Origin of the sequence: Fibrella aquatica, from assembly GCF_041321135.1 — a bacterium.
GTDB lineage: Bacteria > Bacteroidota > Bacteroidia > Cytophagales > Spirosomataceae > Fibrella > Fibrella aquatica.
In genome coordinates this window covers 1-42,094 of record NZ_JBGGWF010000020.1, presented here as the reverse complement: position 1 = coordinate 42,094, position 42,094 = coordinate 1, and the positions used below count along the sequence as shown (strand labels likewise).

Genomic DNA, 42,094 nt, shown 5'->3' with positions numbered 1-42,094 from the left:
TTATACCGGCGTTTTAACGAGCTGGTTCCGTTATACCGGTTGGTTATACCGGCGTTTTAACGAGCTGGTTCCGTTATACCGGTTGGTTATACCGGCGTTTTAACGAGCTGGTTCCGTTATACCAGCGTTGTACTACCGTTAAACCGGCGCACTTGTGTACACGGGGTAAGTCTGCCGAATCGTACCGGGCGGCCTGTGCCCGCCCTGGCGAACCAGTATGACTTGACAGATAGATCCAACCAGGCCTTTGTTGTTGCGCCGCTATCCATCGTCCGCTCATCAGTCTGATCGATGCATGCCTGGTGGTGGCGATTATTAGCCCGATTAAGCGGCTGTTGAGCGGATAGTATCACCGGAAATGGTCAAAAACTAGGCCATGCGTGGTTATTTCCTGGCCTGTAGACCGACTTAGAAGGGACTTAGAACAGACTTAGGGCTGACTTAGGACTGACTTAGAAAGACTTAGAACGGACTTAGGGCAGACTTAGAAAAAATTAGACCGGACTTAGAAGGGACTTAGAGCCCACTTAGACCGGACTTAGGCGGCGCTTAACCCTCACTCAGCCGGAAACGCCTGGGTGAAGCAGTACTCACCGGTAGGCAGCTCGCCCGGGCACCTCAGCTACAGGCGGGCTACCCTAGCTGGTCTGACCAACTCCCTGCCCTATCAGCTTGACCTTACGCTTCTCCCAGGGGCACGGCCCAAAATATCACCGAGCTGGCTACCTGGGCCATCCGGTTTAATCCCGCCATCAGGGGGGCTGCCCCCCCCAGTCCGCTTTTGTTGGGCGGCCAGATGGCCGGGTGGGTTTGTTTGGTCGGCTGGCGTTGTATCTTGTCGCTCTGTTACCCCCGGTATCCCCTTGATTTATACCAGCAGAAACACTATCCAATGAGCGCACGCCTGGTAGTGGGCCTCTTATACGGGGTCCTCACCGCTCTGATCCAGCTCTCGCTCAGACCTGCCTGGGGAAACCAGGGTCCACTAGCGGCTGCGCTGCTGGGGAGCCTGCCTAACTTCTTGGCTGTCCTGGGACTGGTCCTTACCGGGCTGGCCCTTAGAAAACCAGCGCAGGGACCTGTGTCCACCATTCTGGCGGTGATGGCCGGGGTAATCGCCCATGAGGTCTTTACGGGTTCGACTCCTTCGAGCTCCTTTGGTGGCCGCTTTGACTACAATGATATAATCGCCTCCGGGCTGGGGGGGGATCATGGCTTATCTGATCGACCCAAGCCTGAAGGGCCCCGGCCGCCAGGATGTTTGACACATCAGCTACCAGGCCGCTTGCCAGCGTCAATCCGGGCGCGGCTGTTACCCCCGGGTCATTGCCTGCTGTGGCCAGTCCGTCTGGCCAAAGGCTGCCGCCGGAGCGGAACCCAGGCGGCGGCTCCGCTGTAGAAGGAATAGTATGAGAAAACAACTGAAGCGCCACTACCGGCTTGCGCGCTACGTGATATATCGGGAGACGCACTTTGAGCCACTCGATCATCTGTGGACCTTTGTGGGCACCTTTATCGCCATTGGCTCCATTGGCCTCTTCCAGCAGGCTGGTTTTACCCAACAGGACGGCGTTTTTCTGATTGGCTCCCTGGGAGCCTCCTGTGTGCTGGTCTTTGGGGCACCCCACAGCCCCCTGGCTCAGCCCCGTAACCTGATCGGTGGTCATCTGCTGGCGGCCGTCATTGGGGTGGCCCTCCACAAGTGGCTGCCCGATCAGCTGTGGCTGGCCTCCGCACTGGCCGTTTCCACCAGTATCATCGGTATGCAGATGACCAAGACCCTACATCCCCCCGCTGGCGCTACGGCCCTGATTGCTAACATTGGGTCTGAGCGGATTATCGGGCTGGGTTTTCTCTACGTGTTCACGCCGGTGCTGCTGGGGGTGCTCGTTTTATTTGTAACCGCACTGGTGGTCAATAATTTGCCATCCGGGCGCTCCTATCCCGCCCGCCCCCTGGCCGCTCGCCTCCTGCTTCGAAGGCGGCTCAAGCGCCCCTGAAGGCTACAGCTGCCCGTTTTAAGCCCGCCAGGGCTGGGATTGAGCGGCCCGGCTAAAAAAATAAAGAGCGCGCCATCTGAAAAAGTCCCCCCAGGAGCATGCCCAGGCCCAGGAGCCTAACCAGAAAGCCGATGATCATCCTGGTTTGATAGCGATTAAAGGAGGAGTACTGGCTGACCCCGTTGAACTTCATGCGCGCGCGTTTGTCGCTTTGGATCAGGTTGTCAATCACTAGTCCGAGCGCAAACAGGGAGATACCACGGAGCATAAGCAAGGGGGAGTAGTCGATTCGATCTGGCCACAAGTATAGCTGATCCAGGGGGCAAGGCGTTTGTTTTAACCAAGAGTTAATACCCCCCTGGCTCCTGCTACCCTGCGCGCAGAGGTGATAGGGAGCCGCTCGGGCTGGAGGGGCTCTTCTTTTTTTAGGGACCACAGCGCGCCGGGGCCGCTGATTGGCACCTGGGGGCAGCTGCATGGGGCCCTATCTGGGTACTGCCGGGGAGGGGACAGCCAGGACGGAATTACCGCTTAGTTAATATCCGATTTATCCTACCGGATTTACCTACTTATCGCCAATCTTGGCAGGCATATTGCCCCGTTTATCGTTTTCCGGGTTCTGTTCCAACCCGTTTTTGTCAGTTATCAATTGCGGCGCGGCCACTGTTTGCTGCGCTGCATGAATCCCTTAACCAATCCTAATACCCTTTACAATCATGGATGAATATTTAGGTACCATCAAAGCTTTTGGTTTTGGTTTTGTCCCCAGAGGCTGGGCTTTGTGTGACGGGTCGCTACTGGCCATCGCTCAAAATCAGGCGTTGTTTTCCCTGCTGGGCACCACCTACGGGGGCAATGGCCAGACCACGTTTGCCCTGCCCGATCTGCGGGGACGCACGCTGGTGGGCCTGGGCCAGGGGCCGGGCTTATCAAACTACACCCAGGGGCAACGAGGCGGCGCTGAATCGGTGATGCTCACCGCCAACCAGCTGCCCGCCCACACCCATTCCCTCGCCCTGAACGCTTTTCAGGAGGCGGGCAACGTGGCCTCGCCTACCGGCGCTTCGCCCGCTACTTCGGGCTCACTCGACCCCGAGTACCGCACCCAGGGTACCCCCACCACCATGGCCGCTCAGCAGACGGGCCAGGCGGGCGGTAGCCAGCCCCACGAGAACCGCCAGCCTTATATGGCGATCAACTACTGTATCGCCATAACGGGCCTTTTCCCCTCCAGGAACTAAGGCGTCCTCTCATGGCCAACGACCAGCTTATCAACCGGATACGCACGTTTCTGACCCACATTGGCATTCCCACCCGCCCGCAGGCCCTGCCCGAACCGACCTTTCTGCCGGGCCTGCTGATCCAGGACGGGGTGCTGCTGTTTGATCCCGCCCGGCTGGCCTATCCCGGTGATATGCTCCACGAGGCGGGCCACATCGCCGTGAGTCAGCCCGCCGAGCGGGCAGGGCTCCGGGGCAATATTACCGAGCATCAGCCCCACAAGGACGGGGAAGAGCTGGCCGTGCTGCTGTGGAGCTACGCCGCGTGTCTGCACCTGGAGATGGATCTACGCCTGGTCTTTCACCCGGCGGGCTACAACGGTCAGAGTGAGTGGCTCATCGAGCAGTTTAGCGGGGGAAACTACATCGGTCTGCCGCTGCTGGAATGGATGGGCCTGGCCGGGACGCCCCAGCAGGCCGGGACCGGTTTTCCCCTGATGAGTCGGTGGCTGCGGGCCTAAAGGCTAATTAGCCCGGTGGCGCTCCTGGCATGCCTTTTTGCTACCGCTTAGTCAATATCCAAGATAATCTATAGGTATACCCTACTTTTGTTTACTTTTTTAAGATTTGTTTAACCTTGTTTGGTTTATCTCTTTCTGCCTATACCAACACTCTACTGACTTGATTATGAATCGACGTCTATTTGCCAGAAAGCTCGCGGCGGGGGTCTCCCTGCTGGGGTTTCCCTCCTCGCTGCTAGCCCATTCGGTCACCACGCCTACTGGGCTCCTGAGCCGGGCAGGTTCATTTCAAAACGCGACTGGCTGGATCCAAAACGGCTCACTGGGCGCGCTTCAGCAGGTGTCACTCTCGCACGTGTACAGCCCCGAACGGACTTCTCCAGCGACCCTGAAGGCCCTGCTTGACCAGGATCTGGCTACCCTCAGTGAGCTGCTGGGCCTGGAGAAGCCCCTGACTTGCGCCGGACTACCAGAACTGTCGCCGTCTGAATTCGGCACCTATTGGGCCCCTCTGGACCAGGGCGGGGTACGCATCAGCTGGCAGGGCCTGGCTCGGATTAACCAGCCGGTGAGCAGCCCGGTAAGCCGCTTATCGCTGCTGGGCAGCCGGGGCCTGGTGCAGACCAGTCCGGGCGGGAAGGGATACACCCTGATTGAGTTGTCTACGCTGCCTGCCCGGCAGGTAAGGTCAGCCGCGCCTCCCGGCCACTGCATCCAGGAGACTTCCTGAGCCTTTAACGCCTGGCCGGATGCTTACCGATGCGCTACCCAGGCCCTGTCCGCCTCAATGGCCGGCCACTTTGGGCCATGCTCTCTTTGGGCACGCCCGCGCCTGAGGAGCAGGATCATCCTGACTTTGGAGCGCAAACCGGGCATTCAGTTTTGTTCGCTTTACCTCTCAACCAATTTTTTTAACTATATCTCCCCCTTACAATCATGGATGAATATTTAGGTACCATCAAAGCTTTTGGTTTTGGCTTTGCCCCCAGAGGCTGGGCCATGTGCCAGGGCCAACTGCTGTCTATCGCTCAGAATTCAGCGTTGTTTGCCCTGCTGGGCACCACCTACGGAGGAGACGGCCAGACCACGTTTGGTTTGCCCGATCTGCGGGGACGCACGCTGGTGGGCCTGGGCCAGGGGCCAGGCTTATCAAACTACAGCCAGGGGCAGCTAGGCGGCACTGAATCGGTGACGCTCACCGCCAACCAGCTGCCCGCCCACACCCATCCCCTTGCCCTGAACGCTTTTCAGGAGGCGGGCAACGTGGCCTCGCCCACCGGCGCTTCGCCCGCTACTTCGGGCTCACTCGACCCCGAGTACCGCACCCAGGGTACCCCCACCACCATGGCCGCTCAGCAGACGGGCCAGGCGGGCGGCAGCCAGCCCCACGAGAACCGCCAGCCTTACCTGGCGATCAATTACTGCATTTGCCTGGATGGACTTTTCCCCTCGCGTAATTAATCACCCTGTCAAGCTGATTCACCCTTATTGGTTCAAGATTTACTCTCCTTGCGTTATGACTCTCCTTTCTACCAAACCCGGCGGGCGATGTGCCCCGCCGGTCGCCGCCGGGCAAAAAGCCCGCTGGGTAATTGGGCTACTGATAGCCTTCCTGATCAGCTGGACCAGCCAGGTCAGCGCCCAGACCCCTCCCGCCTCCCTGACCATTACCGGGGCCTGTTTGAACAGCACCTACACGCTGGCCAAAGTGGAAGACAATTTCGAGTCGACCGGAAGGCCCGCTTACCTGGGAAGCGGGGACGTCACCATCAATAACACCTTGTATTCAGGTACGACCCTTTCGCTCTACTACGTGTCCGATGCCTCGACCTGGGTGCTGGCCTTTGACGGGCAACCCTACCAGTCAAACGCCTCCACCGCCTCGCTGCCACCGGCCACGGGCTGGCAGGCCGTCCAGGGCGAAGGAACGCAGGGAACCTGCCAGGGAAGCGCGCCCTTCAGGGTGGTCTACGAGACAACCGTCACCAGCATTACCCGCGCGGGCAGCCCCACCAATGCGGCCAGCGTCAACTACACCGTCACGTTTGCTGACGAAGTGAGTGGTCTGAGTGCCAGCAATTTTACCCTGGTCACCAGCGGCTCCCTTTCCGGGGCCACTCTCAGTAGCGTGTCGGGTTCGGGTAAGACCTATAACGTGAGCGTTAACACCGGCAGCGGCAGCGGAAGCCTGCAACTGGTGCTGGCCAACGCCCAGAACCTCTCGCCCAGCGTCAGTAACCTGCCTTTCCCGGGCGCAACCTACGTTATCGACCGGACTCCACCGGCCATCAGCAGCGTGGCCGTGCCAGCCAATGGCACCTACCGCGCCGGGCAGAACCTGGATTTCACGGTTAATTTCTCGGAGAACGTCACCGTGACGGGTACGCCCCAGCTGGGCCTGACTATCGGTACGACCATTCGCCAGGCCAGCTACGTATCGGGCAATGGCAGTACGGCGCTCACCTTCCGCTACAGCGTGCAGGCGGGCGATGAGGATACCGACGGCATCGCGCTGGCTTCAGCCCTGAGCGGTGGGACGATTCGCGATGCAGTGGGCAATGATGCTACGCGGACGCTGATCAACGTACCGGTGACTACCGGCATCCTGGTGGACGCAGTGGCCCCCACCGTGGTGTCCAGCGTTCGTCAGAGTCCTGCCGACGCCACCACCAATGCCACCGCCCTGACCTTCCGGGTAGTCTTCAGTGAACCCGTCAGCGGGGTGACCCTCAGCAGCTTCCTGGTGACGACAAGCGGCGTGACGGGCAACATCGCCAGTGTCGTTAGTAGCAACGCTACCACCTACGATGTCACGGTAAGCGGGGTAGCTGGCAACGGTACTATCCGGCTTGATGTTAAAAGTAGCGACTCGGGCATTACCGACCCGGCGGGCAATCCCCTGAGCGGAGGCTTCACCGGGGGCCAGACCTACACCATCGACCAGACTCGCCCCAGCGTGGTGATCTCCACTTCCCCCGCCATCAGCGGTGGCTTTCTCTCCGGGGCCTACCCCGTGGCCGTCACCGTGAGCTTCTCGGAGAACGTAACGGGCTTTGTGGCTGGTGACCTGAGCATCACCAATGGCCAGGTGAGTAACTTCACCGGCAGCGGCAGCACCTACACGTTTGATCTGCTGCCCACCGCCAAAGGGCAGACCTCGATTAGCGTACTAGCCAACGTGGCCCAGGATGCGGCCAATAACGGCAACAGCGCCGCCTCGCCCCTGAGCTTCTTCTACCTGCCACCGGTCACCATCACCGGCCTGGCAGCTACGCCCGCTGCTGCCTGCGCCTCTACTCCGGTAACCCTGACGGCTACCCTGGGTGCGTTGACTGATACCTATTCGTTCACGCTGACGGGGGGCGGTCAGACCCTCACCGGCAGCACGCCTAACGCCTTTAGTCAGACGCTGACGGCAATTGGTTCGGGCACTGTGAACTTCAGCCTGCGGGTGTTCAACGGATATACCTACGCCGATGCCAGCACCAGCGTCACCGTAAGCCCTCAGCCCACGGTGAGCCTGGGCAGTAACGGCCCCATCACCTGCACCCAGCCCACCGTCACCCTGAGGGCCACCGCCGATGCCCAGGGGCAGGCGTTGACTTATCGATTTGGCCCCGACGCCTCGCAGGTGGGCGGCTCCTCGGGTAACACCGCCACCGTCAGCCGGGCGGGCGAGTATTCCGTCACGGTAACCAGCGCGGGGGGCTGTACGGCCACCGCTCAGACCACAGTCGGCAACAGCGCCACTCTGGCCACGCCTACGCTGCTGACTCAGGGTGGCCAATCGTCGGTCACCGTTGATCTTAACGCCCCTGCGGTTACGCTGCTGGTGGGGGGCTGCTCGGGCACGGCCAGCTGGACGGGTTCCAACGGCAGTTCGGGCACCGGCTCGACCATCGTGGTGCCAACCAGCCAGCCGGGCCGGTTTGTCTATCGGGCTACCTGCCAGCTAGGCAGTTGCGTGAGCGATCCGGCTTCGGCGACGGTGATCGTGGGCGGACGGCTAACCGTTTTGCACCGGGACGTCGATAATTACGTCACCAACAATGCCATCCAGCCCCTGATTGTGCTGCAAAACCAGGGAGCAGGCAGCCTGCCCCTGTCGGGACTGACGCTGCGCTACTACCTGACCGTGGAAGGCGCTGCCGCCCTGAGTAACCTCTCGATCAGCTATGCCCAGGCGGGCAACCAGAACGTGCGCCTGCGCTACGTGCCGCTTGTGCCTGCCCAGGCGGGGGCCGCAGGCTACGTGGAATATAGCTTTACCGAGGCGGCGGGCTCGCTGGCTCCAGGGGCCAGCTCAGGGCCCATTCAGGCTTATTTTGCCAAGAGCGACTACTCGGGCCTTAACGAAGGGGACGATTACTCCTACGCTACCGTGCGGGATCGATTGGTGGCCAACCTGCGCATCACGGCTTACTACAACGGGGTGCTGATTGCGGGCCAGGAACCGGGCGGCGTCTTTACCCCCATCAAAGTCCTGCGCGCCCTGACCGAGAGCAAGAACGGCCCCTCGGCTACCCAGATCAATACCTTCCTGGAGATTCGTAACGAAGGGAACGTAGCGGTGAATTACAGTGATCTGAGCGCCCGCTACTACTTTACCTCCGACGGAGCAGAGCGCCTGCAGGTCGACATCGACGAGGGTAGGGTGAGCGCCCAGCTGGTGGCCCTGAACCCAGCCGTAGGGGGGGCCAACTACTACCTGGAGCTCCGCTTCACCCAAACGGGCCAACTGGCCCCCGGTGCCAGCACGGGCCGGATCCGTTACCGCATCAGCAAGCCCAATGGTGGCCGCTTCAACCAGACCAACGACTACTCCTACCAGGAGCAGCCCGCCGAGTCGAGTTCCAATAACCGGGTAACCGTTTATGACGCTGGCGAACGGGTGTGGGGCAACGAGCCGACGGGTTCAGCCCGTCTGGCCTCAGCGGAGCCCACCCCGGAGCTTGAGGTGACGCTGCTGGGTAATCCCGTGCGGGGCGATGTGGTGTCGGTCCAGATCAAGGGAGGTGGCCCTGAGCCGCTTCGACTGCAACTGGTCAGCGCCCAGGGCCGGGTCATTACCCAGCGGCAGGTGGCCAGTCCGCAGGCCGTCGAGCAGCATGAGCTGTCGATTGCGGGGCAGGGACCGGGTGTGCTTCTCCTACAGGTTAGTACGCCTACCCAGAGCCGGACCATCCGGGTGCTGAAGGCCGAGTAACGAATCAGTTATTGATCTTTTTTTAAAAAGCCGCGCTCCGTCAAGGGGCGCGGCTTTTTAAAAACCGTTTTCCTGCCCCGCAGTAGCCATTATGTCTAAACGTACTACGTCATGAGTCAGTCAGTACCCGATTTGGTGGCATCGACCGCTACCAGCCAGTTAGGTATTCTTCATTTGAAACGTTACTGGGCCAAAAAAATGGCCATTCGACACGGTCAGCTGGCCAGTGATGCTTTTGAGGAGGAGGAACGCCTGGACATGGCCCTGCTCAATGCGCTGGGCCTGGGGCTTGAACCAACCATTCAATACCTGTTTCTGCACAGTCCGACTTTTGACGACTTTGAGGCCTGGATCCGGGTCTTCACCGGGGGGGTACTCCATGATCAGAAGGTGGCTGCCTTTAACGCCCGGTTGCTGGGCACCTCCCGCACCGAAGCTATCCAGCCAGCCTCAGCCCTGACGCTGTCCAGCGATGATCTCCTTCACTGGGATACGTATGGTTACGTTATTATCAGGGAGGCGATTCTCCGGCCAGACTGCGCGGAGACCATCGGGCTAATCTGCGATTTTTTGGGCATCGACCGGTATGACCCCCAGACGTGGTATACGCCCCATGCGGCCAGGCAGGGCATTATGGTGCAGCTCTTTACTCACCCGCTACTGACCCGAAACCGGGAATCGCCCCGTATCCGGACAGCCTATGAGCAGCTATGGGGCCGGACCGACTTGTGGGTTACCCATGACCGGGTCGGCTTCCATCCCCCTCAGACAGAAAGCTGGCCTTTTCCCGGTCCCCGGCTGCACTGGGACGTGCGGCTGGACCGGCCCGTGTCCTTTGGGTTGCAGGGCCTGCTCTACCTCTCGGACACCGAGGCTAATCAGGGTGCCTTTACCCTGGTGCCTGGGTTTCAGCATCAACTGACTAACTGGCTGGCTCACCTTCCGCCCGGGGCGGACCCGCATGGAGAAGACCTGCCCGCGCTGGGTGCCGTTCCCCTGGCGGGCAATGCGGGTGACTTCATTCTCTGGCACCATGCCCTGCCCCACGGCAGCAGCCCGAACCTGGCCCCTGCGCCCCGCTTTGTCCAGTACATTAATTACGCTCCCTAACGGGGGGCGGATCCTCCTTAAAGCCGTTCTACCAATGAATCCGCTCGACAGACTTCATCTCATCACGGGTAAACTACTTGATTCGGCACCAGATGCCTATGGCGATCTGTGGACGCTTACCCGTCAATTGTACGATTTACTTTTTGAACTGACAGCCCTTGACCCGGACCAGGACAGTAATCGACAGAGCGATCAATTCCTAACTACTGGACGCGCCGTTGGGCTGACCTGGGCGGCCATGTGCATCCATGACCTTATGCGAACCAAAAAGTTTATGGATGGTCTCTACAAAGCTGTGCTGGATAAGCAAAAAGCAGCGCCTGGAGCGCCTGTTCATGTTCTTTACGCGGGTACGGGCCCCTTCGCCACCCTGATCCTCCCGCTGCTGGCTCGCTTTACCAGTCAGCAGGTTCAATTTACGTTTCTGGAGGTGAACCCCGAGAGTTTCCACTGTTTGACGGAACTAGTGGCCCTGCTTGGCATAGGCCCCTACGTGCGTCACTTCCACTTGACCGATGCCACAACCTGGCAGGCGGCAACAGACGAACCCGTGGCTATTTTGGTGACCGAAACGATGCAGCGGGCCCTGAAGAATGAGCCTCAGGTAGCCATTTGTTTAAGCCTTTTGCCTCAATTGTCGCCCGAGACCATCCTTATTCCTGAGGAAATCAGCCTAAAGCTCGGACTTGTGTCTTATCAGCTGTCTGATCAGCTGACGCCGGCTGTGATCAGGCCGCTGGCGGAGGTGTTCAGCTTAACTAAAAGCACTGTGCTGGGCAATGCAGCAGCTTACAGAAAAATAGGCATTCCTTACTATTTTCCAGAGACTACGTTCATCGTTCCCCCTCAACTGGTTGATGATTCCTCCCAGTTTACTCTCCTTACCGACATCGTTATTTATCAAGACGTAGTGCTTGGGTACAATGAAAGCGGCCTCACAACGGCTCATCCCCTAAAGCTGGCTACTGAAGATGTACCCGCCAGCCTAACCTTTCGGTACCAGGTGGATAAGACGCCTGGCCTTGAACTTATGACTACTTTAGAGCAAAGAGGCCATAACTAACTTCGCTTAAGCTTTTTTTCTGCTATTGTCAGGGAGCCTTTATCGTTAACTGTTCTCTCGGAAAGCCCCTGACTACAGGGGCTCCCTGGCCAGCTTGCTCAGGCCATATCACCCGCCAGCTAATAGCGGCAAAAGGGAGGTTGAAAAGCGTGATTTTACTCTCGGCAAAGCCCCGTTGCAAGGCCCCGCCAGCGAGCGTGTTTTCCAGACAAACCAGGTCAGCGCTGGATCTTACACTTTTTCGCCCCAAAAATGGGTCAACTAGCTCATAATAAGCTAACTAAGTCGGAATGTTTTGTAAATCAGGGTCCAAATCACGGAGAGGACCCCGCCACGCACTACCGGTGCCATGCAATTGCACCCCCCTTTCCCGGCGATATATGACAGAGTGGTTACATCGCAGGGTAGCCGTTCCCTCACTGCTTGAGTGGTGACCGGCCAGCTAGCGGGGCCAGTATGGCCTCGGGGCTACCGCCGGGCTGCTGTAGCCAGGATCGGGATGATCCGCTGAGCATACTATACGGATGAGCCCCCAATGTCACCAGCGTCCCGAAACCGGGTTACTGCAACGATAGCGGTTCATGGGGGGGGTAAACAGCTGCCTAACCTGGGCCAGGCGGCTTGCTTTAGGGCCATCGCGCGGCCCAAATCAGGGGTAAAATCAGGGCTAACTGACCAGGAAAAAGGCGAGCCACACCCAGTCTGCATAGTTTTATTGCGTTAAAAACACTTAAGTAACTGACTATCAATAAACTAAATCAAAATAGTTGCTCGCTCACCGGCCAAATCTCAGACATGACCCCGCCACGCACTACCCCTCAAGTGCAATTGCACTTGCGTTTTCCGGTGATATATGACAGGGTGGTTACATCGCGGGCTGGCGCTTCCCTCACTGCCCCAATGGTAACCGGCGTTTAAGCGAGTGTGTGGAGCCCTTGTGGGGCCAGTCAGGCGGCCGGTGCCACAAGGGCCTTTTGTCACCCGTAGCCCGAAGCGTGGTTACTGCAATAGGGCCCCTCCAGGTAGGACTAGCGAGCCTGCTAGCTTGCTCTTCCTAGCTAAGGCTGAAGGGGCTCAGGCAGGCCGGTCCAGGCGCTGGGCACTCATGGCGGCAAAGGGCTTGCCCCGCCGGGTGCGAAAGCCCATGGCGTTGAGCTTGTCGGCAATAGCCTGGTAGGGTAGCCCCTCCCGCCTATAGAGCCGGATCAGCTCGGCGGCCTGCACGTTGGCAGGGTGGGTCCGGGCATTCTGTTGGTGGACGACCCTACCCAGCTCACTGATGGCGGGCGTCAGGTTGGGGGTACCCAGTTTGTACCCCTGGGCTTTCTTGGCCGCCAGGGCCGCCCGGGTGCGCTCCCCGATCAGCTCGCGCTCATGCTGGGCCAGGACGGCCATGATGCCTACGGTGAGCGTGTTGGCGTCGGGGATATCGCAGGCCACAAAGTCCACTTCACTGTTGCGCAGCGAGAAGATAAAGTGCACGTTGCGGCTGAGCCGGTCGAGCTTGGCAATTAGCAGCCGCGCCCCCTGCTGCTTGGCGGCAGCGATGGCCCTCTCCAGCTGGGGCCGGTCGGCGCGCTTGCCCGACTCGATCTCCACAAATTCGGGCAGCAGCTCATCATCGGGTTTGACAAAGCGAGTGACGATCTCGCGCTGAGCGGAGAGGCCCAGACCTGACTTGCCCTGGCTGGCGGTGGAGACGCGGTAGTAAGGGACGTACTTCATGGGTGGCAGTAGCTGGCTTTTCCCCTCCCCTATTGGTGATGGCTATACCAGGCCAGGTCGGGATTTAAGGTGTTCCACGGCAAAGGTAGGGCAAAAAAGGGGAGCTATAACATAGTAAGAACGCTCGTTCTTACTATGTTAAATAAGCCATCTCATGCATAGCGGTTATTTGGGCGACGGCTGGTAGTGACGTATACTTTAGGGATACCCTAATTATCAATTAAGGTGGCCGAAGGCAGCTAACCTTAAAAATTATCTATTTTAAGGTTAGCTGCCTTCGGCCACCTTATCTTTGTTGCCGCTCCCGGAAGCTAACCTTAAAACGAGCCGTAATCAATGCCTGCCCCGCCGCCCTACCCCATTAACCCTAACCGGAATCTGCCCTGGAACGCCCTGCCCGATCTACCCCTTGATCCGGGCCTGTTTCGAACCGTAGAGGTGTTTGAGCAACTAGCCAGCGCCAAGCAGGCTCTGGGGCGTTTGCAGGGTCGCAGCGTGGCCATTCCTAACCAGGGTCTGCTGGTTAACTCCATCAGCCTCCAGGAAGCCAAGGCCTCCAGCGCCATCGAGAACATCTTTACCACCGACGACGAGCTCTACCGGGCCTTTAGTGAGGAGCACACCGAAGGGGCCAGTGAGTCGACCAAGGAGGTGCTTCGTTACCGGGAGGCTCTGTGGCGCGGCCATGCGCTGCTGAAGCAGCAAGAGAACATGACTGTAGACTATTGCCTGACTGTATTTCGGGAGATCAAGCAAACCACCGAAGGCCTGCGGCCCCCCTTTTCCCAGGTATACATCCGGCAGGGCGGCTCGGGGCCTAATGCTGGCAAGCCCGTCTACACCCCGCCCCGGGGTGAGGGTATCCTGGAGGCCAAACTGGCAAATCTGTTTGCCTACTTAAACGACGACCAGGCCTATCCAGCTGATCCCCTAATCAAGATGGCCATTGGCCATTTTCAATTCGAGGCGATTCACCCCTTTCGTGACGGTAATGGCCGCACCGGCCGGGTGATGAATATTCACTACCTGACCCAGAAGGGGCTGTTGGACTACCCCATTCTGTATTTGAGTCGCTACATCCTCCAGCATAAAGAGAGCTACTACAGCGCCCTGGCGGGCGTCTCCCAGCGGGGCGACTGGTCTACCTGGCTGCGCTACATGCTGCGGGCCGTGGAGGTGATGGCTGATTTGACCTACGAGAAGATCAACCGGATTCTATCGGCCCGGGACGCCATGCTGGCCGTTATCCAGGCCCAGGAAGGCATTCGGCGGCCCGATCAGCTGACCCAGAAAATTTTTATGCAGCCCGTTACGCGGGTGCGCCATTTGACCCAGGACCGCACCTACGCCGAGAACACGGCCCGGGACTATCTCAATAAGCTGGCCAGTCTAGATATCCTGGAGAAAACCACCGTGGGCGGTAATCACTACTACCTTAACCGCGAGTTATACAGCATTTTAGCCGAATAAAAAAGTTAGCAAAATGCTAAAACTAGTGCTAAAAAAGGCACCAGACAATTACTAATTTTAGCACTAGTTTTAGCAGAAATCTGGTGCTAAAATTAGTGCTCTTTCCGATGCCTAAATGCGTGTTGTTTCTGTGCTGAATTTAGCAGTACTTGCAGCCGCGATAAACAACACCGAAATGATCTATGTGTTAAGTGGCATAAAAGGCGGATCAGGCCGCAGTACCATCAGTGAGCATTTGACCGTCTGGCTGGCCAAAGACGGAGCGGACGTCCTGCTGGTGGATGCCGACGAGCAGGGGACCGTCAGTGATTTTACCGCCTGGCGGGAACACACCCTGGCGGGTCAGGTAGGCTATACGCTGGTCCAGTTGATTGGCGCTAATCTGCGCAAGCAGGTAGAGACGATGAAACCCAAATACGACCATATCGTCATCGATACCGGTGGCCGGGATACCACCTCTCAGCGCGCCGCGCTGATTGTGGCCGATGTGGCCCTGATACCCATTCAGCCGCGTAGTCATGACGTGTGGACGCTGGCCAAACTGACCGATATGCTGGGGGAGATTCAGGCCAGCCGCCTGGATCCACTGCGAGTTTACTCCTTTCTTAACCGGGCGGATATCACCTCCAGCGACAACCGGGATACGGCCGAGGCGCTGGCCAGCATGGCCGATCTTGGCTTTGTGCCTTACGCCATCAGGAACCGGAAAGCCTATCCCAACGCCGGAGCCAAGGGGCTGGCCGTCTCTGAGATGGAAACGCCCGACAAAAAAGCGATGGCCGAAATCGATGCACTCTTTACTCACATCACTCATGGCAGTCTCATTAGCACCACCGCCGCGTAAGCAGCCCAGCGAGGCTCAGATCGAGGCCGTTATCAACAAGGGAGGAAAACCTACGGTAGACGATACCAGTAGTGATGAGGCACCCAAGCACATCAATACCCGCTTGACCAAAGGCATTATCAGCCGAATCGATGCCCTGCGCGCCGAGCGGCCCCGCAAACCGGGCAGCCCCAAGCTGGGCATATCGACGCATGACTGGATTGTGGAGGCGGTACTGGAAAAACTGGAGCGGGATTCAGCATCGAAAAAAGCACCAAAACCAGCACCAAAATAAGTGCTGGTTTTACTTATCCTCCGAGGGGGGATTCTTCTTTTTGTAGTTAAAGACGCTCTGGGCCACGTAGGCCTCGGGATCCTTGTCCGCAAAGCCGTAATCCGCGTATAGATCAGCCCGCAAGAAGGCCTTCAAATTCTCCCCGTTCTGAAGAATGGCCTTTTTCTGCTGGTGCGTAAAGGAGGGATAGTACTGGCTTAGCTTGCCCCCGGCGTAGGCAATAATGGCGGCAATGTCCAGCTGCATCAGCTCGTCGAGCCGCTGCTTCATTTCCGTTTTCTTGGATTCTTTCTCCAGCTCCTCAGGGGGGATCTTGGTTTGAATGTAAAACTCGATACCCACCACGGCCCGGCCCTGCATGACCGGCTCATAAGTCACCGTCAGGTTGGTGTGCTCGTTGATCTGCCGCAGGGCGAGCTCAATCACCCGGGTGCGAAAGGCGGAGTAGTTGTTATAGGATTTCTCCTTGGCTCCAATCAGCTGGCGCAGCTCGGTGAGGCCAATGCGCCAGATACCGGTATGTCTGAACCGGGCCAGACTGGTAAAGAGCAGCTGGGCATACTCACTGCTCAAAATTAGGGCATCCTCGTAGCCGTACTGCACGTAACCGCTGCCCAGGTAGAGAAAGACCGGAATGACGGCGTGGTACATCGTCAGTTCGATAATGCCTTTCTTGGGCCAGTACTCGGCCATAGGAAAGACGACTACGTTAGTGTGCTTGGCGTTCTCATCCTCCCAGTTGATGGTTCGTTTCTGAATCAGGTCCAGTACCTTCTTGATGGAGGAGTTGGGATGCCCCTTGATCACCTCGGAATAGTGAAACCTGAACTTGAGCTCCTCGTAGGGCTTGATCTTCATCTTCTCGATGGCCTGAATGTTGCGAATCTCGCGCAGCACCAGCCAGTAGAGGCGGCGTTCAAAGAAGCCAAATTCGGTGGTAGAGGTCAACAGCTTGAGCGGCTCCCGGATCAGGATGGTCTTGTTGTTGGGCGTCCTGAGCACAATGGCCTCGGGATTGACCTCCACGGGCGGAGCAATGGTCGTACTCTCAAAGACCAGCGATAACTGGCTGCTGGCAAGCTGAAGCGACTTATTGGCGCTCGATGATGGCTGGCTTTTCATACCCTAACAAATAATAGCAGGGGCAAGGTATTGCTTTTTTTATCCCTAACAAACCTATAGCCATCTGTTAGGGATAAAAAGCTGATAGATAGCTTATTGTGTTGACGTGATTGTTATTATTTGGTAAATATGCCAGGACCAGTGCCCCATTTCGACTATTATCTGTTAGGGTAAGTCGCTGCTGCTGGTGGCCAGCCGACCGCAAAGCAGGCTTCACAGGGCCGCTTAGGATACGCGGGCTGACTTCGAAGGGCTACGCCCAAGACTCACCAGCTCTTTTCTGCTGGCGCACAGACCCTCTTTTCGACTATCATCTGTGAGGGTCGCGACTATCATCTGTGAGGGATACGACTATTATTTGTTAGGGTCAGGACTATCATCTGTTAGGCTACGACTATCATCTGTTAGGCTACGACTATTATATGTTAGGCTACGACTATCATCTGTTAGGGTCAGCTGACTTATCCACATCGCAATTTGCTGATGGACAAGACGTTAAGTGCTTTCGAAAATGGGCTATAATTATCTTAATTATCTAATCTATCATTTCAAAATGATTTTTATTATTTTTTTTATAAAAGACTATAAGGTTATGAGAGGTAAAAAAAGCTGTGAGCTGCTCGGCCAGCGAAAAGAGGGAGCAAAAAAGAAAAATCAAGCCTTTTTTGGGTTAGTCATTTTTTTAAGATTCCTTTAAAGGGAAATATATTACCCATTCAATCACGCCATTTTCTGTATGGAAGAGGAAGAATTTGCCCCGTCTGCCCATCGTAAGCATTACGCCCGACCTGAATATGACCGGCTTTTACAGCTATTGACCCACCTGATGAACCAGGTGCCCAAGCTTCGGCCTGATAGGGATGCCTGGGATATAGAAGGGGACTGGGCGGCTACGGGCGTAATCCATTTTGTGGATGCCGCCTACCAGGCGCTCTTTGAGCCGGTGTACGATTTTGATTGCCGGTCCATCAAGTTTGTCAATCTGCACAAACCCGCTGTACGGGTCACCTTCTACCGAAAACATCGCTACAGGCTCGTTAAAGCCAAGGATATGACCACGGATATGAAAGTGGAGCAGATCAGGCTCTACGTGGACGATCTGACGGCTAAGGCGGGCGCTCTGGAGGCAAAACTAAATCAGTTATTTGTCACTGACAAGCCTGGCATTCAGGACAAGCTTGAGCTGTACCACCAGCAAATAGGCGAATGGCAGCAAATCCTGCTTCGTCCGGAGCACTACGAACTGGCCCTGTCCAACTACGAACGGCAGCATCTCTACGTAACGGCCAATTATAAATACCGGCTGCCCTCGGGGGAGTACGCCAACCAGCAGGAACACCTGCTCAACACCCAGCGGGATCGCCTGGGCAACATCACCCAGGTGCGTCATAATATTTTCTTTATCGATCCGGCCGAGATCGTCCGGGAGCATCCCTACCAAAACCGGGAAGTAGAGGGGTATCTGGCTGCTTTTCCTATCAAATCTGAGGTTGGTAAGTACAGATTATACGCCCGCCAGCTCCAGGATCCGGCCGATCAGTAAGGGCGGACTATTGTAGACGGGTAGGGGTTGTGGTGGAACGCCCAGGCGACCCGGTTAAAAACGTCAGTCTCCAGCTTCCCCGGCTGAATCCAGCTCCATGGTCAAACCAATGCCGATGTTAAACCAGTCCAGGGGTGGCATCTTGGCAAACAGCTCGGGTGAAGCCAGGTGAACCGTTAGTTGCAGGGTGAGGACTTCCGGGTGATCGGGGTGCTCGATCTGTTTCAGCAGCGGGGCCATGGCGGCCACAAAGGTGCCAATCTGGCCGGGCTCAAGCTGAAAGCGGTGGCTGGTCCCGTAGCCGTAGCGGCCGCCCAGAACCGATTCGCGCTCGACCCATACACCCGGGCAAAAGGGACGGGAATGGCTGCGATCGGCTGATTCGTAGAGTTTGAAGATGAGCAGGGCCTTTTCCCCCAGGGGTAGATCAGCAGTGGAAGACATCGCTACGTGATTTAGGTAGACTGAACCAGACCGGTGCAGTCGTGTTTGGTATATTATAACTAAAACATAAATGTATAAATTATAATACAAAAAGGGTATAGTCACTGCCGATTTAGTTGCTCGGCGGCATGCATTGATTACGCCTGAGTGAACTGCGCAGGCTTGACCGCCCCCTGCTGCTTGAGGGCCAGCAGCAGGGGGAAGTAGGTCTTCTTCTTCCAACGGGGAAGATTTACAGGGTTATGGACTAGTGCCTTATTTATAGTCTGTCTTTCAATGTGTTATAGTCTGCTCTATCAAAAAAGAACTCCTTTTTTATAGGATAAATTACCCCCTTCTGATTTAGCTGATTGGCCAGTTTCAGGGCTCTTTTTCAGATCCCCTTTTTGGTAACAGACTGATTTTTCAATACCTGGTCTGCTATCAACTACAAAACTCGTTGCCTAGTGTGTCAATCTGCCCCGTTGGAAGAAATCACCCTCTTAAGCTGATTTGATAGCAAAATCGCTGGGAAAGTGAACTGGGCTACTTATCTTAGTGTAAAAGTTCACTTCTATGGCTACCGCGCTTTCTGGGCCACCCCACTACATCCGGCCAACTGCTCCCTTTAGCGACCGGGAGATCATTCTCCGCAGCCGCCAGGGGGTGCTGCGCACCGAAGCTGACCGGGTGGCGGCCCTGGTGGGGCTTACTGACAAGGAGATGGCTGCCGCCCTGGGTTTGTCGGCCTCCTATCTGCACCGGCTCAAAACCGATCAGCGCATCAGCCAGGACGCCTCCGAGCGGCTTTTGCTGCTGGAGAACCTCCTTCAGCACGCCCTGGATACCTTTGAGGGCCGCGCCGCCACGGTGCTGGGCTGGCTGCGGGCTCCGCTGCGGGAGCTGGACTATCAGACGCCCTGGCAAACCCTGGATACGGTCACGGGCTACCAGCTGGTGGACCGGGTACTGGGGCGGATCGATCACGGCATCTTCGGCTAAGCCATGGCACTTGTTTACCGGGCTGTGCGCCAGAAATACGCCGGTCAGCCCCTGGATACGACGGGTACCTGGCTGAACGGAGGCCGCTGGAATCCGCCCGGGGTGGGCCTGCTCTACACGGCCGAGCACGCGGCGCTGGCCCTGGTGGAAATCCTGGTCCATATGCCGCAGGTAGCCTACGCCGAGCTGCCTGCCTTTCGACTCTTTACCCTGGAGATTCCCGGTAATAGTCTGCGAATAATGGCTGCCAATGAGCTGCCCCCCTACTGGCAGGATGACAGTTATAGCCGCAGTCAAACCATTCTGTACACCTGGCTGCGCGCGCCCGACGTACTGGCCCTGGGCGTCCCTTCTTCGGTAATGCCTGACGGGGTCAATTACCTGCTGCACGCGGCTCATCCGGCTTACGGGCAGATCCGGGTAGTGAATCAGAAGCCCCTATTGATCGATCCCCGTTTGTGGACTAAAGGTTAGCTCAGCCTGGGCTTCTGTGAGTCACATGGTCATAGGGAAAAGCGAATGGCGTATCGGTGGGTTACCGTAAAGTAATTCCGCGTCAGGGACGCCGATTGCTCCCATTCGCTCAGAATAGCCATCGATTAACGGGCGATAGCTTGCACGGCGAAAGGCTTGATGGCCCGTCACCAGTGCATTCGGTAAGCTCAGTAGTTCCTCAATCATGGGATTGTAATGGGACGCGCCGGACGGATCTTCGACGAATAAACTATGCTCGTGTTCTTAAAAAATCAAGGCCAGTTTTATTGAACTTCAATTTTGAGAGGCCTTACTCAAGGCGGGGAGCTGAAGAGGTTTGCCGGCAGATTCAACGACTGATCAACGTCGGGAAATACGGTTCGGAGCGCCTGCAGCGGCTGGTTGGCAAACAGAATGGTGTGGGCGGCATCTGCTTCCAGCCACTGGAAAAACGTCTCGTCGAGGGATTTTAAGTAGAGCAGCGCCTGGTTTAAGCGGGCTGCCTGCTCCTGGTTCTGGATACCATAGTCCAGGGCGGTGGGCAGCCGGTCACCCATCGCCACAAAAGAGAGGTGAACTTGCTGATCCGTTGCCAGCGCGTCGCCTGTAGTAGGCGGGGCCGATACGGCGGTTCGTAGCTTGACCGCCCGTTGGTTAGTCTGCATAGGTACTGAGTTTAGAGAAAGCCCGGGTTGCCGCCGAGCTGCAGGGATACATTCAAACTAGCATAGGTCAACTCAAAATCCTTACTGGCCGTCCACTTAATTGGAGCCACGGCGTTAACCAGCAGCAGATCAATCGAGGGCGAGGTGTCCGTGTTAACGGCCTGAATAACGTCGGGGACGATCATATCGGCACCCAGAATCAGGCCAATAATTAATCCGCCTACCACCAGGGCGGCTCCGCCCGTTACCACCGTCAAAATGATCAGGGCAATCGAGGCAACAATGGCAATGACCAGTTGGGTGATGATGGAACCTTCTGACTGGTGAATGACATGCTGCACATCGGCTGGCTGAGCTTCCACAAACTGCAGGGTCTGGCCGTTTTTGGAGCTGCCCAGCTGCACTTGGTACCAGTTAGTGGTGGTGCATTGGGCGGTAATACCGGCTACAATTTCGGTCTCCGTATAGCTCTGCAGGGTAAGTATGCTGCCGGTGGACTCTACGCTCAGCTGCCTGAGGATGGGATAGTAGGTTGATCCGTCGTGGTTGATGGGCGTCAAACCAACAGAGACGCCATCTTTTAGATAAAGCTTGGTGGCTGCATCATTGAGCAGAAAGTTATCCGCATTCAGGCCCGGGTAGGCCTGCTCGATGGCGGGACGCACCAGATCCGAGAGCGTTCGTTGCTGGGAGACCAGAAAACCGGCCCGGCTCCCGGGGGGAACAACGTCGTTTGACAGCTGATTGGCCAAATCATCGCCCGTTCGGTTTCCCGTCATGGTGAGCACACCCAGCAGGCTGGTGGACAGATCAGGGCCATCCAAGTAAGCGTAGCTGGTGTAATTGGGCGTTACAAAGCCCCACTGTCCCTGATCAATCTTGCGGTTAAGGTCCACCACGCTAAAGATGTGATTGAACTCATCCAGGTGCGCATTGAGCCAGTCTTTTAGCCCCTCCTGAATGATGGCCTGCGAGACACTGCCTACGTCCTGGCTCAGGGTGAGTGAGACGACGATGGCGGCGGGCTGCAATTCAGAACTACTGGTGGAGTCGACCACCAGGGCGTGGGGATCGCCCGGAGTGTCCTGGGCTGCCGCCTCAGCGTGCGGAACGTAGCGCATGTTTACTTCCATAACGGCAACCCCCGCCGGGCAGCTTACCGTGTTACCGCTGGCGGTGTAGGTGAGCTCAATGCCGGTCAGCGGAATGGCAAACCGGACATTTTTGCCCGAACCACCCTCACAGATCTGCCAGTCCCCGAAGTTACTGGAGAGCTTGAAGCTGCTCTCGGCGTAGAGAAAAGAAAGAGGCGATGATTTCTTGTCGACGATGGCCCTGTTGGCATCTGGTACTGGGATACCAAAGGCGGTATCCCAGCCATATGTGTAGACGGCCTGCTGATTGGCTGCGATCACGGCGTGTTAGTGTTTAGTTTGCAAACCAATTTGCAGGGAGGCGGCCAGCACCGCGTTCTTCAACTCATACCCGGTAACGCCAGGCCAGCTGTAGGGCTCAATAGCATCATTGGCAAACTCATCAAACCCCGGCACATCTTCCCAATCACCCTTAGCCATGGCTTCCATGATGGCTTCTACCGCCGTTTGGACGCCTACGGCCGCGCCGATCACGGCGGCGATGCCACCCAGCACTTTCCAGCGGGTAGCCGTAAAGGCGTTCTTGAAAGCGGGCCAGCGGCCACCTGCCTGCTCAACGCCGTTGGCCAGCCCATCCGCCTCGTTGAGCTGCTGCTCCAGCAGGGGCGTGTTTTCGGTCGCCTCGGCAATGCCTTCCGCTGACACAACGGCTGAGCCCCCTTCTTCCAGCACTTCCCCAATGGAGACTGCCGCCCGGATGCCGTCCAGCAGCGGGGCCACCACGGCAAGCAGCCCAATGACGCCTACCACGCAATCCTCAACAATTTCTACAGTGATGGCCGTTTTGGTTTTGCTTACGTTGACCACCAGGTCTTTGGTCACCTGATCAAACCAGAAAATCTGTTTACCGCCTATGGCTTTCAGGCCCAGGGCCACCTGTTCGGTATAGTTGATGTGGACGTCGTATTCCCAGCTCTCGGGGTACAACAGGTCAATAAACTGAATCTCCAGGTAGCTGTTGTCCAAACTCATCTTAAACTGCTTGGCCTGGATGGTAAAGAGCATGGAGTCGAATAAATCGATCTTTGTGGCATCGGTGTCGCTCAGCTCGAGCAAATACTCCGTCTGGCCGTCGGGACTGGTCAGATACCAATTGTGTCCCTGGTTGGATACGGTGGCGCTGTAGCCTGCCACCATAATACCTGGATCATAGTAACCGCCTCCCTCTCCGGTAGACACCCAGGTTCCTTTCAGATCCGCCACCAGTTGATCGGGCAGTTGATTGGCGTCCAGCTGCCCCCCGTAAGAGGAGGAGACGCTGTCCTTGGGCGTATCGTCTTTCTTGAAGCGGCCCCAGGTTAACTGTTTATTATTGGTTACCGTCAAGCCATCGTTAGTTATATCGAAGGATGTCTCGGGTTCATTGCTGAAGATGGTCCGGGCCCCGCCCAGCATCATTTCCTTCATAAAGGCAGGACCACTGATTAAGAACCCGGCGTTGGCTCCGTCCGCCGTGGGTATGGCGTTTGGCGATACCGAGTGGCTGGCCGGGGAAGGCCGCCCCCGGGTCATGGTCAGCACGCCAAATACGCTGTTGTCCAGCGTACCCATGTCCGTTACGGCGTAACTGGTTCCGGTCGGTTTGATCCAGGTGTAGTTATCCTTTGTCGAAAGGCCCGGGCTAATGTCCAACGAGCTGAAGACATTATTGAACTCGCCAATATTGGTATTGAACCACTCGCTGAGCAGCTGGGGCAGGACCGCCGCCGCAATGCCCTGGGTCTGGTCATTCTTGATGGTAACCAGCACCACGGCGGGCTGCTGGGCACTGACGGCTTCCTTAAGCAGCTGAAGGTTATTTTTCCAGGCATCTTCAAACTGATAGACCTGCAGGAATTCATTTTTGTACTTGTCGGTGTTATAGAACAGGTAATAGTTGATCTTGCCATCGGTAATGAGCCAATCCTGATCCGTGGTGAGAAGCGTAACTACGGCCGTTGCCGCTACTGTTTTCCCGTTCTTCTGAAACTCCGCTATCAGCGCCGCGTCCAGTACGCTCTTGTTGAGATCAGCCTTTATGGCGTCAATCTGATCATTTCCGCCAATGGAAAAGGCAAACTGATCCGGGTCGGGTACCCATTCCATGCCCACTTCAATAATAACCTGGTAGTTGGTTATATCGTAACTTTTAGCCCCCCCGGCCTGATAGGTACCGCTGACGAAGGGACAATTCATGCGGATGTTTTTTCCGTCTCCGCCCACGGTTAGTTGCCAGGGACCGAGCGTGCCGCTCAGCTGATAGGACGGGTCGTCGCTGGCCTGCTGGGCCACATTTTTGGCCTTGTCGCTAACGCTGCCCCAGCTACTGGTAATGGCCGTATTGGCGTCATTGAAGCGAATGGCAAAAACCGTGTCCCAATCATTGGTATCGGCGGTAGGGTTAACGGGCAGTTCAGCTACTACCTGTGGTACGGGCAGATCAGCCGGGTTGTCAATAGTAAGCATGGTAAACTATGGTTAAGTGGTTTATTTGGTTGTTAATTCAGGTTGCCGTAGACGTACAAAACGCCGTCCAGACCAGCGGTCGCGGGCAGGAAATGTTGCTCGTTCTTGGTGGACCAATCAACCAGATTAGCCAGATTGACCACTGAACCCGAGACCGCGCCGCTTAGATTGGCGTTGATATTGCCAATGCCTACGTTGTTGACCCCATCGGAAAAATCGTTGATGCTGTCGACGATCACCGAGATCAGGCCAGGCAGGGAGGTGATGCCCACGGCCACCAGGATCACCCAGTCGTACCAGTAAATGGTCTGATCATGATGAGTAACCGGCTGCGGATCACTCAAAAAGGTCACGTTGTTGTTGGCAAACTGCAGGGCGTTGGTATTTTGGCAACTCCACGAATAACTGGCATCGGGAAGATCACCCAGGCCAAAGAAAAATTTGAGCGGCCCCCCGCCCGAGGCAACCGTTTTCAGGCCGTTGCCTGCATCACTGGTGGTGAGCTTGAGGGAATCCGCCGTAATGGTTCCGGCGCTGGTGCTGATGGAGAAGCTTCCCGAGTTGCTGATCACGCAGCTCTCGTCAGCCTGGACGGCCAGGGAAAAAGTGCCCCCGGGGAAGGCTTTGCGAATGCCGGGCAGCACCACCTGATCGAAAAAGGAAGCCTGGGAGATAAGAATGATGGCATTGTTGTTGGTAGTCAGCGCACTGGATTCAAATTTGGGCGTGGCCGGCCAGGGCTTATCGCTGAGCTGACACAGAAAACACAGCGCATCGTAGGCCTGGCCGGTGGCGTAGTAATAGATCCACTTGTAGGGAGCCAGCCACGAGCTGACCCCGCTTGGTTTGGGGAAAACGTCAGCGAAGATGTAGTTGATCTTGGCCCTGTTCTCCACCAGAATGGCCACGGTATAACTGCGCAGTAAACCCGAGCCTACCGTATCCAGTCGTTTGTCGGGATCAAGGATAGCGACAAACGCCACGTAGCCCGCCTGGGCGGGGTCGGCCGTTCCCGTGGGGGCAAAAACAAGCTGGGTCAGACTACCGCTGCCCTGGGTCTCCTGTGAATCGCTTGAGCCCAGCCAGCCCAGGGTCACCTCAACGACCACCGCCACATTGGTCAAATCGTAGTGGTTGGCCAGAGGTCCCGTGATGGTTAGGTCTCCCGATTCGAAGGGCATCGAAAAGCGGAGCAGGGTGTTTTGCCCCCCCTTTACGATTTGCCAGGGGGCCATCTTAGCCGTCAGGTTGATGGTGGATCCGCTCTGGGGATCCGAGCCACTATAGGCCAGCTCCAGGTCGACGTTTTTAAGGTTATCTGTCAGAATTCGGTTGACCTCATCAACCGAAACTGCAAAGGCATAATCGTAACCGTAGGTTCTCATAACGTATTGGTTTCAGCTAGCCCTTTGCGCTAGTGGATAGCTGCTTTCTGACCCAGAAAGTTTGTTTAAGTGTGATGGTAAAAGCCAACTGTTTCAGCAGTTCTTTTGGAAGCTGAATGATTGCTGATTTGGTAGTCATTTAGCTTTGATAAAATGGAAACTGCGTGGCAAAACGATTACCGGTCACAAAGCTGCATCAGACAATAAACATATGTTAATATATATAGTAAACGGTCAACGAAGGGGAGTGAAATTATCCGTTTAGAGAAGATAATACGTACTTTGATATACGTAAATATTAGTATGTAATTAATTGATTTAGAGCATTTTAATTCTAGATAACAGGCTAATTCGGGCTCGATAAAAAAATAAAAATTATCAAATAGGACTGTTTAAAAAGTGGGGTATGCTCAATAATTGAACGAATAAAATATAGGAAACTACGGAAAATGTAGTGATAAATACGCCAACAAATTTATGGGCTGAAAGCAACTGAAAAATTTATTGATCGGCAAAATTTTTTATTAAAAGTGTAGTCAATTACTGGGTAATATATCAGTCTTTATTTACAATAAGGTACTGGCCGGTTTGCCGGAATCTGCTCCTTTAATTAGACGGGTCAATGGATTTTTTTATAAAAGAGCTTCCTTGAGCTTCAGGTATGGATTCGGCTATGTTCGTGAAATGTAATCCTTATGGCCAGGCAGGATCGTTACGGCTGGATTTTTTTTTTAGCCTGGTAAAAAGTAGCAAATTTTGTGCCAATAAGACGCCTCGTTACCTGGCCAGGTAGCGACTTATTAAGTGGTTTTGGGCATGACTGAGCCAGGTCAAACAGGTGGCCTTGAAGCGCTCATTGACAGTTGGCCGGGTCAATCATTGCCTCCCCCCGTAAGGGTGCTCCGGCTTTAAGGCCAGCTTTCCCCGGGCCACGGCGGACGCTTTTGGTGGATACCTGGCCGCGTTGCCAGTTTCCTATCAGGAATAGGCGGTAATTTATAGCCACCTTTGCCGGATGTTTCACCCTTAGCTGCCCGCCCAATGACCTCACCAGATCCTGTTACTACCCCAAATCCAGAAAACCTGGATTCAGCCGCGCCGGATACCACCACGCCTGATCCAGCCCCGCCGGGGCTGATCGATCCGGACACTGCCCAGGAGCTCGACGATCCCTATGTGCATACCGTCTCAACCCAGGAATTCGTCGAAGCGGTAGAAACGGCCAGTCGGGAGAAAGCTCCCAGTGGCGAGACGGAGTGAAGCGGGTCAGCAACTCGCTCATAGCCGCCCGCGATGACAAGACCAATAGGAACGGACAGGTCTGTTGCCCGGACGCAGGTGCGCTTTTCCTTACCTTTACTGCTTTCACTGCCCAGCAAGCTCACCCACTTGTTGACCACCGGAACCTATGGAATCATGTATCATCTACTTCAGCCGGGCCGTTGGCCCCTTTGAGGAGCAACTGACGGCGATGCTTGAGCAGAGCCGACGCACCAACGCCTTGCTGGGTATTACCGGCGTGTTCCTCTACGTGCGGGGTAGCATCATCCAGGTCCTGGAGGGAGAGCAGCAGGCCGTTGAGGCCGTTTACCGGCGCATTGAAGCAGATCCGCGCCACCACCAGCTCGAACGCATCCTGACCCGGCCCATCACCCACCGCCTGTTCACGGACTTGAGCATGGGGTATGAGACTATTAACCATTCCCAGCTTGACCAGATAAAGGCGGCTTTCCCCCTGGAGGGGGAGCTACCGCCCGGTGATGAGCCGCTGGTGCTCCGGGTGATTCGCACCTTTTATGAGGCTAATCGCTTCAACCAGATGCCCTTCCCGGCTGCTTAACCTTAAACGAACTAAGGTGAGTTATTTCTAATCAAATTCTGATGGGGGCGGTTAGAGAGGTATGGAAAGCATTCCCAACCAGCCGGAGAATCAACAAAGCCAGTTGGACCGGGCTTATGATCAACAGTGGCAGCATCACCTGGCCTACGAAGCCAGGGCTCGATTAACGCTCCAGGAAAAGCAAAAAGAAGAGGAGCTTCAGGCTTATCTCTACGAGATCAATCTGGCTGATCGGCAACTGCTGGTTTCTCAGCAGCAGCAGGAGCGCCAGGCGCTCTTGCAACAGCACCGGGCCATGCGCATTGCCCTGCGCAAAGGCCATCATCAGGCAGGCTTGTAACGCTACTAGTGTTCGCCTCTCTGAGCCGTTTTTCGACAAGTAGTCAGGCTGTAAAATGACCAGGTTAACCAGTCCTTTTTGAGGCAGCCCGCTGAAGGAGCCGGAATATGGCTTTGGCGTCAAAGGGCTTGTTGCGCCTGGTCTGGTAGTCAGTACCTGGGCAATCTGGGACCGGCAGTCAGTGCAGCTGGCAGCAGCTCAGCTTCACTGACAACAAGCAGAGGTATCCAGTCAGGGCTAGGCCACCTGCAAACTGCGCTCTACCTTAGGCACCGGCCGGGGCAGGGTGCTGCGTAGGCTTTGGGGCTGGGCAACAATGCGTGCTCCCGTCCAGGTGGATGCTAGGACCATACCGGCCGCCACCAGAATGATATCTTTGATGATGTACTGGGCGGCCAGCGTTGGGGCGTGGTTGGTAGCCAGAAAAAGCTCCCCGGGGAAGATCACCAGGGGCGACATGGCCCCTATCATCTGGCCGGCCATCAGCCAAACCCCTACTCTGAGAAAGCGGCCGCTCAGGAAGCAAAGGCCAATGATGGTCTCCAAACCAGCGACAAAATTCATGGCGCTGTGACCCGTCAACAGCCCAAAGGTCAGCACCGTCGTGGTACGGGTCGCCAAATCCTCGATCGGGCTGACACCGGGAAAGAACTTGAGTACCCCGAAACCAATGAAAACCAGGCCCATCCCGATTCGTAAAAGGGCAATGCTATGGGCTACCAGCCAGCGATTGATGGCCGTATCCAGGCGGTCGAACTGGTTGAAGAGAGTGATTAGCGTTTTCATGACGTTGAGGAGCAGTACGCTACACCTACGGCGAAAGCGGCACGATTAGATTGATGTATTATTTTATTTAAATAATACCGTGTCTTGCCCTTGCTAAGCGCATCTTTACGCTACATTTACGTCCTCAGTCTAAGGCTACAGGCCCTATCAGGCTGAAGGTCAAAGCCCCAGACCATATATTTCGGCGCAGTCTTTAACTGATATGCCACTAAGCACTGAGTACAGTGAAGAGACCCTGGTTTGGTTGATACAAAAAGGCGACCAGGCTGCTTTTGGATACCTCTACAAACGCTATCACCGGGCGCTGCTCAGGGTGATCACGCAGCTACTACAAGAGCCTGATCAGGCCGAGGACGTCTTGCAGGATACGTACGTGAAGATCTGGTTGCGCTTTCAACAGTATGATGCCAGCCAGGGTGCGCTGGCTACCTGGCTCTATACCATCGCCCGCAATACAGCCTTGGATAGCTTACGCCAACGAAGAATCACCTATGCTTCTTTCGAGGCTGAACTCGAGGCGATACCAGCGTTAATTCAGGCGGGGCAGGCGATTGATGCCATTGAACTGGCCCAGGTGGTTAGGCGGCATTTGAAACCCCAGCAGTGGCAATTGATTCGACTGGCGTACTGGCAGGGGTATACCCACCGGGAAATAGCGGAACACCTGGCCCTACCGCTGGGCACGGTCAAAACGCGCATCTCAAAATCGCTGCTGCACCTGCGACCAATCTTCCGATAGATCAGGCAGCACGCAGCCCCAAAGGGCGTACGGATCCAGCGTATCCATACGAAGGCATGGACTCCCCCGGCGGTGGAAGTTCCCCTCCGGGAAGGGTTGTCAGCTCCGTGATCAGGTAGGGGGAAAAGCCCGCCAGACTCAGCGTCCGTCAAGGGGAGAAAACAAACAAATCCAATGCAGGGTAGTGGCAAAGGTTCTACCGCCAGGAGTCAGGGAGAGCAAGGTTGATCCCTGCCTAGGGGCGGATGGATACGTTCGTCCCCCAAATAGAGTCGTTTGTCCTCTCTTTACATATATTGAACGACCGTTCTCAGTAGGTTATAAAGGCTTGGTAACCTTGTCGGGGCTAACTTAGACGTGGGTTGAACGATCGGTTAAAACATGCCTAAGGGCTGCAAATAGAGTAAGAAAGAAAGGTAAGTAATTGAAGAACACTGCTAACGTAGATGATGACATTCAAGGCTGAAGTAAATTTATGAAACTAGTTGCAATCAACGAGTTAGATAAGCACTGCTTCGGGACATAGTTTTCAGAAGCCACACGTTCATTACATGGCTTCAAATTTAAAATACGATATATTTTTACCTATTACTTGGCTTTTCGAGTTGTAAAGACGTTCTTGCCAGAACTAGCTGAGTATTAGCGAACAGTAGTATGAGGCATAAAGGAAATACATTCTTTGTCTATATGGTATTTATTGAAACATTTCGAGAACAAAAAACTTTAAATAAGTATATTACAAGATACAATGGGGTAAGAGGGTGAAAAGGAGAGATGTCAAGTGGATTATCTAACTATCATTTAATTAAAACACATTAACAATCAGCGTTTTGAAGAGTAGAGCACTTTTGAATATATTGAGTGAGCTAAATTTATTAGCTACAGATGCTGTTTACTTTAGAGAAAGTAAATCAGTAGATAAATTTAATAATTTCTCTGCTGAGATTATTAAAAAAATAAATATAATACAACCTGATGCATTTTATATATTTAATAATCAGCCATATATTCTATTTTTTGATTTATCAAAAAATGTAGATTCTTTACGAGAAAGAGAAATACATAAACAAGTCTGGTCTTTCGATAACTCTCCTTTAATATTTATAATAAAGAATGATGAAATAAAACTATTCAATGCGTTTGACTTTAATAAAAATAAGCAAGAATTACAAGAAATATTGTTGACGCCAGATGAAAGGAGAAGCAAGTTTTCCTTTTGGCAGTTGCAAAGCGGTGAAAGTTGGGAATGGTTGCAACAAGAGTATTATAAGAACAACATAACAAAAAAGAGAGTAAATCATAAACTTTTTGAAAACATCAAGTCCGTGAGAGAGATATTGATGGATCCAATTCATGATAATCCACTAAATGAAGATAAAGCAAATATTTTAATACTCAGGCTAATTTTTATAAGATATTTAATTGATAGGAATGTTCAATTAGATGAGCAATACATTAGAGGTAGCAGTATAATCGAGCGTAGACGCAGTTTTAGTTTATTGGTACAAGATAGAAACTTACTTATTGATTTTTTTAATGCCTTAAATAGTAAATTAAATGGCGTATTATTTGAAGATGTAGATATAAATATAACAGAATTTCAGGCAGAAGCTCTATCATTCGTTTTTAGTGACGCGAAACATTTTGGCCAAGATTCTTTTTTTAGAGGAACAGATTTTTACTTCGAAATATTCGATTTTAGCATAATTCCTGTTGAGGTCATAAGTGGTATATATGAATCTTTAATCAGCCCAGATACGAGAGATGAGCAATCTGCAATATATACACCTGCATATATAGTCGAATACATATTGACTGAAACAGTTGATAAATATATAAATAATTCCATGACTGCTGAATGTAAAGTTTTTGACCCTGCTTGTGGGTCAGGAATTTTTCTCGTTCAAGCATATAGGAGAATGGTCGATAAAGAGATAGCTACTATCGATAAAAAAATTACAAAAACTCGACTTAAAGAAATTGCACAAAATAATCTATTTGGAATAGATTTAAATGCTCATGCTCTCAAAGTCACATGTTTCTCAATATATATAGCTTTACTAGATTATCAAGACCCCAAAACGATTTTAGATAATTTTGTTTTTCCTGAACTAATAAACGAAAACTTGTTTCAAGCAAACTTTTTCGACTTAGAACATCCTTTTAATAAGAAAATAAAGATAAAATCTTTAGATTTCATCTTAGGTAATCCTCCTTGGAAAAGTAACAAAGAGCTTTACCATTTGAATTGGTTAAAAGGAAGTGGGAATATAACAGGCCGATATGAAATCGCCCAATCCTTCTTAATACGGTCAAAGGACTTCATGGAAATAAATACTGTATCGGCATTGATTGTGACTAGTACACTATTTTATAATGTTTCAGATACCACAAAAGAATTTAAAAGAAAATTTCTGACAACCTTCTGCCTAGATCTTTTCTTTGATTTATCACCAGTTAGAAAGCTAATTTTTGAAGAAAAGAATAGTCCAGCAGCAATAGTATATTTTCGATTGTCTGATGGTAGGGAACACCTTAAAAATATTGTCAAGCATATATCAATAAAATCAAATATATTCCTAAAACACTTTAAAAGTATTGTTATAGAAAAACAAGATTATAAAAATATAAATCAAATATATTTTTTGGATAATGATTGGATGTTTAAGCTAGCTGTGTATGGCGGTCCGCTTGATTTTAACTTTTTAAAGAGATTAAATAGAATCGATTATAAAGTTAAAGATCTTCTGTCGGGAGAGAGGTACGTGAAAGGCGATGGAATCTACAAAGGAACTCCTAAAAGAAATTTTAATTTCTTAGTTAACAAAAGCATAATTGAAACAGAAGGTATTGAGAAATATTATACTAATGTTAACGTAAATAATGTATTAACTGAAAATGACGTTTTTTTGGAGAGTGGCAGGAAAGAAAGTTTATTCGCTGGACATTCAATCTTACTTAAGCACCGTACAAAGGATGAAACTGATATAGTTGTATCGTTTGTAGATCGACCTGTTGTATTTCGACATGGAGTTTATGGTATTACTAGTGAAAATAATATAGATGAACTAAAACTTTTATACGGCTATTTTATTAGCCGCCTATTTACCTATTATCAATTCTTAACATCTTCCGCTTGGGGAGTAGCAACAAGACCCGAAATTAAATTAGATGAATACATCTCTTTTCCATTTTTGAATCCAGCTATGGAAGTTAAAAAAGAGGTGGTAGCCAAAGTAGACACTTTTATATCTCATTTGAAAAATTGGTACAATACATTTGATTTAGGCCAGCCCCCCTTTTCTGACAAAGATTATGAAGTTATTAATTCAATAGTACAAGATATATACAAGATAACTCCTATAGAGAAAAACTTGATTGATTATGTTTATGATGTATCTAGATTCCAATTTCAAGCTAGTAGACAATACAAGTTTTCAAAAAAAGTAAATGGTAATAAAGATTTTCTTGATAAGTACATAAAAATATTTATTGATCAGTTTAGTAATATTTATGAGGATGAAGATTTGAGAATTGATGTTTACCCTTTGAATTATTTTATAGCTATGAACTTTTCATTCTCAAATGATACTGCTTCAAGAGATAAAGTAATATTTCACGTAACAGATACGGATGAGAAAGAGGTATTGAGAAGATTGGCTGAAAAACTAAGTATTTCACAAATAGTTAGTACTAATGATCCCTCTAAAAATTTATATATACAGAAGGATATAAAAGGTTTTGAAGAAAATTCATTCTATATAATAAAGCCAAACGAGTATAAATGCTGGCACAGTGCAATTGCTTGGCATGACGTAGCGGAAATAAGAGATGCCATAGAACAGGCAGAGATCAACCATTTAACAACTGATTCAAATGAATCTTAACGCTTCAACCTTTGTGAAAAGAAGGAGTAACGTCGTTGCAATTACGAATGTTCGGATAAAACACATTATTTGGTACATTATCGAATGCTATCATTTGTTAAAGTTGGATAGTCCTGTGTATAGTAAAGATTGGATTCGTAAGAATACAACTCATAAACCTGAAGATTTTCTTAAGATGGAACTGATTGAGAAATACCTGATACCAAATAAACATATATTGAATTCTAAAACGTCGTTTTTAGAAAATATCTGTTTTAATTATGAGGTTCAAAAAAGGTACATTGATAGTAACGATTCTAGAGAGAAAGTTGATAAAATTGACATTTATATAAGTAAGTTGGGTTTAGCATCTGAGTGGATGGATTTTGAAGAAAATGTATATTTTTCTATTGAGTGTAAAAGAATACTGTTTTTATCAGATACAAAAGCATACATATCTGATGTACAAAAATTTACACAAAGAAATCATATCTCAACACGGTTACCGTTTGAGGGAATGTTAGGATTTATTGAAAATAAAAATCTAAAATGTGTTTCAGTTTTAAGTGAAGTTAATAATATATTACGTACAAGTACCTCAATATCAACTACGAGTTTTCTGATTCCAATTAGTATTCATTCTAACTTTAACGACTCTTTTTTTTCTGTTCATAAGAAAAACTTTGGCAGTAAAGTTGAATTTAGTATTTATCATCTTTTTTTTGATTATACAAATTTAGTGTCAAACTAATTAAGTTTTTTTTACATTTTATTTTGAATAAAAATTATCACCAATCTTGTGAACTTGCAATTTCTGTACGTCTAATATCGACTTGATCAGCTAAAAAAGATAATGAGTCCTGCAAAATAGTGTGAGAACCCCCAGGAGTTAAATAATCTAAAATTTTAATGTGCATAGTTTCTTCTAAGACACTCTTAACAGATGGCGAGGTAGCGGTTTTAGGCAATACAAAATAGTGGTTGCCAGACTCTTGAAATCTATGCCTATGATCTTCTAAAAGTAGTCTAATATCAGGATCATTAGTACCACAGCCTAGAAACAGAAATGTATGTGTAATTAGTAAAGCATCTAGGAATTCATACATTGTTTTATACTTATGTCTGGCTTTGGCATAGGATGCTCTTGTAAATATAAGGTCACCCGGAGATTCAACTTTACCATGAATTTTTAAAATAATCCTTTTATTCATTCTTAATGCTTCTGTGATATTGGTGCTATTATGTTCTTTGACAGTGACAGTACCAGCTGAGGTCGATGAAGCATAGCGATCGTAAATACTATCAAAGTTCGGTGTGATTACTATTTTTGAATCTAGTTTGTATATTAATTCATGAATTTTAGCTGGTATGTAACCAGGAGTTTGATACTCATCAATAATTAAGCTGTTGAAATCCGGATCTCCTAAAGTTTTCTTTAAAATTTCACATGCAGTTAAATAATCATCTTGCTTAATAAGTTTTATTATCTCTCTTTTTATTTTAGCGTCGTTGATGCTATTAGAACCAAATTCTAAAAAACTTTTCCAAGTTTTAGGTCTGCGTCCTGATACATTAACGGAATTTGCAGAAATTCCTGATCCTAAAACTATTACACTCCTTCTAAGTGCAATGTTGTCAACTACACTTTTTGGCCAGCTGATCATATGTTTTCAAGATTCGAAGAAAGTTTGTTAGCTATACTATTGATTAAGTTTCCATATTCTTTCACTTTAGAAAAGTGGGCTCCAACTATTCCATCGTCTTTGCCTAGCTTAAATATTGGAGCATTAGCAGATTGAGAGAATGGTACAAGACTATGTAAATTGGGAACTTCACCTAAATTATAGGACTCAGTAAGAAGTTGGTTGTCTGGATTAAATAAAGGAATTAGGAGCTTCTCTATGGTTGAAGGAATTTGTTTAATAATACGCTCAAAAGCTCCCACAGGCTGACGATGACCGTTTTTTAACTTAGCAATGTATTGTTGGGTAATGTAACCGGCAAATTTCAAGTTTGAAACTATTTCTTTTCCTTGTATTTCGTATGGTTCTTTTTCCAAACCTTTATAATTTTCTAATCCTTTTATAAAAGTGCTTTTCCATTCTTTTAATGTTATTTCAATATTATTTATTGCTTTCAAACTAAAGATATCCGAAGACATAGGAATTAAGAAGTAATCACTGGATAACAAAACTGCACGATTAATAGCGCCTAAAGACGGCCCTAAATCAAAAAATACTAGATCGTAATCTAGTTCTTCAAGTTTTATGAGTAAATCCTTAAAAATATTTGTTGTTCTAAGTGCTCTTGAATTTCCCCTCTCAATCCCATCAAACCAGTCTTTGCTCAGATAGTCTTCAAAGGTTGAAATTTGAGGGTCCCCCGGCAGTAAATCTACTTTGAATTTTGGGCTTCTAATTATAGGTAAAGTTTTATTATAGTACTGATCTTTTTTTCTTAAATGAATGAATACATCATTCAACGTGCCGGATCCCTTATTATATAGTTTTATAATAGCCTCCTCGTCAATCATGTATTGAGTAGAGTTACTTTGAGGATCTGCATCGATTACAATTACTTTTTTGTTTTTATTAATAGAGTAGTGTGCTGCTAAATTACACAGTAGTGTAGTTTTACCTACGCCTCCTTTATTATTAAAAATTGCAATTGATTTCATAGAGAATTGAGGATTTTATTTCACTTTGATCAATTTAAGGAATTTTGTTGCTATACCATTGATTTTTTATAGTTATGTTATTATATTGATTTGAAGTTTATAAAAAACCTAATTTAAGCTGTCTTTTACCGCCTTCCTCGCTTTTGGGTTACTGACACTATATTATAGATCTCATACACTTCCGATAAGCGAAGATCAAAATCAGGGTACGACTCTTTATCAGGATTGGTAGAGACACACGTTATAATACCCTGCTCCACATTGTGATTTGATATTCGCTTGGTCAGGATGCCGTCCTGGTGGACAATGACGTAGTCCTCAAAGCGGTGCAGGTGGAACTTGCTCTTCCAAAGCGTCTTCTCGATGGCACGGCCCACTACGATGTCGCCAGCGCAGATAGCGTCCCGCCGGTCATTATCCATACTGTCACCCCGCACTTCAAAGGCCCGGTACTTCCCTGTATGCCGCTTGGCAACGATGAAGGAGTGCTTGGGAAGCTCCTGGAGAAACTCGGCATCATTATAACCTGAGAGGTAACCCGCATAGGCGAACTGATCAACTAAAGGTATGGTCATCAGGATCTGCCCGTCAGGTAGATCCTGAAACTCACTACCCGCCCAATTTTTCTGTAGTTCACCTTTCGCTGTCATATCGATACGTACAGCATCCGTGAATTTTGGCTCCTTAGGTAATAGGGCTTCAGGGGTCACTTCTAGCGCCTTTGCGATTGCTTGCAAGTCTGCTACCTTCTTTATCGCACTTGTAGAAAGGATTCCGGAGAGTTTTCTAGGGCTAATACCTATAGCTGCCGCGAAAGTGTCCTGATTAAACCCTCTTTCTTTATATAATCTCTCTACTGCGAACTTGTCAATAGTCATTGATAGTCAAGTAATTGCAAACTATTTTGCGTAAAATCGCAAAATAGAGCCTGAAAAACTTGCGACATTTGCGAAATCTCGCAATATTTGTAGCATAGTAACAGCACAAATGTAATGCGAGATGGACACTACACAAACAATTGAGCAGCCAACCGACCTAGGCCTTAGCCAACGGTTGAACAAAGCTTACAAAAGGGTATCGCCCAACCTGCGGGCTTTAGCCCGCCGGGATTTCTGCCAGTATCACGGGGTAACCGATGATAGCTTTCGCTCCAAGCGCACGGGCCAGAAAGGCTACGTGGCTACCGAGTCAGAATGCGAATGGATGGAGGCTTACAAACCACTGATCAATCCGGCCTAATCCTATGAAAACTGCCCTCAATGCCGCTACTCCGGTAGCCTACCCGGTAGCTCCAGCGCTGGATTCAGCCAGTCTCACTGCGTCGGTCGTCTCGCCCGAAGCCGTTGTATCCCTACCCTTGCCCGATCGGGCCACTAAAGAGCACGTTCTGGACGCCATTGCCCTGCTGGAAGCGCACTTGTCGAATCCCGCGCTCAACGTACTCTGTAGCGTAGCCTTGGGCTGGTATCTGGATAGGCTCACCGGGCAGCAGGTGGCCAATCTAAGCGAGCGCATGCAAGGGCTGATCCAGCGCGTAGCCGTCAGTCACCCGGCCCTTACGGCTTAATTCTTGGCCCTTATCGAGCCTACTTATTTCTCACAAAAAAGCCCCGGCCTGTGGACGAGACAGAGCCGGGGCGGAAACCTAATCAAATATGCGCACAAATGTAATCAGGGCTGCCCAAAGCGCCAGCCCCGCCCTAGCCAGCGGCCCCAGCAGCCGACTCACCCAAATCAGGGCCTACCAGCAACTGGCCCGGGTTCGCCTCAAAGAGCGCCTATCAGGCTCTGCCACCAGCGCCACGCTGTATGATCTGCTCATGCGGGATCAGCTCACCTTTATCAAGCTCAACTCCCATGCCTAGCCCGAAGCTCAAGCCCAGCGCCGCCAATAGGCCCTCAGGGCCTGCCCAGGACCACGACCCCGAGATGCAGCTGATTCTGCGCCGGTTGCGCGATCTATATGTGCAGCGCTTGCACTGGCAGGCGGGCAAAAACATGGCCCTCTACATGGCCCCCTACCAGAGCATTAACCCCGAGCGGGTGGAGCATTGGATTGGCAATTGCGAAGACCCCGAAGCCCATTTGCTCTCAGTGCCCCTCAACGCCCTGATCGATCACTACGAGCAAGTATTATGGCTGGCCAAGATCCCCCTGCCTACGGTATGAAGATTCTGGCCCTGCTGCTGATCACTCTGCTGATCGCCTCGCTGCTGATTCCTGCCCTCAGGCAGGCGCTCAAAAACCCCCTGGACAAGCACTTCGATGAGTAGTCCCGCCCCCGCCCCCTACCTGGAGGCCGTTGACCCAAACCTTCAGGCGGTGGCTAGCCAATCCCTGCACTGGCTGCACCTGGATGAGCACACCTGCGAGCTGCGCAGGCGTACAGAGGAGCCCCAGCTGGATGGTTTTGGTAAGCCTGTAACCCAGCTGCTGGGGATGGTCAAGTACGACCCCGATACGGAACTCTATTTGGGCTACGTCCACCCCTGGCAAAAACCGCTCCTGTTGCCCGTGCTGGCCCACTACCACCGGCTGCTGGCCCAGAATGAGCTGATCGCATTCCTCCAATCCGCAAACCGCCTCTAGCAAATGGCTACCTTCCACTCGCTCTTAAAAACCTTTGTCACCCGGCACATCGCCGCCCCTGGCCCGGTGGCCTCCCCCATTCCCCCGGCGGTGCTGGATAGCACCCAAAAGTGGCAGACCCACTTTGTGTGCGGACAAGCGCTTTCCACCGTGCGCCGCCTGATCGATCAGGACATGCTGCGCTGGCTGGATCGCCAGCCCACGTATGTGCCCCCGGCGCTGCTGACAGTTGTCGAGCAGCTGGTGCCCCAGGAGTTTGGCATGATAGAGCTCACCCACGAGGCCTGGGTGAAGATCTCCCACGCGCTGGTGACCTACGAGATTGTCCAGGAGCAGCTGGGGCCGGTGCCGCTGCTGGAGGGTGTGGAGCCCGCCCTGGTGCTGCGCCATCTGGCCTGCGTCCGGCACGTGCCCCGACAACTAATTGCCTAGCGCCAACTGATCGCCTTTTTCACCAGATTCAGTAGTGACCTGTTCATCCCCCGCTATCGCCCCGATCATTGCCCCCCTGACCTCCTAAACCCGTTTCAAGTTCTTCCCTTCTGCCATGAACAACGCTTCCCGACCCCCGCCCTTCCGCTAGCGACCATACCGCTCCCCCAGATCCCGAGGCTGATTGCAAGCAGCCGCTGGATTTACACCCGCTATACCGCCAGAGAATCACCCCTTTAGCGCTTGACCAGACCCTCTGTGCCCCGGCAGCAAAGCCGGGTTTTCTTACCCACCGAAACGCAGTTATTCGGTTAGGAGAGCCTTTGTCCTGGCACAAATGTGACAGAAGTTATTCAATCGTTGCTCAATGTTACGCCTTGGGTTACTCTGATAACGTTAGGGCCCAAAAAAAGCAAAAAACAACCCCGGCCTCATCCGGCCACAAACACGCAACCCCGTCAGCCATGACCATCTCAAACGCGTCCAATCGCCCCCAGCCCCGCGCTTTCTCTCCCCTCAAGTTCAAATCCGACCCCGCCCTAAGCACCTTCCGCTGGGAGATCGATATGACCCAGGACGGCCACAACCGGGTCTCGATGATGGAGGGCTACTCCAAAGGCCAAGGCTTTGAGCTCACCAACAAGGCCGAGCTACTGGTCCGCAAACTGGGCAATCCCCTCTCGCTGTATCTGCCCAAGAGCGATGAGATCCGGCTCTACGAGAATCTGACCCAGCTGCCCTCGGGCCAAACCCTGCGCATTCCCAAGGAGCAGCAAACGTGTATCCTGACCCTGTACCGGAGCGGCTACAAAGCCCACAGCTGGGTGGCCCAGTGCGAGCCCATCCTGACGCATCTGAACGGGATCTACCAGGTGCTCACATCCACGGGCCAGCCGCCCCAGCAGCGCTCGGGCAATGCCCGCAAAAAAGTATGGTTTCCCGAGCTGGACCACTCCAAGTACACCTTTGCCAATCTGGAGCAGTTGCAGCTCTTCTGCCGCTCGATGGTGCCCAAACACGGGGCCGCCTGCATGAACAAGTGGTGGAATGCGCACATGGCTATGCAGCCAGAGCTAGCCCAGCCGGAGCCCACCGGTGCGGCCATTGTGCAGAGTGTGCCCACCACCGGCGAGCAGCAGGTCACCCAAGTGGCTATGCAAGGCTTGTACGCCAAATTCAATCGATAGCTCACGGCTCCTGATCTTTTACATGAGCTCTAGTCCTTCTGCTTTCAAAGGTCTGCCCAGCCTGCACCTGCGTGGGCTGGGCAGACCTTTGCCCATCACTGAGATCATGCGCTTTGAGGCGGCTGACAATTATACCCGCGTTCACGTGCGGGGTCAGCGCTGGCCGCTGGTGTACGGCTACACGCTGCGGGTGATGTGCCAGCGCTTCCCCTTTATGGCCCGGATTACCAAGTCCGTGGCCGTTAATCCCCACCAAGTGCAGGCCATCACCCGGCAGGGTGTTTTGCTTCAGGACCAGGCGCTGGTAGGCCTGTCGCGCTACCACCGAAAACGGCTTCCTGGCGAGCTGGCACGCGCTAAGCAACTGGCTGGCATATAGATAATTACAAGAAAAAGTGTAACTGGCCTCAAGTTATTGTGCTGCATCAAAAGCGGTGATTTAGCTTCGTAAGCTGGTGAGGGGCAAGCCTGTCCGCTGCCAGTTTGCCAAACTCACTCACCCCTTCTATGCCCCGCTCCCTCTCTCCTTCCCCCGCCTTTACCCAGGCTCTCCAGGCGCTCTGCCGCCAGCATGGGTATGATGAATTTGTGGCCGCCAGCTTTGAGCCCATCACGGGTCAGCTGCTGATTGCCGCTGGGCCCATGGCGAATCAACTCACCCCCGCCATGCAGGCGATTCTGGCGGGTTGCCAGTCCATTCGCGCCACCTACCAGGATCGCCACCGGCCCATCGATGAGACGGGAGAGGATGAGGAGGAGGATTACCCCGATGAGCCCTACGACCTGGACTAACCAGGCAAATCGGTCACTACCACGCCAATTACACAGTGGTGACCTGTTTTGCCTCAGTAGTGACCACTAGGTTTACTTCTCTGATCGTAACGCTCTCTTTTCTTTCCTTTTCCCCATGTCCTCTACCGCCTGCCGCAGCCTGACGCTGGCTGTTACGCCCCTGGTCAAACACATCATTCTGGCCTCCACCCAGAATCAAGCCCTGTTTATCTCCCGCGAGCAGCGCAAGCCGTTCAACCCCTACGCGGTCTATCTGTTCACGCTCCTCCAGCGTGAGCGCCGCCACTTTGATACGGCCGTGAGTCCCATGGCGCAGGCGGCGCTGAGCGAGACGATTACGGTCCAGATCCCCGAGTGGCAGCTGCGCTCGGGCTGTATTGAGAGTATCACCCCGGCCAGGGCCATTGCCTTCAGCACGTTCGTGACCAGTACGTTTCGCCAGCGCCTGCGCGAGGAGATCGACCTGCGATTAGAGTTCAGCAAGGGCCTCAGGCAAGCGGCCGAGCGTACGCTGGCCCGCTGGGGCGTGGATGAGGATGTGTACCCTTTGAGCGCGGCGGTTCGCCACTACACCCGTCACCGGGCCGAGCGTAGCGAGACGGGGGAGACGGGGGATACCCCCACCGATTCACTGGCTGTTGCCTGAGAGATACATTTGTTGCGTGTAGTGTGTAGAGGGCCGCTTCGTTGGAGCGGTCCTCTTTTTTTAGGACTAGGGGCTGAAGGGTGGTGGCTCTGGGCTGGTCCAGGTAACGGTATAACAAATCGCACGATTTGTTATACCGGCGTTTTAACGAGCTGGTTCCGTTATACCGGTTGGTTATACCGGCGTTTTAACGAGCTGGTTCCGTTATACCGGTTGGTTATACCGGCGTTTTAACGAGCTGGTTCCGTTATACCGGTTGGTTATACCGGCGTTTTAACGAGCTGGTTCCGTTATACCGGTTGGTTATACCGGCGTTTTAACGAGCTGGTTCCGTTATACCGGTTGGTTATACCGGCGTTTTAACGAGCTGGTTCCGTTATACCGGTTGGTTATACCGGCGTTTTAACGAGCTGGTTCCGTTATACCGGTTGGTTATACCGGCGTTTTAACGAGCTGGTTCCGTTATACCGGTTGGTTATACCGGCGTTTTAACGAGCTGGTTCCGTTATACCGGTTGGTTATACCGGCGTTTTAACGAGCTGGTTCCGTTATAC

General features: G+C 52.5%; 42 protein-coding genes. 30 read left to right on the top strand and 12 right to left on the bottom strand.

Annotated elements, in window-relative coordinates:
• Positions 1 to 1,409: 1,409 nt before the first annotated feature.
• A complete protein-coding gene (locus tag ACAW87_RS25290) occupies positions 1,410 to 2,000 on the top strand; it encodes an HPP family protein (RefSeq protein WP_370726457.1) in 591 nt (196 codons plus the stop codon).
• Between the two features lie 52 nt (positions 2,001 to 2,052).
• On the opposite strand, the gene ACAW87_RS25285 is transcribed toward ACAW87_RS25290, so the two are convergent.
• Positions 2,053 to 2,268, bottom strand: coding sequence for a hypothetical protein (locus ACAW87_RS25285; protein WP_370726456.1), 216 nt, complete (start codon positions 2,266 to 2,268; stop codon positions 2,053 to 2,055).
• Between the two features lie 448 nt (positions 2,269 to 2,716).
• Here ACAW87_RS25285 and ACAW87_RS25280 point away from each other — a divergent pair, with 448 nt between their 5' ends.
• From ACAW87_RS25280 to ACAW87_RS25250, 7 genes are all read left to right on the top strand, one after another.
• Positions 2,717 to 3,241, top strand: a complete 525-nt coding sequence (locus ACAW87_RS25280; protein ID WP_370726455.1) for a phage tail protein — start codon at positions 2,717 to 2,719, stop codon at positions 3,239 to 3,241.
• A gap of 11 nt (positions 3,242 to 3,252) precedes the next feature.
• Positions 3,253 to 3,741 carry a hypothetical protein gene (locus ACAW87_RS25275; RefSeq protein WP_370726454.1) on the top strand — a complete coding sequence of 163 codons (489 nt, stop codon included), beginning with the start codon at positions 3,253 to 3,255 and terminating at the stop codon, positions 3,739 to 3,741.
• Between the two features lie 166 nt (positions 3,742 to 3,907).
• Positions 3,908 to 4,471: a hypothetical protein gene (locus ACAW87_RS25270; protein WP_370726453.1), complete on the top strand. Its 564-nt coding sequence runs from the start codon at positions 3,908 to 3,910 to the stop codon at positions 4,469 to 4,471.
• Between the two features lie 206 nt (positions 4,472 to 4,677).
• The gene (locus ACAW87_RS25265) at positions 4,678 to 5,202 is read left to right on the top strand and encodes a phage tail protein (RefSeq protein ID WP_370726452.1); all 525 of its coding nucleotides are present in this window, start codon (positions 4,678 to 4,680) and stop codon (positions 5,200 to 5,202) included.
• Positions 5,203 to 5,257: 55 nt separating this feature from the next.
• Positions 5,258 to 8,947, top strand: a complete 3,690-nt coding sequence (locus ACAW87_RS25260; RefSeq protein ID WP_370726451.1) for a cellulose binding domain-containing protein — start codon at positions 5,258 to 5,260, stop codon at positions 8,945 to 8,947.
• 111 nt (positions 8,948 to 9,058) lie between these two features.
• On the top strand, positions 9,059 to 10,057 hold the full coding sequence (locus tag ACAW87_RS25255; RefSeq protein ID WP_370726450.1) for a phytanoyl-CoA dioxygenase family protein: 999 nt from the start codon (positions 9,059 to 9,061) through the stop codon (positions 10,055 to 10,057).
• A 34-nt stretch (positions 10,058 to 10,091) separates the two neighbouring features.
• Entirely contained in the window at positions 10,092 to 11,120 is a 1,029-nt protein-coding gene (locus ACAW87_RS25250) for an SAM-dependent methyltransferase (RefSeq protein WP_370726449.1), read from the top strand.
• 1,074 nt (positions 11,121 to 12,194) lie between these two features.
• Here the strand turns inward: ACAW87_RS25250 and ACAW87_RS25245 are convergent.
• Positions 12,195 to 12,845, bottom strand: a complete 651-nt coding sequence (locus ACAW87_RS25245) for a recombinase family protein (RefSeq protein WP_370726448.1) — start codon at positions 12,843 to 12,845, stop codon at positions 12,195 to 12,197.
• A 336-nt stretch (positions 12,846 to 13,181) separates the two neighbouring features.
• Between ACAW87_RS25245 and ACAW87_RS25240 the strand changes: the two genes are divergently transcribed.
• From ACAW87_RS25240 to ACAW87_RS25230, 3 genes are all read left to right on the top strand, one after another.
• Positions 13,182 to 14,315 (top strand): Fic family protein, encoded by a 1,134-nt coding sequence (locus ACAW87_RS25240; RefSeq protein ID WP_370726447.1) that lies wholly within the window; start codon positions 13,182 to 13,184, stop codon positions 14,313 to 14,315.
• 175 nt (positions 14,316 to 14,490) lie between these two features.
• Complete coding sequence (locus ACAW87_RS25235) at positions 14,491 to 15,159, top strand: AAA family ATPase (RefSeq protein WP_370726446.1); 669 nt, start codon at positions 14,491 to 14,493, stop codon at positions 15,157 to 15,159.
• On the top strand, positions 15,128 to 15,433 hold the full coding sequence (locus ACAW87_RS25230; protein WP_370726445.1) for a hypothetical protein: 306 nt from the start codon (positions 15,128 to 15,130) through the stop codon (positions 15,431 to 15,433). Before ACAW87_RS25235 ends, ACAW87_RS25230 begins: the two co-directional genes overlap by 32 nt.
• Positions 15,434 to 15,442: 9 nt before the next feature.
• Here the strand turns inward: ACAW87_RS25230 and ACAW87_RS25225 are convergent, their stop codons facing one another.
• Positions 15,443 to 16,555, bottom strand: a complete 1,113-nt coding sequence (locus ACAW87_RS25225) for a replication initiation protein (RefSeq protein ID WP_370726444.1) — start codon at positions 16,553 to 16,555, stop codon at positions 15,443 to 15,445.
• A gap of 736 nt (positions 16,556 to 17,291) precedes the next feature.
• Between ACAW87_RS25225 and ACAW87_RS25220 the strand changes: the two genes are divergently transcribed.
• A complete protein-coding gene (locus tag ACAW87_RS25220) occupies positions 17,292 to 18,098 on the top strand; it encodes a hypothetical protein (RefSeq protein ID WP_370726443.1) in 807 nt (268 codons plus the stop codon).
• 63 nt (positions 18,099 to 18,161) lie between these two features.
• On the opposite strand, the gene ACAW87_RS25215 is transcribed toward ACAW87_RS25220, so the two are convergent.
• Positions 18,162 to 18,542: a hypothetical protein gene (locus ACAW87_RS25215; RefSeq protein ID WP_370726442.1), complete on the bottom strand. Its 381-nt coding sequence runs from the start codon at positions 18,540 to 18,542 to the stop codon at positions 18,162 to 18,164.
• A 555-nt stretch (positions 18,543 to 19,097) separates the two neighbouring features.
• On the opposite strand from ACAW87_RS25215, the gene ACAW87_RS25210 reads away from it, so the two are divergent.
• Positions 19,098 to 19,523, top strand: coding sequence for an Xre family toxin-antitoxin system antitoxin (locus tag ACAW87_RS25210; protein ID WP_370726441.1), 426 nt, complete (start codon positions 19,098 to 19,100; stop codon positions 19,521 to 19,523).
• A 3-nt stretch (positions 19,524 to 19,526) separates the two neighbouring features.
• Positions 19,527 to 19,997, top strand: coding sequence for an RES family NAD+ phosphorylase (locus ACAW87_RS25205; protein ID WP_370726440.1), 471 nt, complete (start codon positions 19,527 to 19,529; stop codon positions 19,995 to 19,997).
• 314 nt (positions 19,998 to 20,311) lie between these two features.
• Here the strand turns inward: ACAW87_RS25205 and ACAW87_RS25200 are convergent, their stop codons facing one another.
• The 4 genes from ACAW87_RS25200 to ACAW87_RS25185 are packed head-to-tail and all read right to left on the bottom strand — an operon-like array spanning position 20,312 to position 25,646.
• On the bottom strand, positions 20,312 to 20,662 hold the full coding sequence (locus ACAW87_RS25200) for a hypothetical protein (RefSeq protein WP_370726439.1): 351 nt from the start codon (positions 20,660 to 20,662) through the stop codon (positions 20,312 to 20,314).
• 11 nt (positions 20,663 to 20,673) lie between these two features.
• Positions 20,674 to 22,077: a TULIP family P47-like protein gene (locus ACAW87_RS25195; RefSeq protein WP_370726438.1), complete on the bottom strand. Its 1,404-nt coding sequence runs from the start codon at positions 22,075 to 22,077 to the stop codon at positions 20,674 to 20,676.
• Positions 22,078 to 22,083: 6 nt separating this feature from the next.
• Positions 22,084 to 24,261, bottom strand: a complete 2,178-nt coding sequence (locus ACAW87_RS25190; RefSeq protein ID WP_370726437.1) for a TULIP family P47-like protein — start codon at positions 24,259 to 24,261, stop codon at positions 22,084 to 22,086.
• Positions 24,262 to 24,293: 32 nt separating this feature from the next.
• On the bottom strand, positions 24,294 to 25,646 hold the full coding sequence (locus ACAW87_RS25185; RefSeq protein WP_370726436.1) for a TULIP family P47-like protein: 1,353 nt from the start codon (positions 25,644 to 25,646) through the stop codon (positions 24,294 to 24,296).
• Positions 25,647 to 26,687: 1,041 nt separating this feature from the next.
• On the opposite strand from ACAW87_RS25185, the gene ACAW87_RS25180 reads away from it, so the two are divergent.
• The 3 genes from ACAW87_RS25180 to ACAW87_RS25170 all read left to right on the top strand — a co-directional run bounded on the left by ACAW87_RS25180 (position 26,688) and on the right by ACAW87_RS25170 (position 27,826).
• Positions 26,688 to 26,906: a hypothetical protein gene (locus tag ACAW87_RS25180; RefSeq protein WP_370726435.1), complete on the top strand. Its 219-nt coding sequence runs from the start codon at positions 26,688 to 26,690 to the stop codon at positions 26,904 to 26,906.
• A gap of 148 nt (positions 26,907 to 27,054) precedes the next feature.
• Positions 27,055 to 27,486 (top strand): BLUF domain-containing protein, encoded by a 432-nt coding sequence (locus ACAW87_RS25175; RefSeq protein ID WP_370726434.1) that lies wholly within the window; start codon positions 27,055 to 27,057, stop codon positions 27,484 to 27,486.
• Positions 27,487 to 27,547: 61 nt separating this feature from the next.
• Positions 27,548 to 27,826 carry a hypothetical protein gene (locus ACAW87_RS25170; RefSeq protein WP_370726432.1) on the top strand — a complete coding sequence of 93 codons (279 nt, stop codon included), beginning with the start codon at positions 27,548 to 27,550 and terminating at the stop codon, positions 27,824 to 27,826.
• Between the two features lie 237 nt (positions 27,827 to 28,063).
• Here the strand turns inward: ACAW87_RS25170 and ACAW87_RS25165 are convergent, their stop codons facing one another.
• Positions 28,064 to 28,612 carry a DoxX family membrane protein gene (locus ACAW87_RS25165; RefSeq protein WP_370726431.1) on the bottom strand — a complete coding sequence of 183 codons (549 nt, stop codon included), beginning with the start codon at positions 28,610 to 28,612 and terminating at the stop codon, positions 28,064 to 28,066.
• Between the two features lie 202 nt (positions 28,613 to 28,814).
• Here ACAW87_RS25165 and ACAW87_RS25160 point away from each other — a divergent pair, with 202 nt between their 5' ends.
• The 3 genes from ACAW87_RS25160 to ACAW87_RS25150 all read left to right on the top strand — a co-directional run bounded on the left by ACAW87_RS25160 (position 28,815) and on the right by ACAW87_RS25150 (position 33,968).
• Positions 28,815 to 29,351, top strand: a complete 537-nt coding sequence (locus ACAW87_RS25160; protein ID WP_370726430.1) for an RNA polymerase sigma factor — start codon at positions 28,815 to 28,817, stop codon at positions 29,349 to 29,351.
• 830 nt (positions 29,352 to 30,181) lie between these two features.
• A complete protein-coding gene (locus ACAW87_RS25155) occupies positions 30,182 to 33,238 on the top strand; it encodes a DNA methyltransferase (protein ID WP_370726429.1) in 3,057 nt (1,018 codons plus the stop codon).
• Positions 33,228 to 33,968: a hypothetical protein gene (locus tag ACAW87_RS25150; protein ID WP_370726428.1), complete on the top strand. Its 741-nt coding sequence runs from the start codon at positions 33,228 to 33,230 to the stop codon at positions 33,966 to 33,968. The genes ACAW87_RS25155 and ACAW87_RS25150 overlap by 11 nt, the downstream gene beginning before the upstream one ends.
• A gap of 37 nt (positions 33,969 to 34,005) precedes the next feature.
• Here ACAW87_RS25150 and ACAW87_RS25145 read toward each other — a convergent pair whose 3' ends face one another.
• The 3 genes from ACAW87_RS25145 to ACAW87_RS25135 all read right to left on the bottom strand — a co-directional run bounded on the left by ACAW87_RS25145 (position 34,006) and on the right by ACAW87_RS25135 (position 36,772).
• The gene (locus tag ACAW87_RS25145; protein ID WP_370726427.1) at positions 34,006 to 34,881 is read right to left on the bottom strand and encodes an SIR2 family protein; all 876 of its coding nucleotides are present in this window, start codon (positions 34,879 to 34,881) and stop codon (positions 34,006 to 34,008) included.
• Positions 34,878 to 35,894, bottom strand: coding sequence for a ParA family protein (locus ACAW87_RS25140; RefSeq protein ID WP_370726426.1), 1,017 nt, complete (start codon positions 35,892 to 35,894; stop codon positions 34,878 to 34,880). The genes ACAW87_RS25145 and ACAW87_RS25140 overlap by 4 nt, the downstream gene beginning before the upstream one ends.
• Before the next feature lie 125 nt (positions 35,895 to 36,019).
• Entirely contained in the window at positions 36,020 to 36,772 is a 753-nt protein-coding gene (locus tag ACAW87_RS25135; RefSeq protein ID WP_370726425.1) for an XRE family transcriptional regulator, read from the bottom strand.
• 121 nt (positions 36,773 to 36,893) lie between these two features.
• Between ACAW87_RS25135 and ACAW87_RS25130 the strand changes: the two genes are divergently transcribed.
• From ACAW87_RS25130 to ACAW87_RS25085, 10 genes are all read left to right on the top strand, one after another.
• Positions 36,894 to 37,133: a hypothetical protein gene (locus tag ACAW87_RS25130; RefSeq protein ID WP_370726424.1), complete on the top strand. Its 240-nt coding sequence runs from the start codon at positions 36,894 to 36,896 to the stop codon at positions 37,131 to 37,133.
• A 4-nt stretch (positions 37,134 to 37,137) separates the two neighbouring features.
• On the top strand, positions 37,138 to 37,461 hold the full coding sequence (locus ACAW87_RS25125; RefSeq protein WP_370726423.1) for a hypothetical protein: 324 nt from the start codon (positions 37,138 to 37,140) through the stop codon (positions 37,459 to 37,461).
• An 88-nt stretch (positions 37,462 to 37,549) separates the two neighbouring features.
• Positions 37,550 to 37,759, top strand: a complete 210-nt coding sequence (locus ACAW87_RS25120; RefSeq protein ID WP_370726422.1) for a hypothetical protein — start codon at positions 37,550 to 37,552, stop codon at positions 37,757 to 37,759.
• Positions 37,752 to 38,063, top strand: a complete 312-nt coding sequence (locus ACAW87_RS25115; protein WP_370726421.1) for a CAP domain-containing protein — start codon at positions 37,752 to 37,754, stop codon at positions 38,061 to 38,063. Before ACAW87_RS25120 ends, ACAW87_RS25115 begins: the two co-directional genes overlap by 8 nt.
• 96 nt (positions 38,064 to 38,159) lie before the next feature.
• On the top strand, positions 38,160 to 38,483 hold the full coding sequence (locus ACAW87_RS25110; RefSeq protein WP_370726420.1) for a hypothetical protein: 324 nt from the start codon (positions 38,160 to 38,162) through the stop codon (positions 38,481 to 38,483).
• 3 nt (positions 38,484 to 38,486) lie between these two features.
• Entirely contained in the window at positions 38,487 to 38,915 is a 429-nt protein-coding gene (locus tag ACAW87_RS25105; protein WP_370726419.1) for a hypothetical protein, read from the top strand.
• Between the two features lie 464 nt (positions 38,916 to 39,379).
• Positions 39,380 to 40,102, top strand: coding sequence for a hypothetical protein (locus ACAW87_RS25100; RefSeq protein ID WP_370726418.1), 723 nt, complete (start codon positions 39,380 to 39,382; stop codon positions 40,100 to 40,102).
• A gap of 22 nt (positions 40,103 to 40,124) precedes the next feature.
• A complete protein-coding gene (locus ACAW87_RS25095) occupies positions 40,125 to 40,481 on the top strand; it encodes a LytTR family DNA-binding domain-containing protein (protein ID WP_370726417.1) in 357 nt (118 codons plus the stop codon).
• Positions 40,482 to 40,609: 128 nt separating this feature from the next.
• Complete coding sequence (locus tag ACAW87_RS25090) at positions 40,610 to 40,894, top strand: hypothetical protein (protein ID WP_370726416.1); 285 nt, start codon at positions 40,610 to 40,612, stop codon at positions 40,892 to 40,894.
• Between the two features lie 115 nt (positions 40,895 to 41,009).
• The gene (locus tag ACAW87_RS25085) at positions 41,010 to 41,540 is read left to right on the top strand and encodes a hypothetical protein (RefSeq protein ID WP_370726415.1); all 531 of its coding nucleotides are present in this window, start codon (positions 41,010 to 41,012) and stop codon (positions 41,538 to 41,540) included.
• Positions 41,541 to 42,094 lie beyond the last annotated feature (554 nt).

Excerpts from the sequence above, each read along its gene's own strand:
- ACAW87_RS25290 (WP_370726457.1), top strand. The coding sequence starts at position 1,410 with ATGAGAAAACAACTGAAGCGCCACTACCGGCTTGCGCGCTACGTGATA.
- ACAW87_RS25285 (WP_370726456.1), bottom strand. The coding sequence starts at position 2,268 with ATGCTCCGTGGTATCTCCCTGTTTGCGCTCGGACTAGTGATTGACAAC.
- ACAW87_RS25280 (WP_370726455.1), top strand. The coding sequence starts at position 2,717 with ATGGATGAATATTTAGGTACCATCAAAGCTTTTGGTTTTGGTTTTGTC.
- ACAW87_RS25275 (WP_370726454.1), top strand. The coding sequence starts at position 3,253 with ATGGCCAACGACCAGCTTATCAACCGGATACGCACGTTTCTGACCCAC.
- ACAW87_RS25270 (WP_370726453.1), top strand. The coding sequence starts at position 3,908 with ATGAATCGACGTCTATTTGCCAGAAAGCTCGCGGCGGGGGTCTCCCTG.
- ACAW87_RS25265 (WP_370726452.1), top strand. The coding sequence starts at position 4,678 with ATGGATGAATATTTAGGTACCATCAAAGCTTTTGGTTTTGGCTTTGCC.
- ACAW87_RS25260 (WP_370726451.1), top strand. The coding sequence starts at position 5,258 with ATGACTCTCCTTTCTACCAAACCCGGCGGGCGATGTGCCCCGCCGGTC.
- ACAW87_RS25255 (WP_370726450.1), top strand. The coding sequence starts at position 9,059 with ATGAGTCAGTCAGTACCCGATTTGGTGGCATCGACCGCTACCAGCCAG.
- ACAW87_RS25250 (WP_370726449.1), top strand. The coding sequence starts at position 10,092 with ATGAATCCGCTCGACAGACTTCATCTCATCACGGGTAAACTACTTGAT.
- ACAW87_RS25245 (WP_370726448.1), bottom strand. The coding sequence starts at position 12,845 with ATGAAGTACGTCCCTTACTACCGCGTCTCCACCGCCAGCCAGGGCAAG.
- ACAW87_RS25240 (WP_370726447.1), top strand. The coding sequence starts at position 13,182 with ATGCCTGCCCCGCCGCCCTACCCCATTAACCCTAACCGGAATCTGCCC.
- ACAW87_RS25235 (WP_370726446.1), top strand. The coding sequence starts at position 14,491 with ATGATCTATGTGTTAAGTGGCATAAAAGGCGGATCAGGCCGCAGTACC.
- ACAW87_RS25230 (WP_370726445.1), top strand. The coding sequence starts at position 15,128 with ATGGCAGTCTCATTAGCACCACCGCCGCGTAAGCAGCCCAGCGAGGCT.
- ACAW87_RS25225 (WP_370726444.1), bottom strand. The coding sequence starts at position 16,555 with ATGAAAAGCCAGCCATCATCGAGCGCCAATAAGTCGCTTCAGCTTGCC.
- ACAW87_RS25220 (WP_370726443.1), top strand. The coding sequence starts at position 17,292 with ATGGAAGAGGAAGAATTTGCCCCGTCTGCCCATCGTAAGCATTACGCC.
- ACAW87_RS25215 (WP_370726442.1), bottom strand. The coding sequence starts at position 18,542 with ATGTCTTCCACTGCTGATCTACCCCTGGGGGAAAAGGCCCTGCTCATC.
- ACAW87_RS25210 (WP_370726441.1), top strand. The coding sequence starts at position 19,098 with ATGGCTACCGCGCTTTCTGGGCCACCCCACTACATCCGGCCAACTGCT.
- ACAW87_RS25205 (WP_370726440.1), top strand. The coding sequence starts at position 19,527 with ATGGCACTTGTTTACCGGGCTGTGCGCCAGAAATACGCCGGTCAGCCC.
- ACAW87_RS25200 (WP_370726439.1), bottom strand. The coding sequence starts at position 20,662 with ATGCAGACTAACCAACGGGCGGTCAAGCTACGAACCGCCGTATCGGCC.
- ACAW87_RS25190 (WP_370726437.1), bottom strand. The coding sequence starts at position 24,261 with ATGCTTACTATTGACAACCCGGCTGATCTGCCCGTACCACAGGTAGTA.
- ACAW87_RS25185 (WP_370726436.1), bottom strand. The coding sequence starts at position 25,646 with ATGAGAACCTACGGTTACGATTATGCCTTTGCAGTTTCGGTTGATGAG.
- ACAW87_RS25180 (WP_370726435.1), top strand. The coding sequence starts at position 26,688 with ATGACCTCACCAGATCCTGTTACTACCCCAAATCCAGAAAACCTGGAT.
- ACAW87_RS25175 (WP_370726434.1), top strand. The coding sequence starts at position 27,055 with ATGGAATCATGTATCATCTACTTCAGCCGGGCCGTTGGCCCCTTTGAG.
- ACAW87_RS25170 (WP_370726432.1), top strand. The coding sequence starts at position 27,548 with ATGGAAAGCATTCCCAACCAGCCGGAGAATCAACAAAGCCAGTTGGAC.
- ACAW87_RS25165 (WP_370726431.1), bottom strand. The coding sequence starts at position 28,612 with ATGAAAACGCTAATCACTCTCTTCAACCAGTTCGACCGCCTGGATACG.
- ACAW87_RS25160 (WP_370726430.1), top strand. The coding sequence starts at position 28,815 with ATGCCACTAAGCACTGAGTACAGTGAAGAGACCCTGGTTTGGTTGATA.
- ACAW87_RS25150 (WP_370726428.1), top strand. The coding sequence starts at position 33,228 with ATGAATCTTAACGCTTCAACCTTTGTGAAAAGAAGGAGTAACGTCGTT.
- ACAW87_RS25145 (WP_370726427.1), bottom strand. The coding sequence starts at position 34,881 with ATGATCAGCTGGCCAAAAAGTGTAGTTGACAACATTGCACTTAGAAGG.
- ACAW87_RS25140 (WP_370726426.1), bottom strand. The coding sequence starts at position 35,894 with ATGAAATCAATTGCAATTTTTAATAATAAAGGAGGCGTAGGTAAAACT.
- ACAW87_RS25135 (WP_370726425.1), bottom strand. The coding sequence starts at position 36,772 with ATGACTATTGACAAGTTCGCAGTAGAGAGATTATATAAAGAAAGAGGG.
- ACAW87_RS25130 (WP_370726424.1), top strand. The coding sequence starts at position 36,894 with ATGGACACTACACAAACAATTGAGCAGCCAACCGACCTAGGCCTTAGC.
- ACAW87_RS25125 (WP_370726423.1), top strand. The coding sequence starts at position 37,138 with ATGAAAACTGCCCTCAATGCCGCTACTCCGGTAGCCTACCCGGTAGCT.
- ACAW87_RS25120 (WP_370726422.1), top strand. The coding sequence starts at position 37,550 with ATGCGCACAAATGTAATCAGGGCTGCCCAAAGCGCCAGCCCCGCCCTA.
- ACAW87_RS25115 (WP_370726421.1), top strand. The coding sequence starts at position 37,752 with ATGCCTAGCCCGAAGCTCAAGCCCAGCGCCGCCAATAGGCCCTCAGGG.
- ACAW87_RS25110 (WP_370726420.1), top strand. The coding sequence starts at position 38,160 with ATGAGTAGTCCCGCCCCCGCCCCCTACCTGGAGGCCGTTGACCCAAAC.
- ACAW87_RS25105 (WP_370726419.1), top strand. The coding sequence starts at position 38,487 with ATGGCTACCTTCCACTCGCTCTTAAAAACCTTTGTCACCCGGCACATC.
- ACAW87_RS25100 (WP_370726418.1), top strand. The coding sequence starts at position 39,380 with ATGACCATCTCAAACGCGTCCAATCGCCCCCAGCCCCGCGCTTTCTCT.
- ACAW87_RS25095 (WP_370726417.1), top strand. The coding sequence starts at position 40,125 with ATGAGCTCTAGTCCTTCTGCTTTCAAAGGTCTGCCCAGCCTGCACCTG.
- ACAW87_RS25090 (WP_370726416.1), top strand. The coding sequence starts at position 40,610 with ATGCCCCGCTCCCTCTCTCCTTCCCCCGCCTTTACCCAGGCTCTCCAG.
- ACAW87_RS25085 (WP_370726415.1), top strand. The coding sequence starts at position 41,010 with ATGTCCTCTACCGCCTGCCGCAGCCTGACGCTGGCTGTTACGCCCCTG.